We start from the raw sequence: 57,671 nt of genomic DNA, 5'->3' as shown, positions 1-57,671 counted from the left end.
TTTGATCACGGCATACGCGATGTCTTTGTTTAAAACATCATGTGATTCAGGGATGGGTTCGTAAATAATTACGCCACCTTTATCTTCGATTCGAGATATAAATTGGGGTTTCATATACACGCCTTGATTGGCAAAGGTGCTGTAAGCAGCAACCATATCTTCGACGGTTATTTCAACGGCTCCCAAAGCAATGGAAGGCTGAAGCGGAATCTCTGATTTGATGCCTAATTTATGGGCTAAATCGACTACAGCTGCCGGACCTACTCGGTCTATTAATTTTGCGGATACAATATTGATGGAATTTGCCAATCCTCGTTTTAGGGTTACCATTCCGCTATATCTGTTGTTGGAGTTTTTTGGTTCCCAATCTTCGGTAACATTATGACGTCCTTTTCTAATCATAAAAGGGGAATCAATAATGGAATCACAAGGCGACATATTCAATTGTTCTATGGCTGTAGCATAAACAAAAGGCTTGAAAGTGGAACCAACTTGTCTGGCACCCTGCCCTACGTGATCGTATTGAAAATACTTATAATCGATACCTCCAACCCACGCTTTTATATTTCCCGTTTGAGGTTCCATCGCCATGAGTCCGGATTGTAAAAAATGTTTGTAATACCGAATGGAATCCAATGGCGTCATAATCGTGTCTTTTTCTCCTTTCCAAGAGAAGACTCTCATTTTAGTTTTTATGCTAAAGGATGCTATAATTTCTTCGTCCGTTTTTTCCAGTGATTTTAATACCGCCCATCTGTTCGAGGATTTCATGGCTTGGCTTAAAATGCGTTGTGTTTCTACAGAAGAGATGTTGACAAATGGCGCATTTTTATTTGTTTTGGATTGCTCGAAAAATTCTTCTTGAAGATTGGCCATGTGCTCCGTTACTGCTTTTTCAGCATGCAGTTGCATTCTGGAATCAATGGTAGTATAGATTTTTAGACCATCTTTGTAGATGTCATAATCTGAACCATCCGGTTTTTTATTTTCCTCCGCCCATTTTTTTAGGTAGTCTCTTAAATATTCTCTGAAATAGGTTGCTGTTCCGTCTTTGTGCGTTTGTAATTTGAACTTTAATGTGATTGGTAAAGCCTGCAGTCTTTCTTTTTCTTCTTTTGAAATTATTTTTCCTTTTTCTAATTGCAGAAGCACTACATTTCTTCGGTTTATCACTCCTTGTGGATTTCTCACAGGATTGTAAAGGCCAGAATTTTTAAACATTCCCACTAATATTGCCGACTCGCTGATGGTTAAATCCTTTGGTTCTTTCGAAAAATACGTTTTTGCGGCTGAACTAACTCCGACAGAATTGTTTCCAAAATCGTATACATTACAATACATGGCAATAATTTCATTTTTAGTGTATTGTCTTTCTAATCGGATGGCAATAATCCATTCTTTTATTTTTTGTACAATTCTAAAAGGCAGGAATTTAGATCCTTCTCCGTGAAATAATTGTTTGGCTAATTGCTGCGTCAAGGTACTGGCTCCTCCGCTGGTTCCTAAGCTCGAGATGGCTCTCAAAGTACCTCTTCCGTCAATGCCGGAATGCTCATAAAAACGAGCATCTTCCGTTGCGATTAGTGCTTGAACCAAATTTTTTGGCAAGTCAGAATACTTTAATTGAGATCTGTTTTTTTCGAAATATTTACCTAAAACCACACCGTCAGCGGATATGATCTCAGTCGCTAAATTAGAATCGGGATTTTCTAAATCTTCAAAAGAGGGCATCGAACCGAAGATTCCCCAGGAAGCAAACAGGAAAAATAAAGCAAGACTTCCTAACCCTACAAAGAATATTTTCCAAAAAATCTTTTTGTAATGAGCCATGTCTTTGTCATTATCTTTAGCGGGACTGTTGTTTTTTTTGATAGCCATAATACTATTTTATTCTTTTTTTTCTATTCTAAAACCTACCTCTGTAATTCCGTCTAAAGCCGTCACGCCAGGAACTTTGCCGTTTTCTCTGACTGCTTGCTTAATATGAACGGTGTATTTGGATCGAAACCGTACATTTTCCTTATAAAAAAGTTTGCTTTCTTTTATGTCTGAAAACCCATTCCCTAATAGTAATCCCTCCGGATCAGCCATTTGGTATTCGAGCGTGTCTACTTTTGTAAAACCATTAGGTAGTTCTAAAGCTACAATTAAGAACAAATTGTTGTATTGATACGCATTATTCGCTCTCAAATTCACAAACAAATTATAGCGTTTTGTGGAATCTAGTTCTGGTAAATGGAACGTTACAATGCTGTCTTTATGCCACGCACTACCCATAGATTGATAGTCATCAAAAACCCTTTTTTTATCACACGACCAGAATAGAATTACTACCAAAAGAAGTAAAGCGCTATTTTTTATCCACATTTTTAGTAATAATTATAGGTTTTCTTGGCTCCGCAGGCTTTTTGTCATTTGGAGTCTGACGGGTATTGTTTACAGGTTTGTTGCTGTTTGCTACAATTGCATTTTCACCGCCCGGTTTTCGTTTTTTATTTGGTTTTTTCTTCGTTTTGGGTTGATCAAAACGAGTTAAACTTTCTTGTCCCATTGCATTATTGAAGTTTTTCTCTGGTTCTGCAATGATTTCTATTGCAAAATCTTCTAGCGAAGAAACTTTATTTTTCAGTTTGTTTTCAGCGATGATTTCTCGGACTTGATCAATTTTCAATACGTGCCAATTTGCAAAATTATTGGTGTAGGCAAACCACATTAATCCTTTGAAAATATCTTGTTTCTGGCAAATGGCATCTCCTTTTTCCGTCACCAATTTTGTTTCAAAATCCGGGAAGTCTTTCAAAGCATCCATGTACGTATCCAATTCATAATTCAAACAGCATTTCAATTTTCCGCATTGTCCGGCTAGTTTTTGTGGATTCAAAGACAGTTGTTGGTACCGTGCCGCTGAGGTATTTACGCTTCTAAAATCCGTCAGCCAAGTCGAACAACACAATTCTCTTCCGCAAGAACCTATTCCGCCTAAACGAGCTGCTTCCTGACGGAAACCTACTTGTTTCATTTCTATTCGGGTACTGAATTCTTTAGCAAAATCTTTAATTAATGCTCGAAAATCAATTCGGTCATTTGCGGTGTAATAAAAAGTAGCTTTAGATCCATCTCCTTGAAATTCAATATCCGAAATTTTCATTTCCAATTTTTGAGCAATCGCTAGTTCCCGAGCACGAACCTTCATAGGCTCTTCTTTTTCGCGAGCTGTAGACCAAATATCAATGTCTTTTTGGGATGCTTTTCTATAAATTTTCGGAATTTCGTTGCCCAGGTGATTGGCTCCTTTTTTCTTCATTTGAATTTTAACTAATTCTCCTGTCAAAGTAACAATTCCTATGTCGTGTCCCGGAGAAGCAACAGTAGCCACGATATCGCCCATGCTTAACGTTAATTTCTCTGTATTGCGGTAAAATTCTTTTCTGCCGTTTTTGAAGCGTACTTCCACACAGTCAAAAGGGGCGTCACCATTAGGCAGACTCATATTAGAAAGCCAATCAAAAACCGTCAATTTATTGCAGCTGTCGGTGCCGCAAGTCCCATTATTTTTACAACCTTTAGGTGATCCACCATCAGAAGTTGAACAACTTGTACATGCCATAATTTTATATATAGTGTTGCGACGAGCACAACTTATGTTTTTAAAACGTTTAATTGGTAAAGATAGTATTTTTTAATTTTACGTCACAACGCATAAAAGCACGAATGCCTCATAAATTTTCAATAAAAAAACCCATTACAAATTAGTTTGTAATGGGTTAGTTTTGAATTCTTTCTTATAAAGATACGATGCATTTTATATCTATTTTGACTTCAAAGTTTATCTCATGAATGTCTGCAGCCGTTTCAACGGTTGGCTATATTTTAATGGTTGTGTGTTTTTAGAACATAGCCTACGGTTTCAACCGTTGGCAACGTAAAGAACAACACATTGTTTTTCAAAGGTTGTCCCATGAATCTCTCCAACCGTTGAAACGGTTGGTTGTAGTTTAATGGTTGTTTGTTTAGAACATAGCCCACGGTTTCAACCGTTGGCAACGTGAAGATCAATACATTGTTTTTCAAAGGTTTTCTCATGAATGTCTCCAACCGTTGAAACGGTTGGTTGTAGTTTAATGGTTGTGTGTTTTTTGAACAGAGCCCACGGTTTCAACCGTTGGCAACGTAAAGAACAACACATTGTTTTTCAAAGGTTTTCTCATGAATGTCTCCAACCGTTGAAACGGTTGGTTGTAGTTTAATGGCTGTGTGTTTAGAACATAGCCCACGGTTTCAACCGTTGGCAACGTAAAGTAAAGAACAATACATTATTTTTCAAAGATTGTCCCATGAATGTCTCCAACCGTTGAAACGTTTGGCTATAATTTAATGGTTGTTTGTTTTTTGAACATTGCCCACGGTTTCAACCGTTGGCAACGTAAAGTAAAGAACAATACATTATTTTTCAAAGATTGTCCCATGAATGTCTCCAACCGTTGAAACGTCCAACCGTTGAAACGGTTGGCTATGGTTTAATAGATGTGTTTGTTTAGAACATAGCCCACGGTTTCAACCGTTGGCAACGTAAAGTAAAGAACAATACATTATTTTTCAAAGGTTTTCTCATGAATGTCTCCAACCGTTGAAACGTTTGGCTATAATTTAATGGTTGTTTGTTTTTTGAACATAGCCCACGGTTTCAACCGTTGGCAACGTAAAGAACAACACATTATTTTTCAAAGATTGACCCATGAATTTTTCCAACCGTTGAAACGGTTGGCTATGGTTTAATAGATGTGTTTGTTTAGAACATAGCCCACGGTTTCAACCGTTGGCAACGTAAAGTAAAGAACAATACATTGACCCATGAATGTCTCCAACCGTTGAAACGGTTGGCTATAGTTTAATGGTTGTGTGTGTTTTGAAGATAGCCACGGTTTCAAATTTGGCTTAACCCATGTAATTTTATAAATTCGTCAAATTCATCTTGAGAATTTTTCTTTAAATGATGTTGCTTTTGATTCTTTATGTAATTATAAACGGCTTCTAATTGAGATTCACTAACGGAATAAGCGGCATAACCTGTTTGCCAAGCAAATTTTTCAATCATTAAATTTTCTCCATTTATAGAATGTGACGAGCTCCCTTTAATTTGTTTTATTACATCTGCAATTGATTTTTGTGGATTTAATAAAAATAAGGCGTGAATATGATCGGGCATTCCATTAATGATTCGTACGGGACATCCCAATTCAATTAATTCTTGTCTGATATAGTCGTATACTTGTTTCTCTATTGAAAAGTCAATTAATTCACCTCTGTTTTTGGTTGCCCAAACAGCATGAATCCATAATTTATTAAAGGAATGTGGCATACAATTAGTTTTAAATTTCCACTAATCTACAACTTTATATAATTTATCTGACAATCGAATCCGGAATGGCAATTTAAAAGTACAAGTGTCTCCAGAAACTGCTTTTTCTTGTGCAAAATCGTTCACCAGCATTTCTTCGATTACCAGTTTTTGCTCGCCTGTTGTAAGGCCTTTAATCAGAATCGTATCACCAATTTTGATTTCGTTTTCTTCAATTAGAAACTGACCAATACTTGGTTTTGGATAAAAGTGAGTTCCTTTTCCAATGTATTGTTTTTTGATCTTTATTTCTTTTTTGAGAACGGTAGCTACTCTGCGAGCAATTTTTGACTCAGCCAATTCACTAAGATTCGGAACTCCTGCTAATGGATCTTGATTATTTTTGAAAGTCAAAACGTCTGATTTCCCTTTTTTGAAAATCTTATTTCCGTTTTTAATTCCTCTGCGGATGGCTTTTTGTTCTTCTTCCGGCAAATGAATCACAATTACACATTCCGTAGAACAGCAACCTTCCATTTTTTCCTTGCAAGAATCACATTGGATAAAAAGTAAATGACAGCCTTCGTTCACGCAATTCGTATGTACGTCACAAGGTGCGCCACATTGATGGCATTGCGAAACAATATCGTCTGTGATTCTTTCGCCCAATCGGTGATCAAATACGAAGTTTTTACCAATAAATTTACTTTCTAAACTTTCTGCTTTTACCTGACGTGTGTATTCAATAATTCCGCCTTCCAGTTGGTACACGTTTTCAAAACCTTTATGTTTGAAATAAGCACTGGCTTTTTCGCAGCGAATACCTCCGGTGCAATACATCAATATTTTTTTGTCTTGTTTGTGTTCCGTAAGCTGCTCTTCGATAATGGGTAATGATTCCCGAAAAGTATCCACATCTGGTTTTATAGCTTTGGTGAAATGTCCAATTTCACTTTCGTAATGATTTCGCATATCGACTACAATCGTGTTTGGATCTTCGAGAAGTTCGTTGAATTCCATTGCTTTTAGGTGAATTCCGATATTCGTCACATCAAAAGTTTCATCGACTAAACCGTCAGCTACAATTTTGTCACGCACTTTTACAGTCAGTTTCAAAAACGAGTGATCGTCTTGTTCTACCGCAATATTTAATCGGATTCCTTTCATGAAATCATAAACTTCAATTGAATCTTTGAACGCGTAAAAATTATCGGCAGGCAATGATAATTGGGCGTTGATTCCCTCACTGGCTACATAAATCCGACCCAAAACTTCAAGTGAGTTCCACGCCAAAAATAATTCGTTACGAAATTGTGTTGGATTTGAGATTTGCGCATAAGCATAGAAAGACAGCGTAAGACGTTGTTTTCCGGCATCATCAATCATAATGCCTCTTTCCTCTGCGCTTAATGTGTTATACAGTTGCATGCTATAAACAGTTTTAAGTTGAGAAATATATTTTTTGCAAAAGTATGGAAAAAGGTTCAGAGAGGCAAAGTTTTGAAGGGACTAAGGTTCACAATCATTGACAATAGACGCTTAATTTTCCTTAATGTCTTAATGGTTTAATTTTTTGGAGCTATTTCCAGCTTTCCGCTATATCTCTTGTTTCCGCTATCGCTACAACAAGAGGATGCCGCTGCAATCTGGGCTAGGATAGTTGTGGTTACAGTTATATGTTGCGTTTTTTGTCATTCTGAGGAACGAAGACCCGAGCGCTAGCGAACTGGCGGAGCAATCGCGGTGTTGTGAGCAACTTGTATGGACTCTTCCTTCGTCAGAGTGAAAATTTTGGTAGTGATTTGGAGACACAACGGATTGATTTTACTGCGTTTAGTTTGTCATTCTGAGGAACGAAGAATCTCTGATTGTTCAGACGTTGAAATATTTTGATTTTACCCTAATGTTCTCTTTTTGATTTCAAGCTCAAACTAACATTTTGATTGTACTTATGATTAGTAGTTTATTGTTTTCTTTAAATTATTCATTCTCATTAAGAATGGTAGTGTAGTTTTTTTAGCTAAATTTCAAAGTATTATTTTAGTATTTAGTATTTAAAAAAGCAACACATTGATTGGTATTCCGTTTTTTAATTACTACAAAACTTTTTATGTTTTTCATGTTAATCGTATCTGATACAGATTTTCTAATTTCTTTTCCATTTAGCACATATCGTAATTTATTAAAATCTGGTTTTAGTTCGTGTGCTTCCATAAAAACGATTACTCCATTTAATTTGCTTTCGGCTCCTAAAATTTCTTCAATCACATCTGAATTTTTTGGAATAATGACTAAACCTTTTCTGTTTAGTTTTGAGAATACATAATGATTTGCATCTAATTTTGAATAGAATTTGATCGATACTTTTGAGATGACTACTATTGGGCTAGCTCCAATTAACGAATCCTTCATGGCTTCTTCTGCATAATTCTTAAGACTTATTTTTTGGGATGTATCTTTTGCTATAGAATTACAAGATGCTAGGGAGAGCAAAAAAATTAATGTAAAATATTGTTTCATAGGATTTAAAGGTATAAATTTCTTTTTATTGGCAACAACATCAAATATACACCTCTTTTTCTAGCACCAAATATCTTTTAGCCCAGATAGCAGTGGAAATCCTTTTTTATCCGCTTTTTAGCGGAAAAAAAGATTGTAGCGAATAGCTGGAAATAGCTCCAAATAAAAAAATTATACAAAGTTTACGTTGTTTATAAATAAAAAACCCTTTCAGAGTTTAGAACTCTGAAAGGGTTAATATATTCTAAAATGTAAATTTTAACAATACTCGTTAAATGCGTCTTTCAAGTTTTCAGCAATTAATTCTGCTGGGCGACCTTCAATGTGATGACGCTCTAACATGTGCACTAATTCTCCGTTTTTGAACAAAGCCATACTTGGCGATGATGGAGGAAAAGGGAACATGTGTTGTCTTGCGGCATCAACTGCATCTTTGTCAACTCCTGCAAAAACGGTGATTAAATGGTCTGGTTTCTTAGCGCCATCCAAACTCATTTTTGCCCCCGGACGTGCGTTTCTGGCAGCACAACCACAAACCGAATTTACAACTACAAGTGTTGTTCCTTCTAATTTTATTGCGTTTTCTACTGCTTCAGCACTATGTAAATCTTGAAAACCTGCAGCGGTTAATTCGGCTTGCATTGGTTTTACCATTTCTTCTGGATACATATCTTTTTTATTTTAAATCAATACTAATTTTGAATTGCAAAGTTACAAAGTTTACAATCAAGTATAGGAGTTGAATTATAAAGTTTTGTTATAGTTTGATTTCTATTTCATTGCTTTGAAAGCTACATGAAAAATAGCTTTAATAAATAGGATTTTGGGACATTTTAGAATAACGGTAATGTCCTCAATAAAAGAAGTTTCCTCATCCAGAAATTTAAAAATTAATGTTGGATTTCCTTTTTTGAACATCGAAGAAAAGATAGAAGAACCCAATTCATTTTTTCGGTCTAAGATGTCTAGCAAAAGCAAATCGTACAACCAGAATTTGGTTCTTTTGTGAAACTTAGTAAAGTCGGTTTCCCTTTGTAGAAAGGCAACCAATTCTGTTGATTTTTTATCCGAATTTTTGAAAGTATAGCCCGTACTGGCTTTCGTCCAGCCGCCAGAAGTTCCTATGTTGATTGCGTTTTTCGTATTGGCTTTCCAAAAAGGATAACACGTCATGGGAATACTACCTTGTTCTTTTTCAACGATTTCATAGTTTGTAATCCCAAGTTTTTCGATGTATTGCTGGATTTCGTTTTCGTACTCCTCAGTTTTTAAATGTTTGTGCGAAAACAACGTGTATTCCAGCAAAGCTTCAGTTTTGGAAGTAGGCAACACATACATAAAACGGGTATTTCCTTTTTGTTCCACTGAAAAATCCATGAAAGTAGCTTGTTCGGGATTGAATACAGCTTGCTCACTTTTGATAAACCAACCTATAAAATGCTGTTGTAAAACAGGATATTTTGTCTGGTTTTCTGCTTTTTTGTTGTTGTAAATACTATTAAACAATTTCGAGCAGGAAAAGGATTCGCTTTCGGTTTGTACCAGAATGATAGTTTCAGATTCTTCGATTTCCAAAACTTTCTGGTTGATGAACGTGATGTTTTCTTGTTTTGAAAGCAGATCAAATACCTGATTATAGAAATCCAGCCCTTTAACCATATTGTAGCGGTAGGGTTTCAAGTCTAAATCTCGTCGAAAATCTGAATTGGCAAACAAAGCCGAATCCCATTTCTTGGAAATGGATTGTTCCCAAACCGAATCACTAGTTTTCCAAAAACACCAGGTTCTGTCGTTGGTTTTTTTGGTATTTTCATCCAATAACAAAATACTTTTATCTCGGAATTTACCAGATTGGACCATTTTATACACGGTCATCAAAGCCGATAATCCTGTGCCGGTAAAGATGTAATCGAAGTGTTTCATTTGAGAATTTGACATTTCCTCAAAAATAGACAATTTTATTCTTTTAGTTTGGCTAAAATCAGCTTAAATTCTTTTGGGTTTAAGTAGCCGTTGTGCTGAAAAATAATCTCATTTTCACTGTTCAAAACACACAAAACAGGAAAGTTCAGTTGTTTGTTGACTGTTCCTAATGCGAGGGCCAGTTCATGTATTCCGGAGTTGTTTCCCGTGGGTCGGAATTGAAAACTGGTTTTGTTAAAAATAACCGTTCGCTTTTCCTCGGCATTAAAATCAATAAAATAGAAATTAGAATTGAGCTGGGTAATAATTTCCTTGTTTTTAAAAGTGGTGTTTTTCATCGCATGACAAAATTGGCACCAATCGGTTTGAATAAAAACTATCGTTTTTCTCTTTTTGTTATTTTGCAAACTGTCAATTTGTTCAAACGAAACCGAATGCAACTGCGCGAATCCAGAAGGAATTGCAAAGCATAGGAGTACCAGTAAATACAGTTTTTTTCTCATTATCTCAAGGTATATCGGAGTCCGAAAAAGCTTCTGATTCCCTGGTTGGGCCCATATACATAGGTAGTGTCAAAGGTTAGTCCATAGGGATTTTGGGGAGTGGCCTGCGCTTGTCCGTTTGTGTCGTAGGTTACATTTTTATCAAAAGGATCATCAGTTCTTGCAATCAAAAAAGGGTTGTTTTGTTTGGGTAAAAAGTTCAACAGGTTTTTAATTCCGACATAAATTTCAAAATCAGGTAAACCAGAATACGTGAATTGAATGTTTTGTAAACTGTACCAAGGTGATTCTGGAGCACGGGGATCTAAAGCGCTTAAAAGTGGGAGTCGCATAGGGCTGTATAGATTTCCGGTGTAATCAATATTTAAATCGATAGCTTGAATTTTATAGGAAACACTCCAAGTTGCTGTAAATTTTTCAGTTAGAATAGGGTTTTCTTTTCGGCCATTTTGAACGTTTTTATTGTCAAGCAGGGAAGCACCGGTGATAATTTTTAATCCATTAGGAAAATTGAAATCGATATTCGCACTGATTCCTTGACTTATCGCATAACCGTTGATGTTGTCATAGATGATTTGGTTGGGATCAGTAACATAATCCGATATTATCTTATTGCTGAAGCGGGTATGAAATAAGGAAGTTTCAATGCCAATAAAGGTTCCGTTATCAAAATTTATTTTCTTAATATAATTCAAATTTGCATTTACGGATTGCTCGGGCTTTAGGTTGTTTGCAATTATAACTTCGCGAGCACCAGTCAAGGCAGCATGATCTTCGGTGAATAAATTCACGACTCTAAACCCTGTCCCGGTATTTAAACGAATGATATTATTATCGTTCAATTTCCATTTATAGGCTAATCGTGGTGTGAAAATATTTCCGTGAAATGAGTTGTAATCGTAGCGCATTCCCAGTAAAAGTTTGTGTTTTTCGGTAAATGTAATTTCGTCCTGAACAAAAATCCCCGGTAGCCAGGTTTTCTCTGGGTTGTTATTTCCCTGTTTTAATGTTGCCGGTGTATTGTCATCGTAATAATTGTATCGGGTGGCAATTCCTGCAAGCAGGTCGTTTTTTCCTATTTTCTTATCCCAAGTTAACTGTAGAAAACCAATTTTTTGATTCGCAATATAGCTCGTTGTACCGTATCTGCTATCCTGATAATGTACATTTCCTGAAAAAGACAGCATTAGTTTTTCCTGAAAAGGCAATTGGTAACTTCCTATTAATTCTGCTCGTTTGGTATAAATGCTTTCGCCATAGATTTCGTCTCCGCCACGGTGTTTTTTCTCCCAACGCACATCGCCGCCAAAACGGTCTTCATATACCCCACGCGCCGCAATAGTGAACAAACGGTTTTCTTTTCTGTTGAAAGTCCATTTTTGAAAAAGGGAGATTCGGTCCGAAAGTGTAACATCTGTAAATCCGTCATTGTCGTTGTCTATTTTTTGATTGTAGCTAAAATAATTTAAACCTAGAAGTGCCGTAGCTTTCTGCCCAACATTGAGTTTTACTCCTAAATCAACATTGGTCTCTAACCAAGAAGTTGAGAAAATATCAGCCGAAAACAAGGGAGCTTTTGTTGGATTTTTGGTAATAATATTGATCAAACCTCCAACAGCCTCACTACCGTATAGAGACGAAGCGGGACCTTTTACGATTTCGATTCGTTCGACCAGTGAATTTGGAATTCCAGATAATCCATACACCGTAGATAAACTGCTCACGATGGGCATTCCGTCTATTAAGACCAGAGTATACGGGCCTTCGAGTCCGTTAATATGAATGTCGCCTGTATTGCATACGCCACAATTGAGTTGCGGACGCACGCCATTTACATTTTGTAAAGCTTCGTAAATACTGGCTGTAGGGTTTTTTTTGAAAAATGTGGGAGAATATACTTCAACAGGAACGGGACTTTCCAGTCTTCTTACGGGTTTTAAAGTTCCGGAAACCACGACCTCGTTGAGTTGATTGTCCGTGTTGTATAGTTCAAAGTTAACAAGAATTGAATCGTTTTTTTTTATACTTATAGTTTTGTTGACCGTTTGAAAACCGGCTGCGGTAATTTGTATTTTATAATTTCCCTCAGGAACAGCATCTATTCTATAGTGGCCTAAACTATCGGTTTGAGTTGTGTAATTAGTTTTTAGTAAAAGGACTTGCGCTGCTTGAATTTTCTTTTTTTCCGAAGAAATGAAGCCCGAAACACTACTTTTTTCTTGGCCAACTATCATTTGGAACGAAAAGGCAAGTAGTAAATAAAATATATTTTTCATTATTATAAATTAAATTTTAGACAAATCTAAAAATAATATTTGATATATAAAAATTATATTGTTCAATGGATAAAAAAAGGATTCATCATAACAATGAACCGTTGATTACCGAATATTTAACTAAAATGAGTAGGATTTATAACCATTATATTTTATTTAGAACCGCTTTTCCTTGGTCCTCGTGATAGGCTCTAGGAATAGGAAAAGCATCGGTACTAGGAAAAAAACCGCCTTGTAAATCCATAATTTCATCACTGGTGCAAAGGCAGTTTTCGAGTTGTTCTCGAATTAAATTTTCGTCCATTTGCAGCCCTATAAATACGATTTCATTTAGGCGATCTCCAAAATTGGTCGTCCATCGCTCTTCGATAATGTCTTGATATTCGACAAAATTACGAAAAGTCATCCGTTCCCCCAGAGGCATACTGGCCCACCAGACACCAGCTCCCTCGGCTTTCATGGATCCGCCGGCCTGACTCCAGTTGATGGCTTGTTGTGGTCGGGAAGCAATCCAGCATAATCCCTTGCTCCGAATGATATGCTGCGGAAAATCCTTTGTTAGGTAGCGCCAAAAGCGACAGGGGTGAAACGGACGTTCGTCTCTAAAAACAAAGGAAGAAATTCCGTATTCTTCAGTTTCAGGCATATGAATTCCTTCGAGCTCCTGCATCCATCCAGCGGAGGCTTCGGCTTCTTCGTAGTTAAATAATCCGGTGTTTAGGACTTCGTTGATATTAACTCTTCCAAGAATAGAAGGGATTATTTTAGCTATGGGATTCAGTTTCTGGATGGATGCTTTGAGAACTTCCAATTCTTTTTGGGTAACCAAATCAGTTTTGTTCAGGATGATGACGTTGGCAAACTCTACTTGATCGACCAGCAGGTTTACAATTGTGCGAGTATCATTTTCAATATCAGACACTTTCCGGTCCTGAAGAGTTTGGGCTGAACCAAAATCTTTAAAGAAATTAAAGGCATCGACCACGGTCACCATCGTATCAATGAAACTAAATCGGGATAAATCGATGTTTTCTTCTTCATTTACAAAGGAAAAAGTCTGTGCGACAGGAATTGGTTCGCTTATCCCGGAACTCTCAATTAATAGGTAGTCAAAACGGTCTTCTTTGGCTAATTTCTCGACTTCTAGCATTAAATCTTCGCGTAGCGTACAACAAATACAGCCGTTGCTCATTTCGACTAATCGCTCCTCGGTACGGGAAAGCGTGTTTTCTTTTTTGACTAATTGCGCATCAATATTGACCTCACTCATGTCATTTACGATAACGGCTACTTTCAAACCCTCTTTATTATGCAGGATATAATTGAGTAAGGAGGTTTTTCCGGCTCCCAAGAAACCAGATAATACAGTTACGGGCAATTTTTTCATAGGTGCTTTTTTTTGTGATTTTTATAATTCAAGAGATGTCCGAGTATCATTCCTATTCCGCCTATAATTAACAAATTAGTGTGTAAATCGAGAAAAATGTCAATTAACACACTCAACAGAATTAGAGATATGAAGAGCAGGAATATAACAATTATCCTAAAAGTGGCCGTTTTTATAAGGCGCAATACGGCCCAAAGACCTGTTAATGCAAACAGTAAATCGATATACGGATTGTGCGACACGCCAAAAGGCAGGATGGTTAGTAAAGGCAAAACTAAACAATGGATCAGGCACAAACCGGCACTCGAAATCCCTAAAAGATCGATGCTAGATATTGATAGTTTCTTCATTTCTTGTATATTTGCTTAATGCAATTGTGTTGCAAATATAGAAATATATTCAATAACGCAACATTGTTGCGATAAGTAATTTATCAAAAAATGAAAATAACTCGGAACACAACCGCTAAAACTGCTATTTTAGAAATAATAAGAAATTCGGATGTGGCGTTATCGCATACAGAAATTCAGGCTTTAAGCCAAAATTTTTGTGACCGCGTTACCATTTACAGGGTTTTGAATCGCCTTATGACCGAAGATGTGATTCATAAAATGGTTACTTTAGACGGAACCATAAAATATGCAAGTTGCCATGACTTGGACAATGGTGTTCCGCATAGCCACAATCACATTCATTTTAGTTGCGAGAAATGCCAATTGGTGACCTGCTTGGAGAATGTATCGCCCACCTTTAAATTACCGCCGAACTACGTAATGAAGGAGGCTAATTTTACACTTTCTGGATTGTGTCCTAACTGTTTATAATTTGTTCTTATATTTTAGACTTGACTAAAAAAATATTTTTGGTGTGCTTTTTTGTGTATCTTTGTTGTTGTAATTGTTTTACAGTTCTAATTTATTAAGATTGTTGCAATTCTTTATTCTTTACAGCTGTACAAATGTAGGGAGAGAAAACATCAAAAAAAAACAGCATGACCTTTTCAGAAGAAAATTATCTTAAGACCATTTACCACCTTACGGCCGTTTCAGAGGTGGATATCAGCACCAATGCGATTGCCGAAAAAATAGAAACCAAAGCATCATCCGTTACCGATATGCTCAAGAAACTCGCCGAAAAAGAGTTAGTCAACTACATCAAATACCAAGGCGTTTCCCTTACTGATCAAGGACAATTAGCCGCTAAAATGATTGTTCGAAAGCACCGGCTTTGGGAAACTTTTTTAGTGGAGAAATTAGACTTTTCATGGGATGAAGTGCATGATCTTGCGGAACAATTAGAACACATAAAATCTGAAAAACTCATCAATAAACTGGATGATTTTCTGGGAAATCCTACTAAAGATCCTCATGGAGATCCTATTCCGGATGCCAAGGGAAGAATTATAAAAGTAGAAAAACAACTGCTTTCTGAATTCGAGAAAAACCAAATCGGGATTTGTGTAGGCGTAAAGGATACCTCTTCGGAATTTTTAAAATATTTAGACAAACAGGAAATTGCTTTGGGTTCTCAGATTGAAATTGTCGAGAAAGAATTTTTTGATTCCTCTTTCCGAATACGCATTGGTACCAAAGAAATAACCATTTCAAATAAAATTGCCAGTAATTTATACATTAAATAATTATGTTTCAATCTATAGTAGATTATTTCACGAGTATCGACCCAATATTAGCCGCTTTGTACGCGAGTTTATTCACTTGGTTTCTTACGGCTTTAGGAGCCTCGTTCGTTTTTTTGTTTAAAACCATGAACCGGACGGTACTGGACGGAATGCTCGGATTTACAGGGGGCGTAATGGTTGCTGCAAGTTTTTGGAGTTTATTGGCTCCTGCTATAGAAATGACTGGCGGCGAAGGTTTTCAAAAAGTGATTCCCGCAGCTTTTGGTTTTTTTCTTGGTGCCTTGTTCATTTTTGGGATTGATAAAGTATTGCCACATCTTCACATTAATTTTAAAGTTACGGAGGGAATTAAATCGCCTTGGCAACGTACTACATTACTGGTGTCAGCAATTACACTGCATAATATACCAGAAGGATTGGCCGTAGGGGTTCTTTTTGGCGGAGTGGCTGCCGGGATTCCGGAGGCTTCCATTGCGGGTGCTGTTACCTTGGCCATTGGTATTGGAATTCAGAATTTCCCCGAAGGTATTGCCGTGGCCATGCCGTTGCGTCGTATGGGAATGAGTAGAAGGAAAAGCTTTATGTATGGACAATCATCAGCTTTGGTAGAACCAGTTGCTGCTGTTTTAGGCGCTTTTGCTGTCACATTTTTTACCCCAATTTTACCGTACGCTTTGGCCTTCGCTGCAGGTGCTATGATTTTTGTTGTGGTAGAGGAAGTGATTCCAGAAACACAACAGGATAAAAATACGGATATTGCCACACTGGGATTTGTTGGCGGATTTATAGTGATGATGGTTCTGGATGTGGCTTTGGGATAGGATTTTTAATTTTTGCCATTTGTTATTAAAAAGAAGCGTAGCTTTATCTTTTAAATTGCGTTTATGAAAAAGTCAGTAGTATTCCTTTGTATAATTATCAGCAGTGTAGTTTTGGCGCAAAGTCCTAAATCCCAGAAGGTCAAATACAGCACGATACATCAGAAAATATGCCTCAATAAAAAAGGTTTTCAGTTGGTTCTAAAATCGATTTCTTCAGATTCCCGTTGTCCGGAAGGGGTTACATGTATTTGGGAAGGGGAAGTTTCGGGAGTTGTTTCTGTTTACAAAGATTTAAAATTAATTGAAAACAGGATATTGGTTTTTTCGATGGAAAACGAAAAAGAAAATAAAGAATGGTTTTCTAAATATTTACCTAAAAAGCAAAAAAACATTAAAAACTATAGTGTTCTTCCATATCCAAAAGAAGGTGTCAAAATCAACCCCAGCGAATACTATGTAAAAATTGGGTATTTAAAATAACTTTTTATATCACTACTGAATGACTGCATATCACTATAACAAAATGAAAAATATTTTCATTGGGATTAAATATATATAACCTATAGATCAGATTTTTGTTAAAATTATGATGGTCTAATCGCATGCGGATTACTAATTCATAATAGTATCATAATTTCAATTTTTGTAGGGATAAAGCTGAAATAATGTTCAAAGTCAAACCAGAAACAAGTTCAAATTTGAAAACATTTTCTAAAACATACAAACGTAAACAGTTGGTATTGAGTCTAAAAAAGTAATTTTATTAAATTACTGCACTTTCTTTATATTTTAAAGAAAGTGCAGACTTATTGTTATTTTAAGATAGTTCAGACTACTACCAAACATTTTACATGGGCTCTTTTTTAACGTTTAAACACGAAATAAAATTTTAATGGCAGCCGCAATCATCACCACTGCCACAATTTTTATCTGATTTTTTCTTTTTGAGGAAGAATTTTTTAATCAAAAAAGCAAGTGCTATTCCAAGGGCAAAAAAAGCTAAAATTTCTTGAATATCCATATTGTAAAAATAAGAAAAAGCAACCAAAAGAGGTTGCTTTTTGAGTTAAACTAATGAGAAAGTTTTTTACAACTGTGCCATAATTCCAAAATTGATACTAAAAGGCATTCCTGGTCTTAAACCTGCAGGAACTCTTGAAACGGCATACTTTTCATTCATTAAATTAATGATATTAGACATCAGGCTCACTTTTTGGCTGAGGTGGTATCTTGCTGAAAAATCTACAATAAAATTGCTATTTACTTTGTTTTGGGACGGAATAGTTCCCGTTCCTGCCAATGTTCTAAACGCATCTACATATTTCCCACTGATGGCCAAATTGAATTTTTCTGTTTCGAAAGCGGCAGTCAGAGCAAATTGATTTTTGGCGATGTACGGAATCTCATCTCCACGTGTTACATTTCCCCATATTGGGCTGTTAAAGTCACTATTTAATTTCGTATCCGTCAGAGTATAGGAAAAGCTAAGCGGCAGTTTATATCTTTTTTCTGAATTGTTCAGGATCTCATATGTGGCCAAAAATTCAATTCCCTTTACGATTGCGGCACCTGCATTGAATAAATCTCCAGTTCCAGTTCCGCCACCGGACATGTTATCCGAACCTTGTAAATTAGAAAAATCATTGTAATACCCAATCAATTCTCCGTAAAAGGCATTTTTTTGAAAGCGAAAACCCAGTTCTGAGTTGATACTGTTTTCGGCATCTTCTCCAACTTTAGCCCCCGGAGGTGAAAATCCTTTGTGAACACTCGTAAACACATTGTAATCTTCATTTATTTTATACAGAATTCCCATTCCCGGTATCCAAACATCAGAACGGTTATTTGCATTTACGATATTTGTACCGGTTCTTGTAATATCGTTGCTCCCGTAATTAATCGATTCTAAATTGATATTTTCATATCGGATTCCCGGCGAGAACGTAAATTTGTCATACGTAATCGTATAAAGCACATGAGCGGCAATTGCTTCAGCGTTTGTAATCCTATTTGCATCTGTGCCTGGAGTTCCATTCGAAGTTCTATTCATCACTCCATTTTGTATAGCGTACCCATCAACCCATTGAAAGCGATCTTCATAATCTTCGTGGTAGCGAAATCCAAAATCAAGATCGTGTTTCAGCGTTCCTGTTGCAAAATTATAATTCGCTACTGATTGGATTCCTTTAGACTCATACATCCTGTTATTGGCTTTGACTAATAAAGCATTATCAGCAGTGTTAGCAGCTCCAGTTAAAGCTAAATATTCTGCATTATACCTTGTTGGGTCAATTAATATAGAATTAATTCCCACTTTTGTTGTTCCTACTTTTAAAGCATCCAGTTTGTACCAGTTTCTGGCAAAATCATTTTTGTACGCTTTTGTGGTGATGTTGAAATTTTTAGAAGGTTGAATAAAATGCGTAAACATAATTTGTTTGTGCTCGGTATCAATATAATCTTCATTTGATCCGGCATACCTTCTGTAAGGACTATTGTTGAAATCGTCTTCGGTTAAACCAAGGTAGGTTTCATTAGCAAAATCTTCGCTAAATTGAACTTTAGCAGTCAAGGACTGAAAGACTTTGGCATCAAGATCTGTATTAATTCTAAATTTAGCTACATAATCATTTCCCTGAAAACCGGTATTTTTAGTACTGTTGTCAATTTTTTTAAACCCGTCTGAATTTCGATTGTTGTATTCTAAAACATAACCAAAATTTTCGCGTTCATCCCCAAGATTTACGTATGTTTTTTTGGTATTGAAACTACCAATGCTGGCTACAACTCGGGCTGTGAAACGATTTGGGATTTGAGTAGAAACCATATTGATGGCGCCGCCGGTAGTATAAGGACCGTATTGTATTTGACTTCCGCCTTTTACAATTTCGAAAGACTGCATTCTGTTTACTGTTGGAAAGTAATAAGCGGCAGGAGCGGCATAAGGTGCAGGAGCAATTAGAACCCCATCTTCCATAAGGGTAATATTACCAGAACGGTCTGGGCTTGTTCCTCTCATACCAATGTTTGGTCTCAGGCCAAAGCCATCTTCTTCCTGAATATTGATGCCTGGAACTGTTCTTAGAACCCTGGAAACATCATCATAATTAAAGGTTTTTAATTCTTTTGGAGAGATAAAATAAGTTGATCCGGCTTTGTTTTTGGCTTTAAATTTACTTCCAATGATCGCATCGGTGGTAATAATTACTTCGTTTAAACTTTCAATACTATCTTTTTGAGTTTTTGTAAGTTGTTTTTCTTGTGCAAACAAAACGGACGTAATTAATAGCGAGCCAATAATTATAATATTTCTCATTTTTTTTATTTAGATTAATTCTACATTGCAAATGTAAAGCCTAAATCTTATTTAGACAAATTAAAAATAATAATAATTTTTAATTTTAACTTTTGTTGACGTATCGTTATTGAGAAGGAATTTAATTTCTAGGTATACAAATAGGTTTTAATTCGAACGTTTTTTGCATTATACTGTATCTTTTATAATTTTTTACTTCGAATTTGTAAATTATTTATTTTTCTTAGAGGTGTCTTATACGCATCTGAGTGCAGGCGATTAAAAGAAGCATCCTGCGATTCAATTTTTGTTTAGGTTTTTATTAACCTTTCACGCCTTTAGTATGACTCACCAAAGCGATGAAATTTGAGCTAATCAGTAATGGCTTATTTGAGAATTTGGTATGCAATTAAAGCCACAACATAGGCGAATCCGGACATAAAGATCAATTGTCCTGCCGGCCATTTCCAGGAATTGGTTTCTTTTTTTGTAACGGCGAGTGTGCTTGCACATTGCAAAGCAAAAGCATAAAAAAGTAATAGTGATATTCCGGAAGCAAAATTAAAAACCTTTTCTCCGGTAATCGGATTAATCTCGGCAGCCATTTTATTCTTAATAGTACCTTCATTATCGCTACCACCCACACTGTAAATAGTGGCTAATGTTCCCACAAAAACCTCCCTGGCAGCAAAGGAACTGATGATGGCAATTCCTATTTTCCAGTCGTAACCCAAAGGAGAAATAGCAGGCTCAATGGCTTTTCCCATGATTCCGATATAAGAGTTTTCCAGTTTCTGGGAGGCCACTGCATTTTCAAATTCTGCTTCAGGCAACGGATTGTTTTTGGTGTTTTCAGTGACAATGGTTTCCGCATCATTAAATTTTTCTCCTGGTCCGTACGAAGCTAAGAACCATAAAACTATAGAAATAGCCAGTATGATTTTTCCGGCACCAAAAACAAAGGCTTTTGTTTTTTCGATCACATTAATACCTACGTTTTTGAAAAGCGGTAATTTATAATTGGGCATTTCTACCACAAAGTATGTTTTTCCTTTTATTTTAAGGATTTTATTCAAAATGTACGCTGAAAAAATAGCCGTTCCAAAACCCAAAAGATACAACAGCATCAAGGTCATTCCTTGCATGTTCAGAAAACCCAGAACACGAGTATCTGGAATTACCAGAGCAATGATTATGGCATAAACAGGCAATCTGGCGGAGCAGGTCGTGAATGGGGTGACCAGGATGGTGATCAATCGTTCTTTCCAGTTTTCAATGTTTCGGGTTGCCATAATTGCCGGAATCGCACAGGCCGTGCCGGAAATGAGCGGGACTACACTTTTGCCTGATAATCCAAATTTACGCATAATTTTATCCATCAGAAAAACAACTCGGCTCATATAACCGCTTTCTTCAAGAATTGAAATAAACATAAATAGGAAAGCAATTTGAGGGATGAAGATCAAAATACCTCCAATTCCAGGAATTATTCCCTGCGAGATTAGATTGGTTAAAACGCCGGCCGGTAATTGCTCGGCAGCAAGAGCGCTTAATGTAGCAAAGGTACCGTCAATGAAATCCATTGGAATTTTAGACCATTCGAAAATAGATTGAAAAATAACAAACAAAATCATGAAGAAAATCACATAACCCCAAATCTTGTGAGTCAGGACGCGATCCAGTTTGCTGCGAAAATCTTTAGCAATTGTCTCATCGACTTTTAATCCTGTTTTCAAAACGTCATTGATGAATTGGTAGCGTTTTATGGTTTCTTTTTGTTGCAAACGCTTTAGATCCGAATGCGATTTAGTAAATGAATTTCGGATTTCATTTCGGTCTAAATTCAGGAAATTGACGTCTTGAGTAATTACCAGCCATAATTTATACAAGAGCTGGTTAGGGAATGTTTTTCTTAACGTATTAAAATATTCCGGATCAATGCTTGAGGCATTCAAGCAGGGTTCATTTGAAAGAGATTTGTAGTTGACTATCAATTTTTTTAGTTCATCAATTCCAAAACCTTTTCTCGAACTGATCAGTGCAATTTTTGTTTTTAAGTGCGCTTCAAGATACGGAATATCCAGCGTAATTCCTTTGAATTTCATTCTGTCGGCCATGTTGATGACTAATATGGTTGGAATTTCAAGGTCTTTTATTTGGGTAAAAAGTAATAAATTTCGTTTTAGATTCTCCACATCCGTAACTACAAGGGCTACATCAGGGTATAATTTATCGTTTTTATTCAGTAATAATTCAATGACAACGTTTTCATCAATCGAACTGGCATTTAGGCTGTAGGTTCCCGGTAAATCCAAGATATTAGCCTTGATGTTATTGGGTAATTTGCAAAAACCCATCTTTTTTTCAACGGTAATTCCAGGGTAATTCCCTACTTGTTGATTCAAACCGGTCAATTGATTAAAAACAGAGGTTTTTCCGGTGTTAGGATTTCCAATTAAAGCAACATTGATATTTTGATTGGTCATTATAAATTAGTTTTTAGTATTTCAACTTCAATCTCACGGGCAGTTTCCAATCGGATAGCAACGTGTGAACCATTGATGTTTAAATATAAAGGATCGCCAAAAGGAGCAATTTGAAGTAATTCTACCAGATTGCCCGGTAAGCAACCCATTTCCAATAATTTTAATGGAACTATATCAATGTCAAAGTCTTTTATAATGGCCTTTTCGCCTTTTTTGAGAGAATTTATCGTTGTTTGCAAATCTTATTTAGATTGAATTAAGATTGCAAAAATACACATTTTAATACAAATAAAAATGATAAATATCACATTTAAACCTTAATTAAGACAAAACAAATGCATGGATTGGGATGGGATTTATCAGAAAAGGCGAAGAAATTAAAGGTCAATTAATCTTATTCGGCACTCAAAAAACGAATGTCGTCGATTAATCGTTTCATGTCTTCTTTGTTAGTACCGTCATAAAACCCACGAACTCTTTTTTTAGTATCTACCAATACAAAATTTTCTGTGTGTACCATGTCGTATAATTCGCTTGGTTCTCCCAGTTTAACGGCCAAATACGATTTTCTGGCCATGGTATAAATTTCTTTTTTATCACCGGTGACTAAATTCCATTTTGAAGCATCTACCTTATATTTTTTGGCGTAAGCCTTCAAAACCGGAACGCTGTCCGTCTCCGGAAAAACAGTATGCGACAATAACTTCACCTTGGGATCATTGGCAAAAACTTTCTGGATATCCGATAAATTGGTGGTCATTTTTGGACAAATGGAGCCGCAAGTGGTAAAGAAAAAATCAGCCACATATATTTTTCCTTCATAGTCTTTTTGGGTGATGGTTTTTCCGTTTTGGTTGACAAACGAAAAATCAGCAATGGTATGGTATTTTCTTTTATACTGAATCGTACTATCTACTAATTCCGGATTCACATCAGAAGGATTAAAAATAGGAAGTGTTTTTTTTGGCTTTAAGGCCGAATAAAATAAGGATAAAACGACTGCAGAAAAAACCAGGAAGACCCCTAAAAAGATTCGGTATTTTTTTAAAATTCGTAACATAATGTTATTTTAATACAAAAATACGAAAACGAAATTTGTTTTTAATTCAAATTAACACAATCTTATTGGGATAAAATTTAACAAGAAGTTAAAAGTTTTATTGATAGCTTTGTAAAACTAACTAAATATATATTAAAAATGAAAAAGAACATCAATAAGCAGTTGCTTTTTGTGATTCCTGCAATCATGGGTTTTACGGTAAGTCAAGCCCAGAACACAGCCGTGGCGAAAGAGCCAGGAATCAATGTGAACCACATGGACAAGAATGTACAACCCAACAATGATTTTTTTCGCTATGTGAATGGAACATGGTTGGATAATACAGAAATTCCAGCTGATAGAACCCGTTGGGGAAGTTTTGATGAATTGCGTCAAAAAACAGATGCCGATGCTTTGGCAATCTTGAAGGAAGCCACTAAGAATCCGAGTTATAAATCAAATACTGATCAAGGGAAAGCCGTTAATTTATACCAGTCGATATTAGATACCATAGGAAGAAATAAGCTTGGGATAGCGCCTTTAAAGCCGTATTTGACAAAAATAAACGCAGTTAAAAATGCGAAAGACCTAGAGGCATTATTAATTGAAATGGAGCCAATTGGCGGTATTGGATTTGTGGGAGCCAGTGTAGGCACTGATGCAAAGAACAGCAATAGAAATGTAATTAATGTAGGATTGGGTAGCGTAGGTTTGCCAGACAGAGATTATTATGTTTCTGAAGATGCCGACTCTAAAGAAAAACGAGCTAAATACGTGCTTCACGTTGCTAAAATGTTACAGTACCTTGGTGATACTCCGGTAGTTGCTAAAGCGAATGCCGAAAAAATCCTAGCACTTGAAATCGCCATGTCTAAACCAAGATTGGATAGAGTAGAAAGAAGAGACCGTCGTAAATCATACAACCCAATGACGGTTAAAGATTTACAAAAACTGACTCCTTCAATCAACTGGGATAATTATTTCACAAAAATAGGATTGCCTAAAGTGGATTCCTTGATAGTGTCTCAGCCTAAATATATGACTGCTTTAGAAACAATTTTCAAAGAAAATAAAGTAGAAGACTGGAAAGCATACATGCGTTGGACTTTATTAAACAGAGCATCAAGTCAATTGTCAACTACTATTGAAGACGCAAACTGGGAGTTTTACGGAAAAACCCTGACGGGCGCTGTAAGTCAAAGACCACGTGACGAAAGAGCACTTCAAACCATCAACGGAACGGTTGGAGAAGCGTTAGGAAAATTATATGTAGAGAAAATGTTTCCGGCTGAAGCCAAAGCCAAAGCGGAAAAAATGATCAAAAATATATTTCTTGCTTTCGAAAACCGAATCAATAATTTGCCTTGGATGTCTACAGAAACTAAGGTAAGTGCACTTGCTAAACTGCATAAATCAAGAATAAAAATTGGATATCCAGACAAATGGAAAGATTATTCAGCCTTGACCATTAAAAGTCCAAAAGAAGGCGGAACGTATTTTGATAATGTTAAAAACTTGGCAAAATGGCGTTTTGAAGAAAACATAGCTGAATTGAACAAGCCAGTCGATAAAGAAAAATGGGGCATGTCTCCACAAACTGTGAACGCCTATTTCAACCCATCAAATAATGAGATTGTATTTCCAGCAGCTATTTTGCAACCGCCTTTTTACAATTATCAAGCAGATGAAGCCGTAAATTATGGTGGAATTGGAGCCGTTATCGGGCATGAAATTTCACATGGGTTTGATGATTCGGGATCGCGTTACAATGCTGACGGAAACTTAGTAGATTGGTGGACCGCTGAAGATTTGAAACAATTCTCTGCTTTAACAGGAGCGCTTGCAGCTCAATACAGCGCTTTGCAACCTATTCCAGGAACTTTTGTAGATGGTAAATTCACGCTTGGTGAAAACATTGGAGATTTAGGAGGCGTAAATGCCGCTTATGATGGTTTGCAATTGTACCTGAAAGCAAACGGAAACCCGGGATTAATCGATGGATATACTCCGGAACAACGTTTCTTTATTTCCTGGTCAACAATATGGCGTTCAAAAATGCGTGATGAAGCCTTGAAAAATCAAGTAAAAACAGATCCGCATTCTCCAGGAATGTACCGTGCGTATGTGCCTTTGCAAAATATTGATACGTTTTATCAAGCCTTTGATATTAAAGAAAATGATGGCATGTACATTGCTCCAGAAAAGAGAGTAAAAATCTGGTAGAAATTATTCACCAGAGTATGATCTTGATGTGATTTCTCCTTAGTCGAATGACACAGAGACGTAGCTTCAGTCCAGAAAAAAATACAGGTATAAAAATTATCTTGTAGTATAAAAAAGTCCAATTTGCTCAAGCAAATTGGACTTTTTTTATTCTGTTTTGATACTGTTTTTTCGGGTTCTTCTCAACGAATAATTCACCAGATACAACCCAAACAACGTAACGCTTCCACCTATGGCTATTGCGGCGTTAAGGGTTTCGCCAAAGATAAAAGCACCCAGAAGCACAGCAATAATAGGATTAATATAGGAATAAACAGTGCTAATTTCAGCAGGAAGATTTTGAAGCGCATAGATAAAGGCAATGAAGGTAAGTATGGAACCAAAAACAACTAAATAAGCGATAGACCACCAGGAAGCAGCAGGAATTTCGCTTAATTTGACGGAAATTCCAGTTGCGCCAGTGTAGGCAAAAACTAAAATACTAGAAATAAACATTTGCAGTCCCAAACTAAAATACGGATTAAAAGTGGCTGCTTTTTTCTTTGTGTACAAGGTGCCAAATGCCCAAGTTAAAGTAGAAATTATGGAAATGATTATTCCAAATCTGAAACTAGGTATCAAAAAATCACTCAGGTGGTCGTAAAAAATCACACAAACCCCACTGAAACTGATAATCAAACCCACAACTGATACTCTGGATAATCGTTCGCCTCTAAAAAAAGTAATGATCACAATCCATAAAGGAACACAAGCACCAATAATTGCGCCTAGACCACTACTGATATACTTGACGCCCCAAGTGCTTAATCCGTTGCTTAAAACAAAATTAAGAATGCTTAGAATGATGATCGTTTTCCATTGTTTTCCCTTTGGCCAAGGCGCCTTTTTAAATAAAAAATAGGAAATATACAGGAATCCTCCTAAAAATTGTCTGATGGCGACAAGTTGTAAGGCGGGCATGTGTTTCACGCCCTCTTTAGAAGCAATCCAGGTAGTTCCCCAAAAAAAACTGACCCAACACAAAGCCAAAATTGGCAGTCCAATAGTGTCTATTTTGGACGAAACGGCATTCTTAATTTTAGTTCTCACATTACAAATTTGGTTTCGTAAAAGTATACTTTAAAACCGTTTCTATGCGAGCACTCAAAATTATTTTTCCAGTTGAATTTTCTTCTGAATTAAATTTTGGCAAAGCTAAATCCAGATCCTTCGCTTTTTGGGTGTAGTACTGTTCTCGAGAAGGATGAAATGGAGCCACTGCATTGAAGGTTTCATTCCATGAATCCGTTTCAATAATTTTTTCAATGATTCCAATACAATCGTCTTGATGAATTAAGTTAATGGTTGCATTAGGGTTATCAAGATTTTCTCTGCCTGCCAAGAATTTTACAGGATGGCGGTCCTGGCCAATTAATCCGCCAAAACGCAATACCGTCGTTTTAAAATGACTGTTGTTTTGCAAAAGCTGTTCTGTTTCCAGTAATTGTTTGCCGCTTTCCGTATCCGGTTTTGGGATAGTTTCTTCAGTAACAAAAATAGCTTCATCATTATAAACAGATGTCGAACTGATGAAAAGTACGTTTTCAACAGAAGATTTTTCGATAGATGGAATCATATTTCTAATCTTGGCAACAAAGTTTTCTTGCGCTAAACCACGAAGTTTTGGTGGGACATCAATGATTAAAATTTTAGAATTTTCCAGAAAATCAGAAAGGTTTCCTTTGGTTTTATTTTCTGAAAGCGCAATTAAGAAAGGAGCGATTCCGGTATTTTTCAATACGTCTAATTTCGCTGTAGAAGTCGTCGAGCCCTTCACGGAAAATCCTTTCGAAAGTAAGGCTTTCGCCAAAGGCAAACCCAGCCATCCGCAACCCAGAACACTAATTTTTATCATTTTTTCAAAAATTAATTGAATTTCAAACTGTCTTTCACTACTGCTAAACTATCTTTTACAACAGGATTTGTTACAGTAGTCTCCAAAATATTCACAACAACCGGACTCGCTTTTATTTTTTGCCTAATGACAACCGCATCGTTCAAAACAAAAGGGGTTGGCATCATCCAGTTTTCTCTTTTTGTGATTTCAAATAAAGGATTGGAAAGTAGATCAAAAGAACTTTCTAACAGTTCCATGTTGAACGCAGTTGCAGCATTAAAACTAAACTGCAATTCTAAAGGGGCATTTCCTACCACATAATAGCTCAGGATTTTTTTTCCTTTGCGCTGGTAAATTGAATTTTTCCGACCTAGTGTAGTCACGCCATTGGCTTTGAAATTATGAAGTATCATTTTTTCATTGGCAAAAATGTCATAGCGATTAACGTTTCTGTTCGGGGAAATTTTTATTTTGACATGTCTTTGATTTCCTATAATTCGGTCTTCCAGAAATGCGATAGTTGGTTTCGGAATCGCTTTTTTAGGTGCTTTGGCAGCATAGGTAAAACCAGAATTGTATTTGCTGAACAACGGAATTTCGTTCAAATTGGTTGCCTTTTTCGGGTTTACACCCAAATAGCCTGTGGTCCAGGAATCGAGATTGGTGTCATACGTGGCCCAATTGGCTTGATCTGTGTCAGCATTATAAAGGTATAATAAACTATTTGACTTCGCTTTTCCGGGTTTGTATCCCGACTCTAAATGCGCTTTCGCAAAAAAGCCAATGGAAAGCAAAAGCAGGAGTATAGACCAGATTCCCTTTTTGGCGAAAGCCCCAAAAATAGGCAGCAATAATCCGAATAGCAATACCGTAAGAAGGGCACTTCCAAACAATACCTTTAGTCCCAAACCGATAGGAAACATTTGGATAAAAGGAGCTATAATGATCAAAGCAGGAATGCTAAAAATAAGATTTAATGTTTCGCTTGATTTTTGAGTCACAATGAAAACCCCAAAAAGGAATAGACCAAAGTACACCGGAATAATCAAGAATCCAGCTCCCGGTAACATAAAAGCTATGATGGCATTAATCACAATCCAAATAAATAATGGCGCTACATAATGATTGATGTTGACTTTACGACATGAAAATAAATGATAAAACACCATGCTTATTGCTAAAGCCAGCAGTACGAAAGCAGCTATGTAAGCATGTCCGTTATAGGTAAATCCGTTCAGCAAATCCGTGTATTGAGGATAGACGAGCAGCAATCCTTTCCATCCAAAAAAGGTAATTATTCCCGTTGCCGTCAGGGAACCAAACAGCGGAATGAATCCTTTTACAATTTCTCGGGCTGATATAAGGCGTTTGGCTCTTCCTATAAATAATAGCGAAAGAAACAACGCTAAGGCGAGTAGAACCATAGGCAAAACCCAACTGAAAGGATAGCTTATAAAAGTGTATGGAATGGTAAAATAGACATACTCTTCACTGGATTGCACCGCATTTAAATCCGTATTGGAAAAATAATTTAACAACGGTATTAAATATGAACCCTGATGAGCCAGCGTATTTTTGTTTAAATGCTGGATGTCATCCTGAGCGGTATGGTAGTTAAAATGGTCATCAATAAATGCAAAGTTATAGCCCTGAATATCGCCTTGTTCCCTAAAAACGGTCAAATCAGTGTCGTTGGGTAACATTTTATAAATGCTGTACATCAAGGAATTAGATACTGGAAAAGTCGCTTTTGCAGCAGCAAACTCTTTTACTAATCCTGCATTTCCATTGTTAGTTTCCATCAGCATGTAGCTGGGGCCGGAAGAACCACGGGCTTCAAAATTGAGTACCAGTCCCACTTGTTTTGCCCATTTATGTTGGGTTACAAAAAGTGCAGCACCATTAAGTCCTAACTCTTCTGCATCCGAAAACAAAATAATAATATCGTTTTTATGCGGGGTTTTATTGTATAAAAAAGCCCGAACACTTTCCAGAATTGTAGCTACACCGGAACCCGCATCACTAGCTCCAGGCGAGTAGGAATGGGGTGCGCTGTCATAGTGTGAAAGCAACAACAAGGCTTTGGAACTATTAGAACCTTTGATACGAGCCAAGATGTTTTTTGATTGTACCAGATTTCCCCAGTCACTTAGCGTATAGCCGGTTTGAACAGAAGTCTGCAGTCCTAACTTTTTTAGCTCTTTCAGGATGTAATTTGCGACCACTTCATGATTGTCGGAGCCTACATAATGAGGTTTTTTTGAAATGGATTTGATGTGATTCAAAGCCCTTTGGGTCGAAAACTCAGTAAGGGACCCTTGATCATTGGAAGTCCATTGCGGCATCATCGTAAAGTAGATTAACGCTAGGGTTACTGAAATAAACAAACCGGCAAAAATGGAGAAATAATCTTTTTTCATGGTAAGTAAGTGGATTTGGATGCGGTGTTAAATGTCTTTTTTGACTAGCATGTAATACTCATTGTCTAAAACTAAATACCCCTGATCGTACAGGAAATAGTAAGTATTTCCTGTTTTGGTTCGCAGAATATTAGTAAAAAATTCAAAATCAAAACCTTTGCTTAATAATTTTGCGCGGGTGGTTTTTGATTTTCCATCGGGATTAAGTTCAATTAGAATGCGGTAATTTTTGCGTAACTTATTGTTGATGTTGCGCATAAAATTAGTGCTGTCTTTGTTCATTTTATTGTTGTAGGCGTTGCGACAACCGTCACTGCAAAACTTTTTATCTTCACGGCCTACAATTTTCTCTTCACATTCTAAGCAGGTTTTTGTCATGGATTTATTTTTTTGATATCGTATAGATCAGTTCTACGGTCTTTTAGAATGCGTACGCTACCGTGCTCGTGAAGCTCTTTCAGTAAATCTAAATCTACGTCTACAATGAGTGTCATCTCGGTATTTGGGGTTGCTTCGGCTTTGATTCCATTACTTGGAAAAGCAAAATCAGAAGGTGTAAATACTGCTGATTGCGCATATTGAATATCCATGTTGTTTACTTTAGGAAGATTTCCTACACATCCTGCTATGGCTACATAACATTCGTTTTCAATCGCTCTGGCTTGTGCGCAATGTTTGACTCTGGTATAGGCGTTTTGAGTATCTGTCAAGAACGGGACAAATAAAATATTCATGCCTTCATCTGCCATTAATCTAGAGAGCTCCGGAAATTCAACATCATAACAAATCATGATGCCTATTTTACCACAATCGGTATCAAAGGTCTTAATTTGTGATCCTCCAGTCATCCCCCAGTGTTGTACTTCGTTTGGAGTAACATGAATTTTGGCATACATTTCTGAAGTTCCGTCTCTCTTGCATAAAAAACCCACATTGTAAAGCGTGCCGTTTTCTAAATGAGGCATACTTCCTGTAATAATGTTGATGTTGTACGAAATGGCTAGCTCCTGAAAGCGTTTGCGAACAGGCTCTGAATGTTTGGCTAATTCCCGTATGGCTTCTGCCTCGGACAAATGATTGTAATCCGCCATCAACGGAGCGGTAAAGAGTTCTGGAAATAATGCAAAATCACTGCCATACCCGGAAACGACATCAACAAAAAATTCACATTGTTCAAATAAAGCTTCCAGATTGTTCAGTTGGCGCATCTGCCACTGAACGAGTCCCAGGCGGATGACACTTTTCTTGAGGTTTATTAATTTAGGGCTTTCGTCGTAATAAATATTATTCCATTCTAGTAAAACGGCAAATTCTTTAGAATCGGTATCGCCTTCCAGATAGTTTTTCATGACCCGGATTACGTGAAAATCATTGCTCAGCTGAAAAGAAAGCACAGGGTCGTGTAGCTCTTTTCTTTTTACTTTTTCGATATAATTTTTAGGAGTGAGGGTTTTGGCGTGTTGCCCATAATTTGGAATCCTGCCGGCAAAAACAATTGCTTTCAAATTCAATTGTTCACATAGTTCTTTACGGGCGTCATACAAACGTCTTCCTAGGCGCAGTCCTCTGTAGCTTGGATGAATAAACACATCGATTCCATACAAGACATCCCCTTGTGGATTGTGGGTCGAAAAGGTATATTTTCCTGTTATATCAGAATAATTATGGTTTTTGTCTACTAAGCTTTCATCCACAATTAGCGATAATGCAGAGCCTACAACTTTGCCGTCTACTAAGATTACGAGTTGGCCTTCCGGAAAAATGCTCAATAATTTTTCAATATGATGTTCTCTCCAATAGGAACCTACCATTTCCGGATACGATTCTACCATTGATTTTTTGAGCTCTTTATAGTCTTCAATCGCTAGATTTCGTAACTCTACTTTGTTTATTTTGGCTTGCATGAAATGATGATTTTATCAAATATAGCTAAAATTTACCAATTACAAACGGTTACAAATAGTTACAACCGAAAGTAAATAGTTAACAACCGATTACCTTTTAGCAATGATCGCATCTTTGCCCTGTTGATTTGAAAGACCAATTCAACAAACATACACTAACATTTAAATAGTATACGCCATGAGCACATTAAGAAACAAAGTACAGTTAATTGGACATGTTGGAAATGATCCGGAAATTAAATCATTTGACGGAGGAAAAAAACTAGCTAATTTTTCGTTAGCTACAAATGAAAGCTACAAAAACGACAAAGGAGAAAAAGTAGAAGAAACCCAATGGCACAAACTCGTTGCTTGGGGAAAAACGGCTGAAATCATAGAGAAATATGTTACCAAAGGAAAAGAAATTGCCATTGAAGGAAAATTAACCCATAGAAGTTATGACGATAAAAATGGAGAAAAACGTTACATCACTGAAGTTGTCGTTGATGATGTTTTGCTTTTAGGGAAATAGGCCTTTCAAGGCGAAGCAATAAAATAATGCCCTCTGTCTCAGAGGGCATTTATGTTTTGAATCAGGATACTTTTTTTAATAAATCAAACAACGGACACCGCTTACAGCGATTGTCTTCCCCTTTTTTGAATTTTTTGCAACATTTAGATTTGCAGTTTTCTGCAATCTTAATGGTTTTAAGGATTTCTTTTTGATTCTTTTTCTTTCCCTTTTTTTTCTTTTCCAATTTTTATAAAGAATTAAAAACTAGGGCAAATGTATATTATTTTTATCTGTTCTAAATAAATTTTAACATTTAAATAGCAGGTTTGACAAGCACCACTTGTTGTAAGTCTCTGTCAAATAAGTATAAACCGCCTTTGTCATCTCCTATTAAGTTGATTTTGTCCAAAATAGATTTTGCGGTCGCTTCTTCCTCAATTTGTTCGGCAACATACCATTGCAGAAAGTTATGTGTGGCATAATCTTTTTCAGAGAAAGTGATGTGTACCAACTCATTTATCGAATCCGAAACAAAAATTTCATGTTTATAAAGTTCCTCAAACATATCTTTGAAGGTTTCATAAGTGATTTTCGGGGCTTTTAAGTCTGTTATTTTTGCATGCCCACCACGCTCATTAACATACTTGATTAATTTGAGCATGTGAAGGCGCTCTTCGTCAGATTGGGTAAACATGAATTGAGCAATTCCTTCCAGTCCGCTCACTTCAGCCCAACACGCCATAGAAAGGTAGGTTTGCGAGGATTCTGCTTCAATGCGAATCTGTTTGTTTAGGGCAATTTCAATATTTTTAGATAGCATAATTTTCTTTTTAGTAAAGTTAAATAAAATAAGTGACTACTGATTCATCAATTCCTGAAAACAATCCACAAATTGTCCCAGATGAAAACCGTCCATTAATCCATGATGTACATGAACAGACATGGGCATGGTTCTTTTGCCACTAGGGGATACTTTCATTTTGCCAAAAGATATTTTTGGACAGCTGTCCGGAAAGGAAAAACTTCTAGCATGGGATAAAGAGGAAAAATCCAGCCACGGAATTGCTGAAAAATGGATCACGTTATCCTCCTCAAAAGTTCGGGTAAAAAGTCCTGTTGTGGTTTGAATGCGGGCAATCTCTGTAGCGGCGGTCGTTTTGAAAACTGCAAAATCAGCATTGTATTCGATTAAAGAAAATCCGAAAGTGCCGTCCTTCCTACCGATTGTAGCCGAAGCATTAATTTGGTCACAAATATATATTTGGTCCTCTGAAACTCGATATTTAAAAGATTCAATGGTATTTACCGCTACTAATGTTTGGTGTAAATAATAATTAAAAAAAGAAGAATTTAGTGCTTTTGCAGCTGCATAAGCTTTTGTACAATCAATTTCGACAGTAGCTCCAAAAAAAGGTTCTTCAAATTGTCTGAAAAAATGAAAATGTTCTTTTCTAGGCCAATTTTCTATATCTAAAAGGGTTCTCAAAATGGCGGGATTTTATTTAAAGTTCAAAAGTACAGCTATTCTTTGTGAATAGTTTAGGAGGTAGTTGATTCTCTATTCTAAAATGGAACAGTTAGAAAAGGTTTAGTTCTAAAAAAAGCCCTAAAGGAATTTTCCTTTAGGGCTTTTTTATAAGTAAGTATGAAGCTTATTTTACGGAGAACGTAACTCTTCTAACTAGTTTTCTTGCATTTACTGAATTTTTATCTACCGAGGTATCTTCACCGTTTGCAACAACATTCAATCTTGATGCATCAATGTTAGCTTTTACCAGCGTAGTTTTAACATGGTTAGCTCTTGCTGTAGATAATTTATCATTGTAAGCAGATCCTCCTAATTCATCAGCATGACCAATAATGTCTACTGAAGCAGAAGGATTGTCTCTCAAGTATGTTAAAATAAAACTAGTAGCTTCTGTAGATACGTCAGTTGGTCTTGATTGATCAAAGTTAAAATAAACAGCAACATAACCACCATTAATTAAACTTTTAATTAGTTCGTTATCATATACAACGTTACTATCAGGGGTTTTGCTAGCATAATTCTCTAGGACGTAAGCTTCTGTAGCATCAGGAACATTGTTGTTATTTTTATCAATTGATCTTCCTTTGGTGTCAACCAAAGCTCCTGCAGGGGTGTTTTCTTCTTGATCTAAATAATTAGCTACGCCATCTCCATCCGTATCTAGCATTTTATTTTCGATAGCCATAAATCTTGCGTCAATTGCATCAAATTTACTTTCATGATCGATAACCCAGTCCGCATGTTTTTCGTTTTTACCTAAGTAAACTGTTAAACCTACTGTACCATTAAAAAGAGTCCCCGAGAAACCTCTGGCTTCAGGCGTAAGGCTGGCATTATCAAAAGCAGTATTTTGACCAAAATTCATTATTGTCGTGAAATCTCCTGTCAAGGCAAGTCTGTTTGTTAGTTTCACTTGTGCAGTTACACCGGCAATAAAGTTACCCATTTTGTCTTGGATGTGATTATTGTCATTTCTCAACTGCGCATAACCAAAACCAGTATGACCTAATAAACCAATTGTATTGGTCCAAGTTTCAAAATTCATAACCCTTCCTAAGTTAGCTACAGCTTGTAAATTTGCTCTGTAGTACTGAGTATCGAAATTAATAGATTCCTTTTTTGCCTGAAAACTGTTGTATCCAACGTCAGCCTTTAGACCAAATTTGTTGTTGAACATATATCGAACTCCTAGATCAGCAACAAAAGGACTGGGTGTAGAGGTAAAATAACCGGCAGTCAGAGGCTGTTGTGGTTTGTTAAAACCACCTGCAATTTCGATAGACCATTTATTAAAGTCAATTTCAGTATTTTTTACAGTTTCTGTTTGAGCGCTTAAAGTTGTAATCGCTGAAGCAAAAACTAACGTAAGTATGATTTTTTTCATCATGTTAAAATTTAAAGTTATTACAAAATTACAGTACAAAAATGGAGGATAGCCGGTAAAGAGTAAATTATATAAGGATTCGTTCCAATTGTAATAAACAATGTACTAAAATTGGCATTTTTTAAATGTTTTAAAGCGTTTTTGATACCTCAAAATAGGTATTTATATGCTGAATTTGTGTCTTTTTTACTTAAAAAAGAGGTTTAAAGGGGCTAAATTTAAGACAGAACAGATCCGACAAATGCACTCGCATACTCTAATTTTAGCCAATTGGATTGGTGGATTTATCGTAATTCCAATCGTTTTAAAACGTCTGTTATTTTTTTGAAAGCAATGAAATTTTCGTGTTCTATTTTATGGTCAATTTTTTCATGTGCCCAAGTGGTATGAAACGGAATGTGAACGGCATGTCCGCCAATGGCTAAAACCGGAAGTATATCTGATTTTAAGGAATTGCCAATCATAAAAAATTCCGAAGGTTGTATTTCCAATCGTTTGATGAGATCGGAATAATCTTTTTCCTGTTTGTCTGACATCACTTCTATATGGTGAAAATAATGTCCCAAACCAGAATTGTGCAATTTTCGGCGTTGGTCTAATAAATCGCCTTTGGTAGCTACAACCAATTTGTATTTTCCGTTCAATGCGTCTAAAGTTTCTTGAACACCATCCAATAAAACGATAGGTTTCTCCAGCAGTTCTTTTCCATATTGAATAATTTTTTCGATTATTTCAATAGGAATGGTATTATTCGAAATAGTCATCGCGGCTTCAATCATCGAAAGAATATAGCCTTTGATTCCGTAGCCGTATAATTTCAGATTGTCAATTTCGACCTTGAAAAGTTCTTTAGAAATTCCCTGATGCGATAAATAATCTTCCATCAAACCGCAGAATTTTTTCTCCGTTTCATCAAAGTAGGTTTCGTTGATCCATAAGGTATCATCGGCATCGAAGGCAATTACTTTTAAGCTCATATTTTTTTATTTACCGTGAATTCGCTAATTAAGTAAGTCGAAAGTTTAAAAGTCGTAAAGTCAAAAGAATTAACTTTAAGTAAAACAGCTTTAAATCAGATTGTTACATAATTTCGCCCTGATTTTAAAATACGACATTATACCATGGTTATTACTTAATATATTTAAGATTACATATTAATTAGCAAATTTGCGGTTGTTTTTTCTTAATTTATAGTCTCTCCATTGGCAACGTCATCGGTATCCGGATTTACAAAAACCAGTTTCCCTTTGGCATTGGTGGTCATTAAGATCATGCCCTGACTTTCTACGCCACGAAGGTTTCTTGGAGCCAAATTCACTAAAACAGTAACTTTTTTTCCTATTATATCTTCGGGCTTAAAACTCTCCGCAATTCCTGAAACAATGGTGCGCACGTCAATTCCAGTATCTATTTTCAAAATCAAAAGCTTGTTCGCTTTTGGCATTTTTTCGGCTTCCAAGATTGTTCCAACACGGATATCCATTTTGGCAAAATCCTCAAATTGAATCGCTTCTTTTTGTGTCTCTGTCATTGCGAGGGACGAAGCAATCTCTTCCTTATTAGCCGTTTTAGTCGCCTCTAATTTGTCAATTTGTTTCTGGATTTCCTCGTCTTCAATTTTGGCAAACAATAATTCCGCTTCTCCAATTTGGTGTCCAGCTGGAATCAAATCAGAGTTTTGAGCAACAGTATTCCAGTTTAACGGGCTTTCTATTTTTAGGATTCTTGATAATTTTGTAGCTGTAAACGGCAAGAAGGGTTCGCAAAGTGAACTCAACGCAGCCGCAATTTGCAACGCAACGTACATTTGTGTCTGCACGCGCTCCGGATTGTCTTTGATTACTTTCCAGGGTTCTTCGTCGGCTAAATATTTATTTCCTAAACGAGCCACATTCATCAACTCGCTCAACGCTTCCCGGAATCTGTAACGCTCCAGAGAACTTGAAATCACCGCTGGATACGCTTTCAATTCCGTCAAAGTAGCTTCGTCCACTTCCGAAAGTTCATTTGGAGTAGGTACAATTCCGTTGTAATATTTATTGGTTAAAACTACCACGCGATTAATGAAATTTCCGTAAATCGCTACCAATTCATTATTGTTTCTCGCCTGAAAATCTTTCCAGGTAAAATCATTATCCTTCGTTTCTGGTGCATTTGAGGTCAACGCATAACGCAACACGTCTTGCTGATTCGGGAATTCTTCCAAATATTCGTGCAGCCAAACCGCCCAGTTTTTTGAAGTCGATAATTTATTTCCTTCCAAATTCAAGAACTCATTTGCAGGCACATTGTCCGGCAAAATATAACTTCCTTCGGCTTTCAACATCGCTGGGAAAATAATGCAATGGAAAACAATATTGTCTTTCCCTATAAAATGAACTAGTTTCGTGTCTTTATCTTTCCAGTACGGTTCCCAATCTTTTCCTTCGCGCAAAGCCCATTCTTTTGTAGAAGAAATGTAGCCAATAGGCGCATCAAACCACACGTATAATTTTTTTCCTTCGGCACCTTCAACAGGAACGTCAATTCCCCAGTCCAAGTCACGAGTCACTGCACGAGGCTCGAGTCCACCGTCAATCCATGATTTTACTTGTCCGTAAACATTCGGTTTCCAGTCGTTTTTATGTCCAACAAGAATCCATTCTTTCAGGAAATCTTCATAACGATCCAAAGGCAAAAACCAGTGTTTCGTTGCTTTCATAATTGGCGTTTCGCCTGTAATGGTCGATTTTGGATGAATCAAATCCGTAGCATTCAACGTAGAGCCACATTTTTCGCATTGATCGCCGTAGGCTTCTTCGTTGCCACATTTTGGACACGTTCCCACCACAAACCGGTCTGCCAAAAATTGATCCGCTTTTGCATCATACAATTGCTCGGTCACTTCCTCAATAAAATCACCTTTATCATACAGCTTTTTAAAAAATTCGGAAGCCGTATCATGATGGATTTTAGCCGAAGTTCTGGAATAATTATCAAATGAAATTCCAAAATCAGAGAATGATTTACGTATAATTCCGTCATATTTATCGATTACTTCCTGTGGTGTAATACCTTCTTTTTTTGCTTTCATCGAAATCGCCACGCCGTGCTCGTCACTTCCGCAAACAAACAAAACGTCTCTTCCCTGCAATCTTAAATATCTGGAATATATGTCCGAAGGTACGTAGACACCCGCCAAATGGCCAATGTGAATTGGGCCGTTCGTATAAGGCAATGCCGCTGTAATTGTATATCTTTTTGGATTCTGTATCATGATTCTATTTTATAGAGCACAAAAATAGGCAATCCAATTTTTATTTGGAGCTATTTCCCACTATCCCTTGCAAATATATTCACGGAACTTCGCAGGAAATAAAAGTTAAGATAAGTAATTGTTCTGTTTTTAAGATAAAATAGAATAGATTTACAACTATCCGGGATTAAAACCATAGTGTGTATTCGATTTTATTTTGCCTACCAATAACAAGGAACCTCAAAAGAACCTCAAAAGAAGATCATTTGGATAGAATTCTGAGATCTATAAACGGATTTGTTCTATAAAAAACAGATTTTGGATCCAAAGAACAAAATAAAAGTAGCAATGTTTAGTATTTGACGTTAAATCAATATATTTGTAAATAATATAACAATTTTTAATAAAAAAGTTACAATGATAACAATAGCAGATCAATTCGGAATCAAAGATGCCCTTAAGCAATTAGGGATTGAGGAGGTAAATGAAGGAACATCAACAGGAGCAGCTAATTTTGCCAATGGAAAAATCATCGAAAGTTATTCACCAGCAGATGGGACTTTAATTGGAAAAGTAAAAACGTCTTCTAAGGAAGACTATGAAAAAGCAATGCAAAAAGCTTCGGAAGCATTTTTAGAATGGCGTATGGTACCCGCTCCTAAAAGAGGAGATATCGTTCGCCAGATGGGAGATGAATTAAGAAAATTCAAAGAGCCACTTGGAAAACTAGTTTCTTATGAGATGGGAAAAAGCCTTCAAGAAGGATATGGCGAAGTGCAGGAAATGATAGATATCTGTGATTTTGCGGTGGGATTATCACGTCAATTGTACGGATTAACCATGCACTCTGAAAGACCTTTGCACCGGATGTATGAGCAATACCATCCAATAGGAACGGTTGGAATCATTTCAGCGTTTAACTTTCCGGTAGCAGTTTGGAGTTGGAACGCTATGATTGCTTGGGTTTGCGGTGATGTTGCCATCTGGAAGCCAAGTTCAAAAGTACCTTTATGTGGAATTGCTTGTCAAAATATCATTAAAACAGTGTTAAAAAGAAATAACGTTCCTGAAGGCGTTAGTTGTTTAGTAACAGGAAATGAATCCGGAGACTTAATCAATAATGATAAGAGAATTTCGCTGGTTTCTTTTACAGGATCAACTAGAATAGGTCGTCACGTATCAAAAACTGTGGCCGAACGTTTTGGAAATACTATCCTTGAATTAGGAGGGAACAATGCCATTATCGTTTCGGAACACGCGGATATCAGTATGGTATTAGTCGGAGCGGTTTTTGGAGCGGTAGGAACAGCAGGACAGCGTTGTACCTCAACCAGACGTTTAATCATTCACGAAAGTGTATATGACAAAACGATCAGCGTGTTGAAAAATGCGTACGGACAATTGCAAATAGGAAATCCATTGGATGAGAATAATCACGTAGGACCGCTGATCGATAAAGGTGCTGTTCAGGAATATTTGAATGCGATTGAAAGCGCTAAAAAAGAAGGTGGAAAAATTATTGTTGAAGGTGGTTTGGTTGAAGGCGAAGGATATGAAAGTGGTTGTTATGTAAGACCATGTATCATTGAAGCTGAAAACCATTTTAACATTGTGCAAACAGAAACTTTTGCTCCTATTTTATATGTAATGAAATACAGCACGATTGAAGAAGCGATTGCGTTGCAAAACGGAGTTCCACAAGGACTTTCTTCTTCTATTTTTACAAACAGCATGAGAGAAATGGAATTGTTCCTTTCTCAATCGGGTTCTGATTGTGGAATTGCCAACGTAAATATTGGTACTTCAGGAGCTGAAATTGGTGGTGCTTTTGGGGGGGAAAAAGAAACTGGCGGCGGACGTGAATCGGGTTCTGATGCATGGAAAGCCTACATGAGAAGACAAACTAATACTATCAATTACGGAACCCAATTGCCATTGGCACAAGGAATAAAATTTGACTTGTAACCCCAAAATAGAATTAACTAAAAAAGGTAATTTGAATATTTCAAATTGCCTTTTTTAGTATTACAAATTCCTTGCAAACTTATTAAAAAACCTGCAATAATCTTTGTGATGTAATCTAACCTGTCAACACATCGGAAAAAACAAAACCTTTTCTAAAGCAATAATAAAATCCAAAGTGCCCAGAAAAATATATTTGACTTAGACGATCTTTTTTTATTTTTTATAGTTCGTACAAGTGTTAATGTGGCAGTAATAGATCACTTTTAAACACAGGTTTAAAAAAATAGGATATCTAATTTCTTCCTTTTTCGTCAAAATACAATTGGTTCAAAGGTTCACTTTGCCAAAACTCCTTGGTGTCAACATCCATAATAGTCAATGGTCCTTTGAAGGCTGCTCCGGTATCCACATTCCAAACATTTGCCTTTTGAACGGGAGTCGTTTCACCTATTCGGGTGACAGGCGTGTGACCAATATAGATTTCATTATATAAAGTAAAGCGTTTTGGGTAAAACGCATGGTCGGTTTTCATTGTCGTGTCTAATGCCAAGGCCGTTTCCCATAAGGTTCTGTCCCAATAGAAAAGCCCGGGAAAATATTCAAAGTCAACACCATTCATATTCGTAAAACCGGCATGGACAAAAAGCCGTTGTTGCTCGTCCAGATGAAAATTTTCTAATGATTTCAGGAATTCAATGTGTTTTTTCTTGGTTTCTAAGCCAACCGTTTCGTAGGCTAAAACAGTTGCTTCTCCACCATGTTTGTGCCAAAGCAGATTGTCTTTGCTTTCGCCGAGCCATTCCAGCAATAAATCATCATGGTTCCCACGTATGCAGATGCAGTTTTGTTTGGTTTTCAGAGCAATGATAAAATCTAGTACTTGAGGAGATTGACTCCAGCCATCGACGTAATCTCCCAGAAAAATCAGGGTGTCGTTTTTAGTAACGTTGGCTCTTTCCATAATTTGGTGCAATGCTCGCAAACCACCGTGGATATCGCCTATAACAAGTGTTCTCATGTACGGGTTGTTCATTTATTAGTCTAAAAACAGCAAGAAATACGAGCTGTCTTTCAAGGTATAAAATTAAGTAAAAGAGTGGTGAAGTACTACTTTTTAACTTATTTTTTTAACTAAAGTTAAAGGAGCTCTTTTTTAAAAATTCTGATTTTTATTGCAAATAACAGGGCTAAATTCCTCAAATCTCATTTTAAAGTAAAACTTAAAATATCACTACTTTAGGGGCTTATTTTACTTTTCAGGACATTTTAAAAATAAATAAATCAACAAAAAATTACTGCACATCATATTTCATCTTTCTCAAAATTCGCAACGCTTCCTTGAACGATAAATACACGTGGTTGAAAGGTTTCAACAGTACTTTGGCATCTATTAGCTTTTGTTTGGCTTCTTCAAAACCGTTGAGGTAGCAAATCATGAATGTTGAGGGTAAATTCTCTAAATCTTTTTCTTCTCGTTTGCTTAACGAAAGTCCTTTTTGGAGTTTGTTCAGCAAAGCAATATTGGCATTATAAATATGGAACAGCATTTTCTTGTTGAATTCCGGTGGTTGAAAAAGCATCTCTCTCTCAATTTTATAATAACCATTGTCATGAAAATGAATCGTTTGTTTTTCTAAAGGATAATAACTCGTTTTATCATTCAGACCCAAAGGAACATATTCAATAATGGTAAAAGTATCTTCGTCAAAAGTAATTTCGACCACATCCTGAGCCGAATAGAACAGCTTGATTTGTTCGTTGATCAATTCAATATCCACGCGGGATAAATACGTTTTATCACGGGATTTTTTTGCAATTCCTGCCCAGCAAATCACAAATAACTCCTTGAATACTTTATACTTTGGTGACATGTCTTTGTGGCGTAAATTCATAAAATCAATCACGCCATCAAGTGTGTATTCAATGCTGTTTCGGGAGTTGTTTTCAATGCCAATTACGGTTTCCGTATTCTGATAATTCTTTTCAATTTCGCCTTCAACCGGCGTCGTGTTGCTGCCTCTTCGGATAAAAATACTGTTGGCAGGAATCGTGTGAATTCCTTTTTTGAAATAGGAGGTGTTGCTTTTTGGCTTGATTGTTACCAGTCCGATAACCTTGTCCTTTGGTAGATTTGGAAAAGGTATATTTTCATATTGAATTTTGGGTGGATTCTCCAGATAGGCATTCACTAAATTCTGAATCCGACTGTCATCAAAAAAATCATCCCCCACAATAGTATTGTCTTGGTCTTCAACCCCCACTACAATATAGGAGTTATTCATAGGGTTTGAATTGGACAGCGCGCAAATGTGTTTGAGAAACTTGGCTTTTCCTTCCCGTGTATGCAAATTTAACTGGCGCTTTTTGTCATAAAAACTACTTTCATCATTGTGAGCAAGCAGGTTTTTAATAAGAATGCGTTTGTTGATCATTGGTACTGTTTATTATGTATTTTTATTTTTCAGTGTTGTTAAAGACATATTTGTTGATCCTATTTTGATCCTTTTCTATCAGAATATTTTAATAAACTACCGCTAATTCGCAGATTTTAAAATTAATTAGAAAATCTGCGAATTAGCGGTTGCATTTTTAACTGTTGCATTTTTTGTTTATTCCCTTTTATAAATATAATGATAACTCGATATATTGTAGTTTTTTATACTAAATAATGGGGATAATCAATTCCTTTTTAAAATAGTAGCAGCGGCTTGTGCGGTTGGCAACACCATCAAATCGGCAATATTTACATGGTACGGTCTGGAAACTACAAAGTGAATAATGTCAGCAATGTCTTCAGGATGTAATGGCTCAAAACCTTTGTATACATTGGCGGCTCTGTCTGTATCGCCTTTGAAACGCACTTCACTGAATTCTGTTTCCACGGCACCGGGATTAATGGCTCCCACCCGGATTCCATAAGGATTCAAGTCCATTCGCATAGCTTGGTTTAAGGCATCAACAGCATGTTTGGAGGCACAATAGACGTTTCCGTTTGGGTATACTTCTTTTCCGGCGATGGACCCAATGTTGATAATATGACCTGATTTTCGTTCGATCATTTGTGGGATTATGGCTTTTGAGACATACAAAAGTCCTTTTACATTGATGTCAATCATAGCATCCCAGTCGTCTAAATCTCCTTTTTGAATGGGGTCTAAACCATGTGCATTTCCGGCATTATTAATCAAAACATCAATTGTCGCAAAGACTTCCGGAATAGAATTGATGCTTTCGAAAACCGCTTTTTTATCTCGAACGTCAAAAGACAACGTATGCACTTTGGTAAATGCTGAAAGCTCCTTTTTGAGTTCAGTCAATCGGTCCTCACGGCGTCCGCAAAGAATAATCTGATAGTTATTTTTAGCTAATATTTGTGCTGTTGCTTTACCAATTCCGCTGGTGGCTCCGGTCACTAAGGCTGTTTTAGTCATGAAATTTTTTTCTTTTTTGATTCTAAAGTTGTTGAGTTGAATAGGGATTCTAGGCTACATTTGTTCCCATACTTGCTGCCCAAATGGCAAACCAATCTTCTTTGTCTAATTCTAATTCAACGGCTTTCATCAAGGATTGGATTCGGGCTACATTTACCGTTCCGGCAATAGGAATTACTTGAGCAGGGTGTTTTAAAATCCAGGATAGCAAAATCGAGTCGGAGCCCAAATGGTATTTTGAAACTAAGGTCGCCAATAATTTTTTTAAGCGATGGGTTTGCGGAATATCTTTTCTGAAAACAGATCCAAGTGGATTCCAAGACATAGGCCGAATGTTATTGGCCTGCATATAATCAAAACTTCCATCCACCATCGGTTCGAAATTAGTGGCCGAAAATTGGACTTGATTGTACAAGACTTCTGTTTTTTGACCAATTAATTCGGTTTGTGTAGAAGTGAAATTAGAAACTCCAAAATCGATGATCTTCCCTTCTGATTTTAGCTTCAAAACGGCTTCGGCAATTTCATCCGGCTGCATCAAAGGACTGGGTCTGTGTAGTAAAAGCACGTCTAAATAATCGGTATGCAGGTTTTTTAAGGAGTTTTCAACGGACCAGATAATGTACTCTTTTGAATATTCATAATGTTTGATCGTATTGTTCCGGTTTTCGGTCACCATTTGGATTCCGCATTTGGATATCAATTGCATTTTTTCCCGGTCAATACTGCTGGCTGCAAATGCTTTTCCAAAATCAGACTCGGTGGTGTAATCCCCGTAGATATCAGCATGGTCAAAAGTTGTGATTTTATTTTCTAAACACACATTAATCATGTTTTCCATTTCTTTGGTATTGAGATTTTTATCCCAAATCCCCCAGTTCATGACGCCTGCTACAATGGGTGATAATTTAGTTTTATTCATGTTTTTTATTTTTTATTAAAATGCGTAAATCTTCAAATTCGAAATATATTTTTCAAAGTTCTTAAAAATATAAAAATTGTATCATAATTCGGCCTTAAAATTAAGTCTTTTGTCGAAGTTTTAACCATTTTTTAACATCTTACTTCTAAAAAAAAATTCAATTTGCACCTTCAAAACGACGGCATTAAATTCAAGGTTTTAAAAATAATAAAATGGAAGAAAATACAGCGGCTTTAGACATCAGAGCAATCAATGAAAAAATTGAAAGAGAGAGTGCTTTTATAGACCTTCTCACAATGGAAATGAACAAGGTTATTGTAGGTCAAAAGCACATGGTGGAGCGTTTGTTGATTGGACTTTTGGGTCAGGGTCATATTTTATTAGAAGGAGTTCCCGGATTAGCAAAAACATTAGCGATCAATACGCTTTCACAAGCGGTACATGGCTCTTTCAGCAGAATACAATTTACGCCGGATTTATTGCCTGCGGATGTTGTGGGAACAATGATTTACAATATTAAGCAAAATGAGTTTTCGATAAAAAAAGGACCAATTTTTGCTAATTTCGTCCTTGCGGATGAGATAAATCGTGCACCTGCCAAAGTACAATCCGCCTTACTGGAAGCCATGCAGGAAAAGCAAGTAACTATTGGAGACACTACTTTCAAACTAGACCGTCCATTCTTGGTTTTGGCTACTCAAAATCCTATTGAACAAGAAGGAACGTACCAATTGCCTGAAGCTCAGGTGGATCGTTTTATGTTGAAAACGGTTATTGATTACCCAAAAATGGAAGACGAACGTTTGATTGTTCGCCAGAACCTGAAAGGGAGTTATGAAAAAGTTAATCCAGTAGTTTCAGTAGAGCAAATCTTGCGCGCACAGGAAGCCGTTCGGGAAGTATACATGGATGAAAAAATAGAGAAATACATTCTGGATATCGTTTTTGCCACACGGTACCCGGAGAAATACAAATTGGCTGATTTGAAACCGTTAATCAGTTTTGGAGCATCTCCTCGAGGAAGCATCAATTTAGCAAATGCTGCAAAATGTTACGCTTTTATCAAACGTCGCGGTTATGTAATTCCAGAAGATGTTCGGGCGGTAGTGCATGATGTATTGCGTCACAGAATTGGTGTTACCTATGAAGCAGAAGCCGAAAACATTACTTCGGTTGATATTATTAACAAAATTGTAAACGAAATAGAAGTACCATAAAAGTGAATAGTAAAAAGTGAATAGTAATTAGCCTTTTTTGGTTGCTACTCACCACTCACTTCTCACTAATTACCAAAGAAATGGATACAAAAGACCTCTTAAAAAAAGTACGCAAAATAGAAATCAAAACCCGAAGATTGAGCGATCACATCTTTTCAGGGGAATACCACACATCTTTTAAAGGGCGCGGAATGACGTTCAGCGAGGTGCGTCAATACCAGTTTGGAGATGATATTCGTGCTATTGATTGGAATGTTACGGCGCGATACAATGAAGCGCACGTAAAAGTGTTTGAGGAAGAACGGGAATTGACCATGATGTTGATGGTGGATATATCAGGATCAGAAAGTTTTGGTTCGAAAAATCAATTCAAGAAAGATATTGTTACGGAGATTGCGGCAACAATGGCTTTTTCAGCCACACAAAACAATGATAAAATAGGTTTAATTTTGTTTTCTGACGCAATCGAATTGTATATTCCCCCAAAAAAGGGAAGGTCGCATGTATTGCGCATCATCAGGGAATTGATCGAATTTCAGCCCAAAAGCCGTAAGACAGATCTTGCCCAAGCCTTAAAATTTTTATCGGGAACCCAGAAAAAGAAAGCTATTGTGTTTGTAATTTCTGATTTCATGTCGGAAGAGTATGAACATACATTAAAAATAGCCTCTAAAAAACACGATATAACTGGGATTCGCGTGTACGACATTCGGGAAGAAAAAATGCCAAATTTAGGGATGGTTTCTATGCTTGATGCCGAAACCGGAGCAATTGAATTGATAAATACCAGCTCGAAAGCAGTGCGAATGAATTATGAAAAACAGTACCATAATAAAGTAACCTATTTTAAAGAAACATTCAGTAAATCAGGTTCAGGTGTGGTAAACGCCAGAGTTGATGAAAGTTATGTGACTAAATTGCTTAGTTATTTTAAATCGAGATAAGGGTTCAATAATAAAAGATGAAAAAACAATTATACCTACTATTATTGCTGCTTTCTACGGCTGTTTTTGCACAACAAAAGCAAGTAGTCACAAGTATTGATACAATTAAAAATAAAATTGGTGCCGAATTTAAATTATCCATAAAAACTACTGTTGATACTTCGTCTAAGGTCATTTTTCCAAACTTAAAAAACCTTGGCGCTTTAGAGGTGATTCAGTCGTATCCTATTGATACGGTCAAAATGGACGGCCGTTTTGAATTAATCAAGAAATACGGGTTGACCCAATTTGATTCTGGCAGATATGTGGTTCCAAGTATTAAGATTTTTATCAACAGCAAACCGTTTTTTACGGATTCGCTTTTGGTTGAGGTAGCGAATGTTCAAGTGGATACTTTGAAACAAAAAATGTACGACATCAAGGACATTGCTCCTGCGGATAATTCAATTGGAGATTGGTGGAAATACCTGCTGATTGTTGCTTTGATTGGTGGTATAGGAGCGTGTATTTATTGGTTTATTAAAAAACGACAAGAGAAAAAACTACACAAAGAAATTTATAAAACGCCTATAGAAAGAGCGACTAGTTTGCTAGATTCTTTGGAGAAAAAAGAACTTTGGCAAAAAGGAGAAGTCAAAGCCTATTACAGCGAATTGACTGATATTGCCCGAAATTATATTGAAGAAGCCATAGAAATTCCAGCCATGGAAAGTACTACATCAGAGCTGATTCTTGGACTTAGAGCGGCTTCTGTCAAAAAGAAAATGACGCTTTCGAAGGAAATTATCGAAAATCTGGAGCGTGTTTTGAAACAAGCCGATTTAGTGAAATTTGCCAAATCGAAACCATTGGATTTTGAAATAACCGAAGACCGAAATAAAATTCAAAAAGCAATTTTAACCCTGGACAGCTCCATTCCGCTGGAAGTTCCAGAAGCAGAAGAGACACTGTTGAATGAAGCACAAAGACAAAAACAAATTCAAATTCAGTTGCGCAAACAAAGAAATAAACGGATTCTTACGGCCAGCGCTATTGTACTATTTTTATTGGCAGCGACCACCACTTTTTTTATTGTTACCAAAGGGTTTAGTTATGTGAAAGACAATATCATTGGTCATCCTACAAAAGAATTGTTAGAAGGCGAATGGGTAAAAAGTGAATATGGAAATCCAGGAATTATCATAGAAACACCAAAAGTACTCAAGAGAATAGATCTGACTAAAACGCTTCCTAAAAATGGAATGGCATTGATTAAAGAGATGCAATCGTTTGTGTATGGTAGTGTTTTAGATCGTTTTTATGTGATGGTTTCTACGTTAAAATTCAAAGCAGAAACGCAAATTGATTTGGCTAAATCGATGGACGGGATATTGCAATCATTAGAATCCCAAGGAGCTCAAAATATGATTGTTAAACAAGAAGAATTTGAAACCAAAGAAGGGGTCAAAGGGATTAAAGCCTACGGCACTTTTTCCCAAGTTGATGGCGGTGATACGACAGGTGTAAAAATGTACTATGAAGCAGTACTGTTCAGTCAGGAAGGTGGATTACAACAAATTTTACTTTTTCATGAAGAAGGAGATACCTATGGCAATGAAATATCAGAACGAGTTTTGAACTCGGTCGAATTAAAACAAGCAAGTAAATAATGGATAAAATAACTTTTTTGAACCCAGAATTTTTTTGGCTGTTTCTACTGATTCCAGTTGTGATTGTTTGGTTGCTTTGGACAAAAAACGAACAGATCGCAACATTAAAAATTAGTTCTATAGCAGGATTTAAAGGCGCAGAGTCGTATTTGACAAAGTTAAAGCCACTGTTGAATGTATTACGGGTTTTGGCATTGTGTTCTTTAATTGTTGCCATGGCCAGGCCAAGAACGGTGGATGTAAGCAGTAGAACAAAAACAACTAAAGGAATTGATATTGTTATGGCAATGGATGTTTCTGGGAGTATGCTGGCCAAAGATTTGAAACCAAACCGAATGGAAGCATTGAAAAGAGTCGCAGCTGATTTTGTTAAAGAACGACCAAATGACAGAATAGGATTAGTGGTGTATGCCTCGGAAGCGTACACAAAAACACCGGTGACCAGCGATAAAGCAGTAATCCTGAATGCGATTAGCAGTATAAAATACGATACTGTTTTGCAGGACGGAACCGGAATTGGGATGGGATTAGCCACTGCCGTAAACCGATTAAAAGACAGTAAAGCCAAAAGTAAAGTAATTATTCTTTTGACAGATGGTGTGAATAATGCCGGATTCATTGAGCCGGAAACAGCCTCAGACATCGCCAAGCAATATGGAATAAAAGTATACACAGTAGGAATTGGAACTAACGGAATGGCCATGTTTCCCTATAAAATAGCACCTAATGGAACGTTTTTATTCCAAATGATGAAAGTGGAAATTGACGAACAATTAATGAAAAGTATTGCCAGAAAAACGGACGGAAAATATTTTAGAGCCACCAGCAATAGCAAGCTTGCCGAAATTTATGCCTCCATCAATAAACTGGAAACTACAGAAATAGAAGAATTAAAATTCTATGATTACGATGAAAAATTCAGGCCTTTTATATGGTTCGCCGGTTTTTTGTTGTTGCTGGAAGTGGGACTAAGGAATACAGTTTTTAAAAGCTTTATATAAAATCCCCACCCCAGCCCTCCCCGAAGGGAAGGGAGCACGAACTGGAATATTGGAATTAGAATTACCAAGTTTAGAATTTTGATTTAGGGTAAAATCTAAGATCAAAATTCATAAATCTAAAATTAAAAATGGAATTAGACGAAAAAAAATATTTATACCTTCTTTTTATACTGCCTCTTTTAGTGTTGGTTTTTCTGGCCAATTTATATTGGAAAAGAAAGAAACAACGCGAGTTTGGAGATTTAGAAATGGTAAAAAAATTAAGTCCGGAAAGTTCCGTTTTTAAGCCAGTATTAAAAATAGTCGTGCTGATTTTAGCTTTTCTTGGACTGATTTTTGCTTTGGTAAACCCAAAGATTGGCACCAAGATGGAAACCGTAAAACGGGAAGGGATTGACATTGTTTTTGCAATGGATGTTTCTAAAAGTATGCTAGCTGAAGATGTTGCGCCCAATCGATTGGGCAAAAGCAAGCAAATTGTCTCACAAATCATCAACCAGCTAGGAAGCGATAGGATAGGTATTGTGGCGTATGCCGGAAGTGCTTTTCCGGTTTTGCCAATCACTACGGATTATGGAGTGGCCAAGATGTTTTTGCAAAGCATGAATACCGAAATGGTTTCTTCGCAGGGAACATCGCTGGATGAAGCCATAAAATTATCATCCACTTATTTTGACGATAAAAGTAAGACCAGCAAATTATTGATTCTGATTTCTGATGGGGAAGATCATTCTGAAGGAGCCGAAAGTGCTGCTGAAGAAGCCAATAAATTGGGAATGAAAATCATTACAGTAGGAATTGGAACCGAAAAAGGAGCTACAATCCCATTGAAAAGAAACGGTGTTGTAACAGGTTTTCAAAAAGACAATAACAATGAAGTCGTGATCACTAAACTTAATCAGACCAGTTTAGAAGCCATTGCAAAAGCCACAAAAGGAGGCTATGTAAACGGAAATAATACCAAAGAAGTGCTGGAGTACATCAAGAATGCTTTGGATAATATTCAAAAAACCGAATTTGAAGCGACGGAAATGGCGGATTTTCAATCGCAATTTCAATGGTTTTTGGGGTTTGCCTTCTTGCTGTTATTTGTGGATGTCTTTCTGTTGGAGAGAAAAACAAGCTGGGTTAAGAAATTGAATTTATTTAACGAAAATAAATAATTATTTCCTAAAGGTTCTTAACCTTCTGGATTTATAGATACAATAAATGAAAAGATTTAAAATTATCATAATTGCTTTTTTAATGATTGCTTTCTGCGGAACGGCCGGTTTGTACGCACAACAAAAAGACCGAATTTTGCCTAAAGCAAATGCAGAATATGCGGAAAATAAATTCGCAGAGGCAGAGGCTAATTACAGAATTTCGGATTCAAAATTCCCTAATAGTACCGCTGCGTCCTTCAATCTTGGAAATAGTATTTACAAGCAAAAGCAGTCTGGAGAAGCCAAATTTGCGTACGCCAAAGCATTTAAAAATTCAAAAACGAGACCTCAAAAACACAGAGCCCTGCATAATTTGGGAAATGTATTCATGAATGAAAAGGATTATACTCAGGCGGTAGAAGCGTATAAAAACGCCTTGCGAAATGACCCAACCGATGAGGAAACCCGTTATAATTTTGCTTTGGCCAAAAAAATGCTGAAAGACAATCCGCCAAAGGATGACAAGAAAAAAGACGACAAGAAAGATAAAGACAAGAAAGACGATAAAAAGGACGAGAAGAAAGACAAAAAAGAGGAAGATAAAAAAGACGATAAAGGCGATCAGGACAAAGATAAAAATGAGCCAAAACCCAATGAAAATGGGGAGCCAAAACCAGCACCTGGAGGTGTCTCCAAGCAGCGTCTGGAAAATTTACTAGATGCTGTAAATAGAGAAGAAAAGAAGGTTCAGGATAAGGTGAATGCCCAGAAAGTAAAAGGAAAACCAGTTAAAACGGAGAAGGATTGGTAATTCAATTAGACAGTTTGAAAATGAAAAAATATATAGCAGCAATCGTTTTATTGGTGTGCAGCTCCCTTAATGCTCAGGTTCAGTTTGAGGCCAAAGTCAGCAAAAGTACGTTGGGCTTAAATGAGAGGTTGCGTATTGATTTTATGATGAATGTAGATGGGGATAATTTTGTGAAGCCTTCATTTGAAGGATTTAGAATTGTTGCCGGGCCCAGCCAGCAAGTAAGTCAGTCCTGGGTAAACGGGAGAAGTTCTTTTGAGAAAGTCTATTCATATATTCTTTTGCCAAATCAAAAAGGAACCTTGGTTATCAAGCAGGCAGCCATAGAGTTTAATGGTCAAATTTATAAGACAGCACCAGTAAAAATAAATGTTACTGAGGCTACGCAACAACCCAGAGATCCAAACGATTCACAAGTGTCTGCGGATGAAAACTTATATCTTGTTGCCGATGTGTCTAAAACAAATCCGTACATCAACGAACCCATTACGGTCGTGTACAAATTGTATTTTGCAAATATTGGCATCTCAAATTTAGGAGAACTGACCAAGCCAAAATACAATGATTTTTGGAGTCAAAATATTGAAATAAAACAGCTTGCTGCCGAAGAGGGGATGTTTAAAGGCCAAAATTATCGCTATATCGTGCTGAAAAAAGTAGTGCTATATCCGCAAAAATCAGGAAAACTTAAGATCGAACCCTTATCATTAGCAGTTGATGTGCAGTTACCAACGAACCAAAGGGATATGTTTGGTCGAATGGTACTAACGGAAACGACCCAAAGAGTTTCGGCCGGAGCCAAAACCATTACCGTTAAACCACTACCCGAGTCTGGAAAACCAGAAAATTTTACCGGAGCGGTTGGAAGTTTCGACTTCAAAGTCACACCGTCTAAAACCGATTTAAAAAACGGAGAAAGTCTGGATCTTGTTGTCAGCGTAACCGGAAAAGGGAATCTAAAATTGTTCAGTTTGCCAAAACCAGTTGTGCCAAATGCGCTGGAAATGTATGATGCCGTTCACAGCGAAGACATCAGTACACCACTTTCCGGTATGAGCGGAAAAATGTCAGACAGTTATACTATAATTCCGCAATACAGAGGAAATTATCCGGTAAAACCAATGCTGTTTTCTTATTTTGATTTGGATTCCCGTACGTATAAAACACTCCGTTCTCCAGAGATCATGATCCATATTCTTGATGGCCCTTCTCCGGCAGATTCTTCCGCTACAGCTGGAAATAAAAATAAAATTGCAGCGGTTGAAGAATTTAAAACGATCAAGTCAAAAACCAATCTGGTTACCATTGATAAAGAGGATTTCTTTGGATCGAATTTGTTTATTGGATTGTTAGTACTGCCTTTTTTATTGGTTCCAATAATTGTGTTATTCAAAAAGAAAAAGGAAGCTATGGATGGCGATATTTCCGGAAACAGAATCCGAATGAATAATAGACTGGCCAAGAAATATTTATCAGTGGCCAAGAAACAAATCAATAACAAAGAACTGTTTTACATTGCACTGGAGAAAGCGATGCATAATTTCCTGAAGGCAAAATTACACATTGAAACCTCTGAAATGAGCAAGAATAATATTCAGGAATTATTGTTGTCCCGAAATGCAAAACCAGAAGCTGTAAACGATTTTATTGCGCTTACTGAAAATTGTGAAGTGGCCCGTTATGCACCTTCATCCAGTGTTACAATACAACAGGATTTTGATAAAGCAGTTTATATCATCGCTGCGTTGGAAAAACAGATTGCTTAATAAAAGTACTAAAATTAATTTTTGAGTAAATACACTATGAGCCTTTGTGCCCTCGTTGCAAAAAAAGATAATGATGAAAAATATACTATACATACTTTTACTTTCAACTCAGTTTTTCTTTGCCCAAAACGGCTTTGAAAAAGGGAATGCGTATTATGAAAAGGCAAAGTACACTGAAGCCGTGGCTGCCTATGAAAGTGTGTTGAAAACCCAGCAGCACTCTTCGGAATTGTATTTTAATTTAGGAAATGCCTATTATAAATTGAATCAGGTTGCGCCTTCGATCTACAATTATGAAAAAGCATTAGTGCTCAATCCAAACGATCAAGGAAGTATTAACAACCTGAAATTCGCTCAAAAAAGAACAATTGATGAAATTAAAGTAATCCCAAAAGTAGGTTTTGCAAAATTAGTTCGTGATTTCACGGGAATTTATCATTATAATACCTGGGGATGGGTTTCTGTAGGATTGGCTGCCGCTTTTTTGTTGTTTTTTATCGGGTACTATTTTTTACAAAGAACACTTCCTAAACGGGTTTTCTTTTTTGGAATGTTTCTGGCTGTTTTTCTTTTACTAATGACGCTGGTCGCAGCTATTATTGAGAAAAGTCATTTTGATACCGAAAAACCAGCCATTGTTTTTGCCGAAATGGCGAATGTGAAAAGCGAACCCAGAAATGGCGGTAAATCTATTTTTGTGCTGCATGAAGGGACTAAAGTTTATGTGAAGGAAGTCATCGAAAAATGGAAAAAAGTGCAACTAACAGATGGAACCGAAGGCTGGATAGAGAGCAGTGCAATTAAGGAAGTGAAATAATAGTTCACGGTTTCAAATTGTCCAGTTTCTTTATTTATAGCAGAAACAGGGCGGTTTTCATGGTAATTAAACTGACCGCCACCATATTTAAAATCAGTTTAAAAATTGCAAATTCTACAGTTGGCATTTAATATTTGTCTCATGTTTTTATATTGAAACTTTAAAAACATAATCACCCCATGACATAAGTATTATTGCGATTAAATGCCCAATTTATTCTGAAGCTTAGTAAGAATTTAATGCAGAAATAAATACAGTAAATTATGAAAAATTGTTTTCCATTTTATTTGGTTAATTTTACCATCATGAACTAATAAAATCCTCCCTTTCGTAAGTTTTAATGATTGACTTTCTGCAATTTCAGAGTTTATAAAAACGCTATCACCTTTTGATATCTCCCAGTAATTTTTTTGATGTATTGTAATTTCTGTTTCAGAAGAAGTTTTGTAAATGTTAACTGTAAAAATCTGTATTATTGTATTGTTTTTGACTTCATATATTTTTTTTTCGTTGCTTATTTGATATGAGCCGTCTTTAATAACCTCATTGTTTATAGATACTTTATTTCCAATTTCTACTTCTGCTAAATAATATGATCTTTCTATTTCTAAAATTTTGCCATCAACAAGTTTTTGCTCAACAATAAATAATTTTTCCCGACGAATGTTATTCAAATAATTTCCAATATCTAAATCTGGAATTACATTTTCATTTGCTAAAGGGAAAAGCTTAATGCCTGTTTTGCACGAAATCGCAAGCTGGGGTAATTCAAATCAAGCAAAAAAGATTATTGCAAAAATGGTAAAGTAGAAAATTGTAATGGCTGAAAAAAATAAGAATTCATTAATTTTTGTTTAGAATCTCTTAATTATGGTAAAAGTATTTGATGTGATATCTCAAGATTCAAGGCCTATAAGTCTATTGCATCATAAACCAAAACTTTCTCCCAAAGATGGGAACAGTTTTTTACAAAATCCTGATGAATAGGGTGGTCCTGATATATTTTTTGACCCGCTTCATCATCAAAAAATAACAGCTCTGAAACGTCCCAAGAAGTGTCTACTACTTCCCGTTTTTCCGTAGAAGCTAATATACCCAAATGAAATTGGCGAACCGTTGAAATTGCTGCTAAAGTTTTCAAGCCGGAAATCAATTGCTGTTTATCTTCTTCCGATTGGGGGTTCTTTAACCAAAAAAACACATGGTGTATTAAATTTTTTTCATTGGAGTGTTTTGTGAATCCAAAAGCACCTGCAATACCTACTAAAGCCGCCGAACCAATAAACTGTCTTCGTATCATCTGATTAATTTTAAATGTAAATATCTAAATTAAAAATAGAATAGGATCACTATTTATCTCAAATTTTAAAAGGAGAATGACTGCTGTTTTTGAAACAGAACGGTTTTTGCAAAACAAGATAGTTTTTCTCATTAATCACCATGAAGCCCGGCTTTCACTAAAGCCTTAAAACAAAAAAGACCTTACATTGCTGTAAAGTCTTTTTAAAAAGCTCCTCTCTTGGGCTCGCCCCTCGGGACAGATTAGCAGTTAAATCTCGACTGCGCTCCATTTGACAAGATTGATACGATCTAATTATTTTATTTCCTTATCTAAAATAATGGCAGGAATTTGCTGTTTCATTACAAAAGCATTAAATTTCTTGACATCGTTATCCACGATATCTTTTATTTTCTGGAGTTCGGCATCTATTTTCATAGCTAAATCTTCATAAACAACATAAGCATTTCGGGTTGGTTTTGATTCCGATGACGAAATATTGGATCCTAATCCAGCCATTTTATCGTTCAATTGAATTGGGAAAGCTAACACATCTTGTGGTGCTTTAGCTTTTGGCTGCATTAATGATGACTCAATTTTATCCAAATTTTCCAGAGTCGATTTCGTCATTTTTTTCATTTGATTGACTGCCACAGTATCTTTTACAGTAGCTATGTATCCATTAATTTGTGTGCGTATTTTTCGCAATTGGTTAATCGCGAGATGAGCTTCATTGACTTTTTTATTTACTTTTTGGTGCAAGTCAAATTGCTCTTTTAAATCAGCATCACTCGTGGTCATTCGAGGATCAAGTTTGATTTCAACAGCTGCCTCTGCAATAATGGTTTTGTCTTCAATTAACCGAACAATATAAGATCCCGGTACTACTTTTGCGCCAATACCAGACCCTGCCCACATTACATTAGTTCCGTCAACTGCAGTTGCATTTGGATAGCGCATATTCCATACAAAGGAGTTCATACCTGCTTTTGCGGTGATGAAACCCGCTTGCTCTTTTTTTGGATCTTGATAAAATTCCTTGGAAATTTTCATCGGTTCACCCTTCATGTCTTTAGTGGAAGAATAGGTGTTTATCGTATCTCCTTTTGGTGTCAAAAACTGTAATTTTATCTCAGATGAAGGTTTCTTTTTGAAAAAGTAACGAACAATTACTCCATTTGGCGCATTAGTTCCTGAACTCATGTCATCGCTTTGTCCGCCTTGCATTCTATAAGCAGGACGTGGTTTGAAAAGGTGTTTGTCTCCTTTTACTGTTTTGTCTTTTATTTCATAAAGCGGTGTAATATCATCTAATACCCAAAAAGATCGACCGTGCGTTGCAACGATTAAATCCTTTTCTCTTTTTTGAATTCTTAAATCTCGGATAGGAGTAACCGGTAAATTCAAGTTTAGTTTTTGCCAAGAATCCCCATCGTTGAAGGAAACATAAACGCCTCGCTCAGTACCAGCAAACAGTAATCCAGGTTTGTTAGGATCTTCACGCAATACTCTGCAATATTCATCAGATGGAATCCCATTGGTTATTTTAGTCCAACTTTTTCCATAATCAACCGTTTTGAACATATACGGTGTACGATCGCCGTACATATATTTATTGGCTGTTAAATATGCTTTTCCTTTTTCGTGTTCTGAAGTGTGAATCATACTAATCAAAGAAAAGTCAGGCAATACTGTTGTTGGTAATGAGATATTCTCCCAATTTGCCCCATTATTTTTAGTGATATGTACTAATCCGTCATCAGATCCGGTCCAAATTACCCCTTTTTCTAGCGGTGATTCTGAGAGGGTGAATATGGTAGCGTATACTTCTGCTCCTGTTTGATCCTTAGTTATTGGTCCGCCCGTTTCTCCTGTAGTTTTTGGATCATTTCGGGATAAATCAGGACTTATAATTTCAAATGAATGACCTTGATCTTCCGTCACGTGTACAACCTGAGAGGTAACATACATTCTTTTTGGGTTGTGAGGTGAAAAAACAATTGGGTACGTCCATTGAAAACGGTATTTTTTAGCATTAGAAGGAGCCCCAATATTCGATTCTGGATACGGAGAGATATCTTTTCTTTGGCCTGTTTTTTTGTTGTAAGAACTCAATTGACCATCGTACTCGCCACCGTATGTAATGTCAGCATTCGTTGGATCTGCCTCGATATATCCTGCTTCTCCACCTGCAGCGGCGTACCAAGATTCAGGACCTATACTATTGCCACTAGTTCTAGAAGCAATCCGAATGGAAGAATTATCCTGCTGAGCTCCGTAGATATTATACGGGAATTCATTGTCTACTGATACATGATAAAATTGAGCGGTTGGTGTGTCTAATTCTGTGAAGGTTTCCCCACCATTAAAGGTAACTTCGCCACCGCCATCATCGCCAATTATAAAGTTATCTGGGTTTAAAGGATTTATCCAT

General features: G+C 36.5%; 50 protein-coding genes (2 of these 50 cut by a window edge). 15 read left to right on the top strand and 35 right to left on the bottom strand.

From position 1 onward, the window contains the following. The 13 genes from EKM02_RS03725 to EKM02_RS03665 form a co-directional block, all read right to left on the bottom strand. A protein-coding gene (locus tag EKM02_RS03725) for a penicillin-binding protein 1A (protein WP_126452217.1) crosses the window boundary here: on the bottom strand, positions 1 to 1,878 show its 5' portion. It extends 432 nt beyond the left edge of the window; the window shows 1,878 of its 2,310 coding nt (coding positions 1-1,878); it begins with the start codon at positions 1,876 to 1,878; the stop codon falls past the left edge of the window. A 9-nt stretch (positions 1,879 to 1,887) separates the two neighbouring features. Beyond that, positions 1,888 to 2,367, bottom strand: coding sequence for a gliding motility lipoprotein GldH (locus tag EKM02_RS03720; protein WP_126452215.1), 480 nt, complete (start codon positions 2,365 to 2,367; stop codon positions 1,888 to 1,890). After that, positions 2,351 to 3,607, bottom strand: a complete 1,257-nt coding sequence (locus EKM02_RS03715; RefSeq protein WP_126452213.1) for a stage 0 sporulation family protein — start codon at positions 3,605 to 3,607, stop codon at positions 2,351 to 2,353. The genes EKM02_RS03720 and EKM02_RS03715 overlap by 17 nt, the downstream gene beginning before the upstream one ends. Positions 3,608 to 3,870: 263 nt before the next feature. After that, on the bottom strand, positions 3,871 to 4,083 hold the full coding sequence (locus tag EKM02_RS03710; protein ID WP_126452211.1) for a hypothetical protein: 213 nt from the start codon (positions 4,081 to 4,083) through the stop codon (positions 3,871 to 3,873). Positions 4,084 to 4,924: 841 nt separating this feature from the next. Continuing rightward, the gene (gene tnpA / locus EKM02_RS03705; RefSeq protein WP_126452209.1) at positions 4,925 to 5,359 is read right to left on the bottom strand and encodes an IS200/IS605 family transposase; all 435 of its coding nucleotides are present in this window, start codon (positions 5,357 to 5,359) and stop codon (positions 4,925 to 4,927) included. 21 nt (positions 5,360 to 5,380) lie between these two features. Beyond that, positions 5,381 to 6,766 carry a rhodanese-related sulfurtransferase gene (locus EKM02_RS03700; protein WP_126452207.1) on the bottom strand — a complete coding sequence of 462 codons (1,386 nt, stop codon included), beginning with the start codon at positions 6,764 to 6,766 and terminating at the stop codon, positions 5,381 to 5,383. A gap of 612 nt (positions 6,767 to 7,378) precedes the next feature. Continuing rightward, positions 7,379 to 7,858, bottom strand: a complete 480-nt coding sequence (locus EKM02_RS03695; protein ID WP_126452205.1) for a hypothetical protein — start codon at positions 7,856 to 7,858, stop codon at positions 7,379 to 7,381. A 258-nt stretch (positions 7,859 to 8,116) separates the two neighbouring features. Further along, on the bottom strand, positions 8,117 to 8,527 hold the full coding sequence (locus EKM02_RS03690) for a BrxA/BrxB family bacilliredoxin (protein ID WP_126452203.1): 411 nt from the start codon (positions 8,525 to 8,527) through the stop codon (positions 8,117 to 8,119). A 102-nt stretch (positions 8,528 to 8,629) separates the two neighbouring features. Beyond that, positions 8,630 to 9,781 (bottom strand): lycopene cyclase family protein, encoded by a 1,152-nt coding sequence (locus EKM02_RS03685; protein WP_126452201.1) that lies wholly within the window; start codon positions 9,779 to 9,781, stop codon positions 8,630 to 8,632. Between the two features lie 35 nt (positions 9,782 to 9,816). Next, complete coding sequence (locus tag EKM02_RS03680) at positions 9,817 to 10,284, bottom strand: thioredoxin family protein (protein WP_126452199.1); 468 nt, start codon at positions 10,282 to 10,284, stop codon at positions 9,817 to 9,819. Next, on the bottom strand, positions 10,284 to 12,560 hold the full coding sequence (locus EKM02_RS03675) for a TonB-dependent receptor (protein ID WP_126452197.1): 2,277 nt from the start codon (positions 12,558 to 12,560) through the stop codon (positions 10,284 to 10,286). Before EKM02_RS03675 ends, EKM02_RS03680 begins: the two co-directional genes overlap by 1 nt. Before the next feature lie 145 nt (positions 12,561 to 12,705). Beyond that, complete coding sequence (locus EKM02_RS03670; protein ID WP_126452195.1) at positions 12,706 to 13,947, bottom strand: GTP-binding protein; 1,242 nt, start codon at positions 13,945 to 13,947, stop codon at positions 12,706 to 12,708. Next, the gene (locus tag EKM02_RS03665) at positions 13,944 to 14,297 is read right to left on the bottom strand and encodes a MerC family mercury resistance protein (RefSeq protein ID WP_126452193.1); all 354 of its coding nucleotides are present in this window, start codon (positions 14,295 to 14,297) and stop codon (positions 13,944 to 13,946) included. Before EKM02_RS03665 ends, EKM02_RS03670 begins: the two co-directional genes overlap by 4 nt. Positions 14,298 to 14,387: 90 nt before the next feature. Between EKM02_RS03665 and EKM02_RS03660 the strand changes: the two genes are divergently transcribed. From EKM02_RS03660 to EKM02_RS03645, 4 genes are all read left to right on the top strand, one after another. Continuing rightward, positions 14,388 to 14,771 (top strand): Fur family transcriptional regulator, encoded by a 384-nt coding sequence (locus tag EKM02_RS03660; protein WP_126452191.1) that lies wholly within the window; start codon positions 14,388 to 14,390, stop codon positions 14,769 to 14,771. A gap of 167 nt (positions 14,772 to 14,938) precedes the next feature. Continuing rightward, positions 14,939 to 15,586: a metal-dependent transcriptional regulator gene (locus EKM02_RS03655; RefSeq protein WP_126452189.1), complete on the top strand. Its 648-nt coding sequence runs from the start codon at positions 14,939 to 14,941 to the stop codon at positions 15,584 to 15,586. A 2-nt stretch (positions 15,587 to 15,588) separates the two neighbouring features. Next, the gene (locus tag EKM02_RS03650) at positions 15,589 to 16,407 is read left to right on the top strand and encodes a ZIP family metal transporter (protein WP_126452187.1); all 819 of its coding nucleotides are present in this window, start codon (positions 15,589 to 15,591) and stop codon (positions 16,405 to 16,407) included. A gap of 63 nt (positions 16,408 to 16,470) precedes the next feature. Then, a complete protein-coding gene (locus EKM02_RS03645; protein ID WP_126452185.1) occupies positions 16,471 to 16,887 on the top strand; it encodes a hypothetical protein in 417 nt (138 codons plus the stop codon). A 409-nt stretch (positions 16,888 to 17,296) separates the two neighbouring features. Here EKM02_RS03645 and EKM02_RS03640 read toward each other — a convergent pair whose 3' ends face one another. The 5 genes from EKM02_RS03640 to EKM02_RS03620 all read right to left on the bottom strand — a co-directional run bounded on the left by EKM02_RS03640 (position 17,297) and on the right by EKM02_RS03620 (position 23,248). Further along, on the bottom strand, positions 17,297 to 17,428 hold the full coding sequence (locus EKM02_RS03640; protein ID WP_126452183.1) for a FeoB-associated Cys-rich membrane protein: 132 nt from the start codon (positions 17,426 to 17,428) through the stop codon (positions 17,297 to 17,299). A 66-nt stretch (positions 17,429 to 17,494) separates the two neighbouring features. Beyond that, complete coding sequence (locus EKM02_RS03635) at positions 17,495 to 19,723, bottom strand: TonB-dependent receptor family protein (protein WP_126452182.1); 2,229 nt, start codon at positions 19,721 to 19,723, stop codon at positions 17,495 to 17,497. Positions 19,724 to 20,088: 365 nt separating this feature from the next. Then, positions 20,089 to 22,188, bottom strand: coding sequence for a ferrous iron transport protein B (gene feoB / locus EKM02_RS03630; RefSeq protein WP_126452180.1), 2,100 nt, complete (start codon positions 22,186 to 22,188; stop codon positions 20,089 to 20,091). Further along, positions 22,188 to 22,427, bottom strand: coding sequence for a ferrous iron transport protein A (locus tag EKM02_RS03625; RefSeq protein WP_126452178.1), 240 nt, complete (start codon positions 22,425 to 22,427; stop codon positions 22,188 to 22,190). The genes feoB and EKM02_RS03625 overlap by 1 nt, the downstream gene beginning before the upstream one ends. 155 nt (positions 22,428 to 22,582) lie before the next feature. Next, the gene (locus tag EKM02_RS03620) at positions 22,583 to 23,248 is read right to left on the bottom strand and encodes an SCO family protein (protein WP_126452176.1); all 666 of its coding nucleotides are present in this window, start codon (positions 23,246 to 23,248) and stop codon (positions 22,583 to 22,585) included. A 138-nt stretch (positions 23,249 to 23,386) separates the two neighbouring features. Between EKM02_RS03620 and EKM02_RS03615 the strand changes: the two genes are divergently transcribed. Beyond that, positions 23,387 to 25,450, top strand: a complete 2,064-nt coding sequence (locus EKM02_RS03615; RefSeq protein WP_126452174.1) for a M13 family metallopeptidase — start codon at positions 23,387 to 23,389, stop codon at positions 25,448 to 25,450. 147 nt (positions 25,451 to 25,597) lie between these two features. Here the strand turns inward: EKM02_RS03615 and EKM02_RS03610 are convergent, their stop codons facing one another. The 5 genes from EKM02_RS03610 to EKM02_RS03590 form a co-directional block, all read right to left on the bottom strand. Next, complete coding sequence (locus EKM02_RS03610) at positions 25,598 to 26,539, bottom strand: DMT family transporter (protein WP_234423148.1); 942 nt, start codon at positions 26,537 to 26,539, stop codon at positions 25,598 to 25,600. Between the two features lies 1 nt (position 26,540). Beyond that, positions 26,541 to 27,344, bottom strand: a complete 804-nt coding sequence (locus EKM02_RS03605; RefSeq protein WP_126452172.1) for an SDR family oxidoreductase — start codon at positions 27,342 to 27,344, stop codon at positions 26,541 to 26,543. Positions 27,345 to 27,355: 11 nt separating this feature from the next. Beyond that, entirely contained in the window at positions 27,356 to 29,674 is a 2,319-nt protein-coding gene (locus EKM02_RS03600; protein WP_126452329.1) for a M28 family peptidase, read from the bottom strand. Positions 29,675 to 29,773: 99 nt separating this feature from the next. Continuing rightward, complete coding sequence (locus EKM02_RS03595) at positions 29,774 to 30,124, bottom strand: hypothetical protein (RefSeq protein ID WP_126452170.1); 351 nt, start codon at positions 30,122 to 30,124, stop codon at positions 29,774 to 29,776. Further along, on the bottom strand, positions 30,121 to 31,650 hold the full coding sequence (locus tag EKM02_RS03590; protein ID WP_126452162.1) for a bifunctional GNAT family N-acetyltransferase/carbon-nitrogen hydrolase family protein: 1,530 nt from the start codon (positions 31,648 to 31,650) through the stop codon (positions 30,121 to 30,123). The genes EKM02_RS03595 and EKM02_RS03590 overlap by 4 nt, the downstream gene beginning before the upstream one ends. 178 nt (positions 31,651 to 31,828) lie before the next feature. On the opposite strand from EKM02_RS03590, the gene EKM02_RS03585 reads away from it, so the two are divergent. Then, entirely contained in the window at positions 31,829 to 32,161 is a 333-nt protein-coding gene (locus EKM02_RS03585) for a single-stranded DNA-binding protein (RefSeq protein ID WP_126452160.1), read from the top strand. A 295-nt stretch (positions 32,162 to 32,456) separates the two neighbouring features. Here the strand turns inward: EKM02_RS03585 and EKM02_RS03580 are convergent, their stop codons facing one another. From EKM02_RS03580 to metG, 5 genes are all read right to left on the bottom strand, one after another. Next, positions 32,457 to 32,963 (bottom strand): ferritin, encoded by a 507-nt coding sequence (locus EKM02_RS03580; protein WP_126452158.1) that lies wholly within the window; start codon positions 32,961 to 32,963, stop codon positions 32,457 to 32,459. A gap of 36 nt (positions 32,964 to 32,999) precedes the next feature. Next, positions 33,000 to 33,629 carry a chloramphenicol acetyltransferase gene (locus EKM02_RS03575; RefSeq protein ID WP_126452156.1) on the bottom strand — a complete coding sequence of 210 codons (630 nt, stop codon included), beginning with the start codon at positions 33,627 to 33,629 and terminating at the stop codon, positions 33,000 to 33,002. 166 nt (positions 33,630 to 33,795) lie between these two features. Then, positions 33,796 to 35,055 carry an OmpA family protein gene (locus EKM02_RS03570; RefSeq protein WP_126452154.1) on the bottom strand — a complete coding sequence of 420 codons (1,260 nt, stop codon included), beginning with the start codon at positions 35,053 to 35,055 and terminating at the stop codon, positions 33,796 to 33,798. A 284-nt stretch (positions 35,056 to 35,339) separates the two neighbouring features. Continuing rightward, positions 35,340 to 36,032: an HAD family hydrolase gene (locus EKM02_RS03565; RefSeq protein ID WP_126452152.1), complete on the bottom strand. Its 693-nt coding sequence runs from the start codon at positions 36,030 to 36,032 to the stop codon at positions 35,340 to 35,342. A gap of 206 nt (positions 36,033 to 36,238) precedes the next feature. Further along, entirely contained in the window at positions 36,239 to 38,311 is a 2,073-nt protein-coding gene (gene metG, locus EKM02_RS03560; RefSeq protein ID WP_126452150.1) for a methionine--tRNA ligase, read from the bottom strand. A 396-nt stretch (positions 38,312 to 38,707) separates the two neighbouring features. On the opposite strand from metG, the gene EKM02_RS03555 reads away from it, so the two are divergent. After that, a complete protein-coding gene (locus EKM02_RS03555) occupies positions 38,708 to 40,255 on the top strand; it encodes an aldehyde dehydrogenase family protein (protein WP_126452148.1) in 1,548 nt (515 codons plus the stop codon). Between the two features lie 292 nt (positions 40,256 to 40,547). On the opposite strand, the gene EKM02_RS03550 is transcribed toward EKM02_RS03555, so the two are convergent. The 4 genes from EKM02_RS03550 to EKM02_RS03535 all read right to left on the bottom strand — a co-directional run bounded on the left by EKM02_RS03550 (position 40,548) and on the right by EKM02_RS03535 (position 44,608). Further along, on the bottom strand, positions 40,548 to 41,273 hold the full coding sequence (locus tag EKM02_RS03550; protein ID WP_126452327.1) for a metallophosphoesterase family protein: 726 nt from the start codon (positions 41,271 to 41,273) through the stop codon (positions 40,548 to 40,550). A gap of 274 nt (positions 41,274 to 41,547) precedes the next feature. Then, entirely contained in the window at positions 41,548 to 42,687 is a 1,140-nt protein-coding gene (locus tag EKM02_RS03545; RefSeq protein WP_126452146.1) for an ATP-binding protein, read from the bottom strand. Between the two features lie 246 nt (positions 42,688 to 42,933). After that, positions 42,934 to 43,686 (bottom strand): SDR family NAD(P)-dependent oxidoreductase, encoded by a 753-nt coding sequence (locus tag EKM02_RS03540; RefSeq protein ID WP_126452144.1) that lies wholly within the window; start codon positions 43,684 to 43,686, stop codon positions 42,934 to 42,936. 49 nt (positions 43,687 to 43,735) lie between these two features. After that, entirely contained in the window at positions 43,736 to 44,608 is an 873-nt protein-coding gene (locus EKM02_RS03535; RefSeq protein WP_126452142.1) for an aldo/keto reductase family oxidoreductase, read from the bottom strand. A 212-nt stretch (positions 44,609 to 44,820) separates the two neighbouring features. On the opposite strand from EKM02_RS03535, the gene EKM02_RS03530 reads away from it, so the two are divergent. The 8 genes from EKM02_RS03530 (at position 44,821) to EKM02_RS03495 (ending at position 53,958) form a co-directional block, all read left to right on the top strand. Next, a complete protein-coding gene (locus EKM02_RS03530) occupies positions 44,821 to 45,825 on the top strand; it encodes an AAA family ATPase (protein WP_126452140.1) in 1,005 nt (334 codons plus the stop codon). Positions 45,826 to 45,905: 80 nt separating this feature from the next. Then, positions 45,906 to 46,769 (top strand): DUF58 domain-containing protein, encoded by an 864-nt coding sequence (locus EKM02_RS03525; RefSeq protein ID WP_126452138.1) that lies wholly within the window; start codon positions 45,906 to 45,908, stop codon positions 46,767 to 46,769. Between the two features lie 17 nt (positions 46,770 to 46,786). Next, positions 46,787 to 48,418, top strand: a complete 1,632-nt coding sequence (locus tag EKM02_RS03520; protein WP_126452136.1) for a hypothetical protein — start codon at positions 46,787 to 46,789, stop codon at positions 48,416 to 48,418. Next, complete coding sequence (locus tag EKM02_RS03515) at positions 48,418 to 49,419, top strand: vWA domain-containing protein (RefSeq protein ID WP_126452135.1); 1,002 nt, start codon at positions 48,418 to 48,420, stop codon at positions 49,417 to 49,419. The genes EKM02_RS03520 and EKM02_RS03515 overlap by 1 nt, the downstream gene beginning before the upstream one ends. A gap of 128 nt (positions 49,420 to 49,547) precedes the next feature. After that, positions 49,548 to 50,582 carry a vWA domain-containing protein gene (locus EKM02_RS03510; protein ID WP_126452133.1) on the top strand — a complete coding sequence of 345 codons (1,035 nt, stop codon included), beginning with the start codon at positions 49,548 to 49,550 and terminating at the stop codon, positions 50,580 to 50,582. A gap of 46 nt (positions 50,583 to 50,628) precedes the next feature. After that, a complete protein-coding gene (locus EKM02_RS03505) occupies positions 50,629 to 51,375 on the top strand; it encodes a tetratricopeptide repeat protein (RefSeq protein WP_126452131.1) in 747 nt (248 codons plus the stop codon). Between the two features lie 20 nt (positions 51,376 to 51,395). Next, positions 51,396 to 53,141 carry a BatD family protein gene (locus EKM02_RS03500; RefSeq protein WP_126452129.1) on the top strand — a complete coding sequence of 582 codons (1,746 nt, stop codon included), beginning with the start codon at positions 51,396 to 51,398 and terminating at the stop codon, positions 53,139 to 53,141. A 73-nt stretch (positions 53,142 to 53,214) separates the two neighbouring features. Further along, a complete protein-coding gene (locus tag EKM02_RS03495; RefSeq protein ID WP_126452127.1) occupies positions 53,215 to 53,958 on the top strand; it encodes a tetratricopeptide repeat protein in 744 nt (247 codons plus the stop codon). A 236-nt stretch (positions 53,959 to 54,194) separates the two neighbouring features. Here EKM02_RS03495 and EKM02_RS03490 read toward each other — a convergent pair whose 3' ends face one another. From EKM02_RS03490 to EKM02_RS03480, 3 genes are all read right to left on the bottom strand, one after another. After that, complete coding sequence (locus tag EKM02_RS03490; protein WP_126452125.1) at positions 54,195 to 54,632, bottom strand: hypothetical protein; 438 nt, start codon at positions 54,630 to 54,632, stop codon at positions 54,195 to 54,197. A gap of 236 nt (positions 54,633 to 54,868) precedes the next feature. Beyond that, a complete protein-coding gene (locus EKM02_RS03485) occupies positions 54,869 to 55,258 on the bottom strand; it encodes a Dabb family protein (RefSeq protein ID WP_126452123.1) in 390 nt (129 codons plus the stop codon). A 294-nt stretch (positions 55,259 to 55,552) separates the two neighbouring features. Next, positions 55,553 to 57,671, bottom strand: partial view of a WD40/YVTN/BNR-like repeat-containing protein gene (locus EKM02_RS03480; RefSeq protein WP_126452121.1) — the 3' portion only. 1,103 nt of this gene lie beyond the right edge of the window; 2,119 of the gene's 3,222 nt are visible here — the last part of the coding sequence; its start codon lies beyond the right edge, outside the window; it ends in the stop codon at positions 55,553 to 55,555.

The organism is Flavobacterium sp. RSP49 (genome assembly GCF_003968735.1).
Classification (GTDB): Bacteria; Bacteroidota; Bacteroidia; order Flavobacteriales; family Flavobacteriaceae; genus Flavobacterium.
Note: the sequence above shows the minus strand (reverse complement) of the source record. Positions and strands in the feature narration are given on the sequence as shown.

What these genes read in the sequence shown, in the direction of transcription:
- EKM02_RS03635 (WP_126452182.1), bottom strand. Translation starts at nt 19,723, where the DNA reads ATGAGAAATATTATAATTATTGGCTCGCTATTAATTACGTCCGTTTTG.
- EKM02_RS03685 (WP_126452201.1), bottom strand. Translation starts at nt 9,781, where the DNA reads ATGAAACACTTCGATTACATCTTTACCGGCACAGGATTATCGGCTTTG.
- EKM02_RS03655 (WP_126452189.1), top strand. Translation starts at nt 14,939, where the DNA reads ATGACCTTTTCAGAAGAAAATTATCTTAAGACCATTTACCACCTTACG.
- EKM02_RS03505 (WP_126452131.1), top strand. Translation starts at nt 50,629, where the DNA reads ATGAAAAGATTTAAAATTATCATAATTGCTTTTTTAATGATTGCTTTC.
- EKM02_RS03530 (WP_126452140.1), top strand. Translation starts at nt 44,821, where the DNA reads ATGGAAGAAAATACAGCGGCTTTAGACATCAGAGCAATCAATGAAAAA.
- EKM02_RS03640 (WP_126452183.1), bottom strand. Translation starts at nt 17,428, where the DNA reads ATGGATATTCAAGAAATTTTAGCTTTTTTTGCCCTTGGAATAGCACTT.
- EKM02_RS03710 (WP_126452211.1), bottom strand. Translation starts at nt 4,083, where the DNA reads ATGAGAAAACCTTTGAAAAACAATGTATTGATCTTCACGTTGCCAACG.
- EKM02_RS03700 (WP_126452207.1), bottom strand. Translation starts at nt 6,766, where the DNA reads ATGCAACTGTATAACACATTAAGCGCAGAGGAAAGAGGCATTATGATT.
- EKM02_RS03645 (WP_126452185.1), top strand. Translation starts at nt 16,471, where the DNA reads ATGAAAAAGTCAGTAGTATTCCTTTGTATAATTATCAGCAGTGTAGTT.
- EKM02_RS03715 (WP_126452213.1), bottom strand. Translation starts at nt 3,607, where the DNA reads ATGGCATGTACAAGTTGTTCAACTTCTGATGGTGGATCACCTAAAGGT.
- EKM02_RS03565 (WP_126452152.1), bottom strand. Translation starts at nt 36,032, where the DNA reads ATGAGCTTAAAAGTAATTGCCTTCGATGCCGATGATACCTTATGGATC.
- EKM02_RS03515 (WP_126452135.1), top strand. Translation starts at nt 48,418, where the DNA reads ATGGATAAAATAACTTTTTTGAACCCAGAATTTTTTTGGCTGTTTCTA.
- EKM02_RS03605 (WP_126452172.1), bottom strand. Translation starts at nt 27,344, where the DNA reads ATGATAAAAATTAGTGTTCTGGGTTGCGGATGGCTGGGTTTGCCTTTG.
- EKM02_RS03485 (WP_126452123.1), bottom strand. Translation starts at nt 55,258, where the DNA reads ATGATACGAAGACAGTTTATTGGTTCGGCGGCTTTAGTAGGTATTGCA.
- EKM02_RS03690 (WP_126452203.1), bottom strand. Translation starts at nt 8,527, where the DNA reads ATGTATCCAGAAGAAATGGTAAAACCAATGCAAGCCGAATTAACCGCT.
- EKM02_RS03535 (WP_126452142.1), bottom strand. Translation starts at nt 44,608, where the DNA reads ATGAATAAAACTAAATTATCACCCATTGTAGCAGGCGTCATGAACTGG.
- EKM02_RS03550 (WP_126452327.1), bottom strand. Translation starts at nt 41,273, where the DNA reads ATGAGAACACTTGTTATAGGCGATATCCACGGTGGTTTGCGAGCATTG.
- EKM02_RS03500 (WP_126452129.1), top strand. Translation starts at nt 51,396, where the DNA reads ATGAAAAAATATATAGCAGCAATCGTTTTATTGGTGTGCAGCTCCCTT.
- EKM02_RS03660 (WP_126452191.1), top strand. Translation starts at nt 14,388, where the DNA reads ATGAAAATAACTCGGAACACAACCGCTAAAACTGCTATTTTAGAAATA.
- feoB (WP_126452180.1), bottom strand. Translation starts at nt 22,188, where the DNA reads ATGACCAATCAAAATATCAATGTTGCTTTAATTGGAAATCCTAACACC.
- EKM02_RS03545 (WP_126452146.1), bottom strand. Translation starts at nt 42,687, where the DNA reads ATGATCAACAAACGCATTCTTATTAAAAACCTGCTTGCTCACAATGAT.
- EKM02_RS03495 (WP_126452127.1), top strand. Translation starts at nt 53,215, where the DNA reads ATGAAAAATATACTATACATACTTTTACTTTCAACTCAGTTTTTCTTT.
- EKM02_RS03520 (WP_126452136.1), top strand. Translation starts at nt 46,787, where the DNA reads ATGAAAAAACAATTATACCTACTATTATTGCTGCTTTCTACGGCTGTT.
- EKM02_RS03675 (WP_126452197.1), bottom strand. Translation starts at nt 12,560, where the DNA reads ATGAAAAATATATTTTATTTACTACTTGCCTTTTCGTTCCAAATGATA.
- EKM02_RS03670 (WP_126452195.1), bottom strand. Translation starts at nt 13,947, where the DNA reads ATGAAAAAATTGCCCGTAACTGTATTATCTGGTTTCTTGGGAGCCGGA.
- EKM02_RS03595 (WP_126452170.1), bottom strand. Translation starts at nt 30,124, where the DNA reads ATGACAAAAACCTGCTTAGAATGTGAAGAGAAAATTGTAGGCCGTGAA.
- EKM02_RS03525 (WP_126452138.1), top strand. Translation starts at nt 45,906, where the DNA reads ATGGATACAAAAGACCTCTTAAAAAAAGTACGCAAAATAGAAATCAAA.
- EKM02_RS03540 (WP_126452144.1), bottom strand. Translation starts at nt 43,686, where the DNA reads ATGACTAAAACAGCCTTAGTGACCGGAGCCACCAGCGGAATTGGTAAA.
- EKM02_RS03665 (WP_126452193.1), bottom strand. Translation starts at nt 14,297, where the DNA reads ATGAAGAAACTATCAATATCTAGCATCGATCTTTTAGGGATTTCGAGT.
- EKM02_RS03620 (WP_126452176.1), bottom strand. Translation starts at nt 23,248, where the DNA reads ATGTTACGAATTTTAAAAAAATACCGAATCTTTTTAGGGGTCTTCCTG.
- EKM02_RS03570 (WP_126452154.1), bottom strand. Translation starts at nt 35,055, where the DNA reads ATGAAAAAAATCATACTTACGTTAGTTTTTGCTTCAGCGATTACAACT.
- EKM02_RS03650 (WP_126452187.1), top strand. Translation starts at nt 15,589, where the DNA reads ATGTTTCAATCTATAGTAGATTATTTCACGAGTATCGACCCAATATTA.
- EKM02_RS03580 (WP_126452158.1), bottom strand. Translation starts at nt 32,963, where the DNA reads ATGCTATCTAAAAATATTGAAATTGCCCTAAACAAACAGATTCGCATT.
- EKM02_RS03555 (WP_126452148.1), top strand. Translation starts at nt 38,708, where the DNA reads ATGATAACAATAGCAGATCAATTCGGAATCAAAGATGCCCTTAAGCAA.
- EKM02_RS03695 (WP_126452205.1), bottom strand. Translation starts at nt 7,858, where the DNA reads ATGAAACAATATTTTACATTAATTTTTTTGCTCTCCCTAGCATCTTGT.
- tnpA (WP_126452209.1), bottom strand. Translation starts at nt 5,359, where the DNA reads ATGCCACATTCCTTTAATAAATTATGGATTCATGCTGTTTGGGCAACC.
- EKM02_RS03590 (WP_126452162.1), bottom strand. Translation starts at nt 31,650, where the DNA reads ATGCAAGCCAAAATAAACAAAGTAGAGTTACGAAATCTAGCGATTGAA.
- EKM02_RS03615 (WP_126452174.1), top strand. Translation starts at nt 23,387, where the DNA reads ATGAAAAAGAACATCAATAAGCAGTTGCTTTTTGTGATTCCTGCAATC.
- metG (WP_126452150.1), bottom strand. Translation starts at nt 38,311, where the DNA reads ATGATACAGAATCCAAAAAGATATACAATTACAGCGGCATTGCCTTAT.
- EKM02_RS03720 (WP_126452215.1), bottom strand. Translation starts at nt 2,367, where the DNA reads ATGTGGATAAAAAATAGCGCTTTACTTCTTTTGGTAGTAATTCTATTC.
- EKM02_RS03585 (WP_126452160.1), top strand. Translation starts at nt 31,829, where the DNA reads ATGAGCACATTAAGAAACAAAGTACAGTTAATTGGACATGTTGGAAAT.
- EKM02_RS03510 (WP_126452133.1), top strand. Translation starts at nt 49,548, where the DNA reads ATGGAATTAGACGAAAAAAAATATTTATACCTTCTTTTTATACTGCCT.
- EKM02_RS03600 (WP_126452329.1), bottom strand. Translation starts at nt 29,674, where the DNA reads ATGATGCCGCAATGGACTTCCAATGATCAAGGGTCCCTTACTGAGTTT.
- EKM02_RS03680 (WP_126452199.1), bottom strand. Translation starts at nt 10,284, where the DNA reads ATGAGAAAAAAACTGTATTTACTGGTACTCCTATGCTTTGCAATTCCT.